Annotated in this window: 37 protein-coding genes and 1 pseudogene; 8 read left to right on the top strand and 30 right to left on the bottom strand. The window is 54.2% G+C overall.

All coding sequences use genetic code 11. The annotated features are described in order from the left end of the window. The 4 genes from ACH2EM_RS08535 to ACH2EM_RS08520 all read right to left on the bottom strand — a co-directional run. The coding region (locus ACH2EM_RS08535) for a nucleoid-associated protein (RefSeq protein WP_395151858.1) at positions 1–544 on the bottom strand (544 nt) is incomplete at its 3' end. Between the two features lie 162 nt (positions 545–706). Next, on the bottom strand, positions 707–1756 hold the full coding sequence (locus ACH2EM_RS08530) for a hypothetical protein (RefSeq protein WP_395151856.1): 1050 nt from the start codon (positions 1754–1756) through the stop codon (positions 707–709). 29 nt (positions 1757–1785) lie between these two features. Continuing rightward, on the bottom strand, positions 1786–7431 hold the full coding sequence (locus ACH2EM_RS08525; RefSeq protein WP_395151854.1) for a fibronectin type III domain-containing protein: 5646 nt from the start codon (positions 7429–7431) through the stop codon (positions 1786–1788). Between the two features lie 323 nt (positions 7432–7754). Next, a complete protein-coding gene (locus tag ACH2EM_RS08520; RefSeq protein ID WP_395151864.1) occupies positions 7755–9290 on the bottom strand; it encodes a polysaccharide biosynthesis C-terminal domain-containing protein in 1536 nt (511 codons plus the stop codon). 202 nt (positions 9291–9492) lie between these two features. Here ACH2EM_RS08520 and ACH2EM_RS08515 point away from each other — a divergent pair, with 202 nt between their 5' ends. Genes ACH2EM_RS08515 through ACH2EM_RS08500 form a run of 4 tightly spaced genes read left to right on the top strand, consistent with a single transcriptional unit; the run spans position 9493 to position 11757 of the window. Next, positions 9493–10305, top strand: coding sequence for a purine-nucleoside phosphorylase (locus tag ACH2EM_RS08515; protein ID WP_395151862.1), 813 nt, complete (start codon positions 9493–9495; stop codon positions 10303–10305). 21 nt (positions 10306–10326) lie between these two features. Continuing rightward, the gene (locus tag ACH2EM_RS08510; protein WP_395151852.1) at positions 10327–11163 is read left to right on the top strand and encodes a P-loop NTPase; all 837 of its coding nucleotides are present in this window, start codon (positions 10327–10329) and stop codon (positions 11161–11163) included. Between the two features lie 22 nt (positions 11164–11185). After that, the gene (gene mscL, locus ACH2EM_RS08505; protein ID WP_395151850.1) at positions 11186–11620 is read left to right on the top strand and encodes a large-conductance mechanosensitive channel protein MscL; all 435 of its coding nucleotides are present in this window, start codon (positions 11186–11188) and stop codon (positions 11618–11620) included. Next, the gene (locus ACH2EM_RS08500) at positions 11617–11757 is read left to right on the top strand and encodes a hypothetical protein (RefSeq protein ID WP_395151848.1); all 141 of its coding nucleotides are present in this window, start codon (positions 11617–11619) and stop codon (positions 11755–11757) included. The genes mscL and ACH2EM_RS08500 overlap by 4 nt, the downstream gene beginning before the upstream one ends. A 225-nt stretch (positions 11758–11982) precedes the next feature. On the opposite strand, the gene ACH2EM_RS08495 is transcribed toward ACH2EM_RS08500, so the two are convergent. The 8 genes from ACH2EM_RS08495 to ACH2EM_RS08460 all read right to left on the bottom strand — a co-directional run bounded on the left by ACH2EM_RS08495 (position 11983) and on the right by ACH2EM_RS08460 (position 18243). Next, positions 11983–12675, bottom strand: a complete 693-nt coding sequence (locus ACH2EM_RS08495; RefSeq protein WP_395151846.1) for an LrgB family protein — start codon at positions 12673–12675, stop codon at positions 11983–11985. Beyond that, entirely contained in the window at positions 12672–13031 is a 360-nt protein-coding gene (locus ACH2EM_RS08490) for a CidA/LrgA family protein (RefSeq protein ID WP_395151844.1), read from the bottom strand. Before ACH2EM_RS08490 ends, ACH2EM_RS08495 begins: the two co-directional genes overlap by 4 nt. Positions 13032–13313: 282 nt before the next feature. After that, on the bottom strand, positions 13314–14720 hold the full coding sequence (locus ACH2EM_RS08485; protein ID WP_395151842.1) for an aminopeptidase: 1407 nt from the start codon (positions 14718–14720) through the stop codon (positions 13314–13316). Further along, positions 14717–15310: a lytic transglycosylase domain-containing protein gene (locus ACH2EM_RS08480; RefSeq protein WP_395151840.1), complete on the bottom strand. Its 594-nt coding sequence runs from the start codon at positions 15308–15310 to the stop codon at positions 14717–14719. The genes ACH2EM_RS08485 and ACH2EM_RS08480 overlap by 4 nt, the downstream gene beginning before the upstream one ends. After that, positions 15307–15906 carry a dephospho-CoA kinase gene (gene coaE / locus ACH2EM_RS08475; protein ID WP_395151838.1) on the bottom strand — a complete coding sequence of 200 codons (600 nt, stop codon included), beginning with the start codon at positions 15904–15906 and terminating at the stop codon, positions 15307–15309. The genes ACH2EM_RS08480 and coaE overlap by 4 nt, the downstream gene beginning before the upstream one ends. After that, a complete protein-coding gene (locus ACH2EM_RS08470) occupies positions 15903–16922 on the bottom strand; it encodes an L-threonylcarbamoyladenylate synthase (RefSeq protein WP_395151836.1) in 1020 nt (339 codons plus the stop codon). The genes coaE and ACH2EM_RS08470 overlap by 4 nt, the downstream gene beginning before the upstream one ends. A 7-nt stretch (positions 16923–16929) precedes the next feature. Then, positions 16930–18006: a peptide chain release factor 1 gene (gene prfA / locus ACH2EM_RS08465; protein ID WP_395151834.1), complete on the bottom strand. Its 1077-nt coding sequence runs from the start codon at positions 18004–18006 to the stop codon at positions 16930–16932. A gap of 48 nt (positions 18007–18054) precedes the next feature. Continuing rightward, positions 18055–18243 (bottom strand): DUF951 domain-containing protein, encoded by a 189-nt coding sequence (locus ACH2EM_RS08460; RefSeq protein ID WP_395151832.1) that lies wholly within the window; start codon positions 18241–18243, stop codon positions 18055–18057. A 246-nt stretch (positions 18244–18489) separates the two neighbouring features. Between ACH2EM_RS08460 and ACH2EM_RS08455 the strand changes: the two genes are divergently transcribed. Together ACH2EM_RS08455 and ACH2EM_RS08450 are read left to right on the top strand one after the other, a co-directional pair. Further along, positions 18490–19413, top strand: coding sequence for a S1 RNA-binding domain-containing protein (locus ACH2EM_RS08455; protein ID WP_395151830.1), 924 nt, complete (start codon positions 18490–18492; stop codon positions 19411–19413). 53 nt (positions 19414–19466) lie between these two features. Beyond that, complete coding sequence (locus tag ACH2EM_RS08450) at positions 19467–20039, top strand: DUF4364 family protein (RefSeq protein ID WP_395151828.1); 573 nt, start codon at positions 19467–19469, stop codon at positions 20037–20039. A 118-nt stretch (positions 20040–20157) separates the two neighbouring features. Here ACH2EM_RS08450 and ACH2EM_RS08445 read toward each other — a convergent pair whose 3' ends face one another. From ACH2EM_RS08445 to ACH2EM_RS08360, 18 genes are all read right to left on the bottom strand, one after another. Next, entirely contained in the window at positions 20158–20748 is a 591-nt protein-coding gene (locus ACH2EM_RS08445) for a sugar transferase (RefSeq protein WP_395151826.1), read from the bottom strand. 17 nt (positions 20749–20765) lie between these two features. After that, positions 20766–22649 (bottom strand): polysaccharide biosynthesis protein, encoded by a 1884-nt coding sequence (locus tag ACH2EM_RS08440; RefSeq protein ID WP_395151824.1) that lies wholly within the window; start codon positions 22647–22649, stop codon positions 20766–20768. Positions 22650–22947: 298 nt separating this feature from the next. After that, positions 22948–23334: a nuclear transport factor 2 family protein gene (locus ACH2EM_RS08435; protein ID WP_395151822.1), complete on the bottom strand. Its 387-nt coding sequence runs from the start codon at positions 23332–23334 to the stop codon at positions 22948–22950. A 257-nt stretch (positions 23335–23591) separates the two neighbouring features. After that, positions 23592–25067 (bottom strand): stage IV sporulation protein A, encoded by a 1476-nt coding sequence (spoIVA, locus tag ACH2EM_RS08430; protein ID WP_395151820.1) that lies wholly within the window; start codon positions 25065–25067, stop codon positions 23592–23594. Between the two features lie 19 nt (positions 25068–25086). Next, on the bottom strand, positions 25087–26604 hold the full coding sequence (locus tag ACH2EM_RS08425; protein ID WP_395151818.1) for an SPOCS domain-containing protein: 1518 nt from the start codon (positions 26602–26604) through the stop codon (positions 25087–25089). A 174-nt stretch (positions 26605–26778) separates the two neighbouring features. Further along, complete coding sequence (gene spoVM, locus ACH2EM_RS08420) at positions 26779–26859, bottom strand: stage V sporulation protein SpoVM (RefSeq protein WP_395151860.1); 81 nt, start codon at positions 26857–26859, stop codon at positions 26779–26781. A 108-nt stretch (positions 26860–26967) separates the two neighbouring features. Beyond that, the gene (locus ACH2EM_RS08415; protein WP_395151816.1) at positions 26968–27597 is read right to left on the bottom strand and encodes a thiamine diphosphokinase; all 630 of its coding nucleotides are present in this window, start codon (positions 27595–27597) and stop codon (positions 26968–26970) included. Next, positions 27597–28472 carry a ribosome small subunit-dependent GTPase A gene (gene rsgA, locus ACH2EM_RS08410; RefSeq protein WP_395151814.1) on the bottom strand — a complete coding sequence of 292 codons (876 nt, stop codon included), beginning with the start codon at positions 28470–28472 and terminating at the stop codon, positions 27597–27599. Before rsgA ends, ACH2EM_RS08415 begins: the two co-directional genes overlap by 1 nt. 134 nt (positions 28473–28606) lie before the next feature. After that, on the bottom strand, positions 28607–30526 hold the full coding sequence (gene pknB, locus ACH2EM_RS08405; RefSeq protein ID WP_395151812.1) for a Stk1 family PASTA domain-containing Ser/Thr kinase: 1920 nt from the start codon (positions 30524–30526) through the stop codon (positions 28607–28609). 1 nt (position 30527) lies between these two features. Beyond that, positions 30528–31268 carry a Stp1/IreP family PP2C-type Ser/Thr phosphatase gene (locus ACH2EM_RS08400; protein ID WP_395151810.1) on the bottom strand — a complete coding sequence of 247 codons (741 nt, stop codon included), beginning with the start codon at positions 31266–31268 and terminating at the stop codon, positions 30528–30530. Further along, positions 31265–32308, bottom strand: a complete 1044-nt coding sequence (gene rlmN / locus ACH2EM_RS08395; protein ID WP_395151808.1) for a 23S rRNA (adenine(2503)-C(2))-methyltransferase RlmN — start codon at positions 32306–32308, stop codon at positions 31265–31267. The genes ACH2EM_RS08400 and rlmN overlap by 4 nt, the downstream gene beginning before the upstream one ends. 4 nt (positions 32309–32312) lie before the next feature. Beyond that, positions 32313–33620 carry a 16S rRNA (cytosine(967)-C(5))-methyltransferase RsmB gene (rsmB, locus tag ACH2EM_RS08390; protein WP_395151806.1) on the bottom strand — a complete coding sequence of 436 codons (1308 nt, stop codon included), beginning with the start codon at positions 33618–33620 and terminating at the stop codon, positions 32313–32315. Between the two features lie 27 nt (positions 33621–33647). Further along, entirely contained in the window at positions 33648–34562 is a 915-nt protein-coding gene (fmt, locus tag ACH2EM_RS08385) for a methionyl-tRNA formyltransferase (RefSeq protein WP_395151804.1), read from the bottom strand. Next, complete coding sequence (gene def / locus ACH2EM_RS08380) at positions 34562–35083, bottom strand: peptide deformylase (RefSeq protein ID WP_395151802.1); 522 nt, start codon at positions 35081–35083, stop codon at positions 34562–34564. The genes fmt and def overlap by 1 nt, the downstream gene beginning before the upstream one ends. Before the next feature lie 61 nt (positions 35084–35144). Then, a complete protein-coding gene (priA, locus tag ACH2EM_RS08375) occupies positions 35145–37397 on the bottom strand; it encodes a primosomal protein N' (protein ID WP_395151800.1) in 2253 nt (750 codons plus the stop codon). Between the two features lie 34 nt (positions 37398–37431). Then, positions 37432–37998 carry a guanylate kinase gene (gmk, locus tag ACH2EM_RS08370; protein WP_395151798.1) on the bottom strand — a complete coding sequence of 189 codons (567 nt, stop codon included), beginning with the start codon at positions 37996–37998 and terminating at the stop codon, positions 37432–37434. Beyond that, positions 37991–38266 (bottom strand): extracellular matrix/biofilm regulator RemA, encoded by a 276-nt coding sequence (gene remA, locus ACH2EM_RS08365; RefSeq protein WP_395151796.1) that lies wholly within the window; start codon positions 38264–38266, stop codon positions 37991–37993. The genes gmk and remA overlap by 8 nt, the downstream gene beginning before the upstream one ends. A 15-nt stretch (positions 38267–38281) precedes the next feature. Continuing rightward, positions 38282–39160 (bottom strand): YicC/YloC family endoribonuclease, encoded by an 879-nt coding sequence (locus ACH2EM_RS08360; protein ID WP_395151794.1) that lies wholly within the window; start codon positions 39158–39160, stop codon positions 38282–38284. 319 nt (positions 39161–39479) lie between these two features. On the opposite strand from ACH2EM_RS08360, the gene ACH2EM_RS08355 reads away from it, so the two are divergent. Continuing rightward, on the top strand, positions 39480–40514 hold the full coding sequence (locus ACH2EM_RS08355) for a S66 peptidase family protein (protein WP_395151792.1): 1035 nt from the start codon (positions 39480–39482) through the stop codon (positions 40512–40514). 322 nt (positions 40515–40836) lie between these two features. Further along, positions 40837–40944: pseudogene (locus ACH2EM_RS08350) on the top strand (helix-turn-helix transcriptional regulator); the annotation flags it as partial. Between the last annotated feature and the right edge of the window lie 136 nt (positions 40945–41080).

Raw genomic sequence — 41080 nt, 5'->3', positions numbered from 1 at the left:
TGGAGATATAAAACTCCTTTACCCCATCTAGTTCATACTTGCGTTCCACCAGTTTAATAGCTCCACTGGTTAAATCAACAATTACAGACTCATCCACCTTGCCGGAAGCGGCCGGCAGAATGGTACGCTGCTTAATGAGGGCATTGTAGTGCTGCCCTTCCACCTGCTGGTAGAAGTGAGCATAGGCTGTTTTGTAGTTCATTTTTAAGAGAGCCACACTTTCCCTTCCATCAACAGAGCCATATATCACAATCAAATCTCCATTGGGAATGGCGGGATTGTGCCGCATCACCTCAAAAAACTCTGCTGCAATCTGCTTGGAACACTGCACAAAATCTTCCGTTTCCAGCAGCAAGGCAGGAAAAGTGGACTCTGGCAGAAAGGTGCAGTTCTTAACTGCATCGTTGGTATAGGCTTTTTCCAGATGGGCCAGCAGATAGTCCATGTCCTCCCCTTCCAGCTCCAGCAGCCGGTCAGAAAAAACCGGTGCGCCGCCGCTGGAATCCAGCACATGAACAATGGCCTTAAAAATTTGCAGTTCCATAGATTCTCCTTTTGATAATGTTTACACTATCTGCCATTATACCGAACTTTTTCTTGTTTGAATAGCCCATAAAGATACAAAAAGCATCTGGAATGCCCCAAAATCAGGACATTCACAGATGCTTTTTGTTAAAACGCTATGCCGAGTGTTTTGCTCGCTGCATTACTGCTTGGGACGACGCAGGAACATTACACCCAGGCCCGCAGCAGCAGCTACCACTACTACAGCAGCCACCACAATGGGCATTGCCAGGCCATTGGAGCTGGCATTGGCTTCCAGCTGAGAATCTGCGCTGCTTGCCTGGCTGGAAGCATCCTGAGAAGATGCATCCTGCTGGGCGCTTGCAGCTACAGAGCTACTCTCAGACTGAGAGCTAGAAACAGACTCAGAACTCACAGGCTCACTGGAAGAAGAATTGTTGCTGCCAGTGGTCTTGTTGGTGGAGGGATTTGCCCCAGTGCTGCCCTGAGCAGGCTGAGCGGTGGGGTTCGGAGTTGCCGTTGCCACAGTACCAGCAGCGTCGGTGGGTTTTGCAGTGGGCTTTGCAGTTGCCGTTGCGCTAGGAGCGTTGGTCGGCTTTGCAGTTGCCGTTGCACCAGGAGCATTGGTAGGCTTTGCAGTTGCACTGGGGGTAGCCGTAGACTCAACCGGTGCTTCAGTGGGAGCAGGGGTGGGTGCGGGAGCACTCTCTCCATCCTTCAAGGTTGCAGTGGTGTACTGCATGGTGGGATAGCTCTTGTTGGTGCGGCCGGTCAGCAGCACCAAATCCTTGCTGTCCTCCTCCTGGCTCATGCCGCCAGTGCTCAAGGTAACTTCCAGATAATCACCAGAAGCACTGGTGATTTCTACCTGACCCAAGTCTACAGTTTGACCGTTGAACAGTTTGCCATTGGCGCCTGCCACATACACAGTAAGCTCATTGGTTTCTTCGTCAAAACGGAACTCGTGTACGGTACCGGGCAGTTTTTCGTTGAACTTAAAGTTCACATCCGCCTGGCTCAGAGAACCAGCTACCAGATTCAGCTTCATCTGGAGCTGAAGGGCGTTCACACCTTCGGCGGCAGAGTCGCCATTGAGAGAAACGGATACATCTGCTCGATTCTCTCCTGTGGACTTGAAAGCAGTTTCTGCATCTGCAGCTGCCAGTGCCTGAAATGGGAACACCAGCGCCATAAGGCCAGCTGCTACCAAGCCTTTAATCCGTTTGTTCATGGAATTCTCCTTTTATTTGCGTCCACTGTTTATTCAGCGGTGTTTGCATCAATCACCAGCTCTGGCAGTTCAGAGGGAACTGTTGCCCAGTTGGAGTCACTTACCAAACGCTGGCCATTGTTGGTTTGTGCATCGTCCACACGATAAAGCTCTACACGAACCTTTTCGGGCAGCACAGCACTGTCAGAAATCCAGTATACCCAGCGACCGTCGGAAGTATTGGCCAGATCGCCTTCTTCCGGCACAGGTGCCAGAATAATCTGGCTGGACTCGCCTTCGCCGCTCTCGTCGTAGCCAACAATCTTGCCATCCTGATCGTACAGAATTACCACATTGAAGGCGGGGTTACCCTTATAGGAACCAGTGAACACAATGGAACCTGCGGGGATTACATCCTCATCCTTACCGCCGTACTTGTAGTCCTCCTTCAGGATACCCATGCCGTCTGCAAACAGCTCTACATTATCGCCGGTGGGACCCAGTACATCCAGTTCGGTGATGCTTACGGTCTGAGTACCGGTAAATACCAGACGCATACCCTCGGCACCGCTGGTACGCAGCCAACCGCCTTCGGTGGTGAAGTAAACGGTGGTGGAACCGGTGGTGGTGATGGTATCCACCTCAGTGGAGACATCTACCCACTGGCCCTGCTCTTTGAGCTGCACAGTGAACTGGCCTTCCGGCAAGGTGTAGCCTGCATTCAGGGTAAACTTAAAGCCAGTTACATCCAGTTCCTTGCCAAAGTTCATTTCGATGGTGGGCTGACCCTCAGACACGCTGCCGGTAAAGGTGGTGCTCAGGCTATCGTCCACTACCAGGTTGATGGCAGAGTTTACGGTGGGTTTGTTGTTGCTGCCAGGATTGAAGCCGTTGTCCGGATCATCTTCACCGGGAATTACAGTGCTGTCCTGGCTGGAGGTCATGTTGGTGGTTACGGTCCAATCGGTTTTGTCCTGGCTGCCATCGTGAGAAATCTTGATGGGCTCCAGATCCAAAGCATTGGCACGGTTCAGGTACTTATCAATGGCCACAACCTCGTAGGTAAATACTCGGTTGTTGATGCTGTTGATGGTATCGGTAAAGCTTGCTGCACCGTTTCCATCTGCCAGTACAAAGCCTACAGTCTGGCGATTTTCCTTGCCGCCGGAAATCAGAATGCGGTTGATTTCGTAACCCAGAACATTGCCAGCAGATGCAGGAGCAATGTCCAGTTTTACCTGGTTCTGGGCCAAGCCATTTTCCATGCTGCCCTGAGCCAGCTTCACATCTTCTGCACTAAGAACATCCTTACCCTCGAAGGTTTCGCCGTTGGGATTTTCGATGCGCCATTTCTGAGCGTTGTCATTTACATAGTAGATGGCACGCTCTTCCACAGGCCACTGATTCATGTATGCCTTGGTTTCCTCATTGGGTACCATGCCCCAGCGGGTAAAGAAATCAGTCAAATCCTTTTGAGCGGCAGCACTGGCCAAACGCATAAAGTTCTGGTCAGCATCGCCATTCAAGGTGAGTGCTACGCCGTTTTCCGCAGCCTTGGGAGCCTTGGAGGGGGTACGAGCATAGGTATCTACCCGTGCAAAGAACAGATTGGGCAGAACCTGGGTGTAGTCGGTAAAGAGCTTGTAGGGGAAGTAGTTGTCGTATGCCAAACGCAGCTGCCAGTACATACCCAGCTGGGTAAATACATCGGTGGAATGGCCAATTACGCCAGAGGTCACTTTGTTGTAGATAGCGCTGTAACCAAAACGGGTTGCATTGCTTTCGTAGAAAGTGGCCAGCTGAGAGAAGTAGTTGTTGGTAACCTCAGCCACAGCATAGCTGCCCTGGTTGATGTCATGGCCAATTTCGTGAGCGATACCCCAGCCAAAATAGTTACCCGACTGGTAACGACCCAGCTCATCGGCTACAACGGGCACGCCGCTGGCCAAACCGGGAATGGAGCCCCAGCCAATACCAATGTGGTTGCCGGAAGCGTACATGAAGGCACCTGCAAACATACGCATATAACGGATGTTGAGATGCTGGGAAGGAATGCGGTTGATGGCCTCTGCATCAGAATCTACCAAGCCCTTGTGCTGGTAGAACAGCAGCATCATCTGGTCCATAGCCAACAAGGAGTTGTTCAGCTTTTGGGCCTTCTGCTCTACGGTGCCAGTACCCAGGCCTTTCAGAACCTGCTCGGCAGACAGGGAGAACAGCATGGTATCGGACATCATTTCGGTTGCGTTCAGGATGCACTCCTGCTCGTTGTAATCGTAATGAACATTGCTGTTTTCGCTGTTCTGATGCAGCTCGCTATGCTTGTTCTCCAGGTCGGCCACATAGGCTTCCAGTTCGGTTACATAAGCAGTGATGCGTTCCAGTCGCTCAGCCTCGTCATCGACGCCGTACACATCCAAAGTGGGGATGTGGGTGCCGCCTTCTACGCGCACGCCGTAATCACTTACCTTGTTGCTTGCAGCATAGTAGATGTACAGCGAACCGCCACGCTCAAAGTCCTTGCTTACAATTGCAGGAATGGTAACGGTGTTTTCACCCACACGCAGACGGGCAATCTGCTGCACAAAGTTGCCAGACTCGGCATTGTGCTGGGTTGCAACCAGGTAAAGGTCTGTATTATCACCCATCTGCAGCAAGGGGTTGCCCACATAGATGGTAACTTCCTCGCCGGCAGCAGCAGTGATGCCCAGGGGCTGCCAGGGGTTCAGGCCGGTGAAGCCCAGCGACTTATCGGCATATCCGCCAATATTGGCACCCATAGCCTTCACATGCTGTACCTCGCCGAGAGAACCGCCTTCCTCAAACAACTTGATGGCACCATCCAGCTCACGGCGCAGAGTGGTGTAGTTGGGATGCTTCTCGCCGCTGTTTGCGTCGGGAGTTTCCAGACGGTCGGACAGCTTGTTCAGGTCATCTCTGGTTACATCGGTGCGCAGAGTGGTGTGGTATGCATCGGAATACAGGCCCATGATGTCCTCATAAATTCCATCATACCCATAGAAGCGCATCTCTGCAATTTTGATTTCACGAACCCAGCCGGTGCTGAAACCAACCAGAACCTTATCGGTTTTTACTTCACGCTTAAAGTGAATGTAACCGTAGCGGCGGCCGTTTTCGTCGGAACGCATAGAGAGGGTAAACTCTTTGCCGCTCAAGGCTACCATTTTGCCCTCTTCGTTCCAGTAGTAAATGCTTACACTGCCAACGCTGCCGTTGGTGGGCTCTGCAAAGCTAAAGCCACCCAGGGACAGTGCCTCATCAAACTCGGTCTTGATACCCCAGCTTCCCTGGTGGTACATTACGCCCAAATCCCAGTCGGGGCAGTAGTAGTAGGTACCCTGGTCGCCATCGAACAAGCCCAAAGCGGTATTGGTCTCGGTATCCAGGGGGCTGTCTACCATCTTGCTTCCGCCAGTTTCACCAGTGCGAACAACCGACTTGATGTGGGAGGCCAGCTCGCCCCGGTTGCCGGTGGTCAGAGTCAGATAGTCGGGCAGTTTTGCCTCCAGCAGAGTCTGAGTTTTGGCAAGAGAAGGAATGGAATTAGGACCATTGCCCAAATCGTTGGTGCCGTATACCACAACCTCGTACTCGGTTGCATCTTCCAGGTTGTTGATGCGCAGGCTGTTGCTCTTGATGTTCGCAGCAGCAGTGATGTAAGGCGCATCCTGGCCGTCGGCCTTCTTGCGGTAAAGTACGGTATATGTATCGGTGTCCTCCATGTCCTTCCAGCGGGCATCGATGCACTTGTAACCGCCGGTAACCTCCAGGTTATCGGGAGCAGCGGGCAGCTTAACTGCAATGGGCTTTGCAGTAATGGACTCGCTGTAAGCGCTCTTCCATTCGCCGTTTACGGAACGAACCCGAATGGTGTAGGTTTCACCGTTTACCAGTTTTTCGTTGTTCAGCAGCTTTACTTCCAGCTTATTGGCACTGGTACCAATTACCTGGGTTACATTAGAGCCGCCTTTTTTGGTGGGGCCTGTTACTTCCACCTCGTAACCGGTGACATTCTGCTCTGCTTTCCAGCTGAGGGTCAGAGTTTTGTCATCGGGTACAGCCTTCAGATTTTGGGGAATGTTCATTTCCGGCTCAGGAATACGGTTTTCCATGCCGTTCACGAAATCCACCTTGGAAATTTCGGCCAGGTTGTTGCTCATGGTCTGGGTAATGGTGAGCACAACACGCTTAACAGCTACCTGACCACCGAAGTTTACGGATACCACGCCATTGTTAACGCTAACAGTGGGCTCATTGCTAAACAGCGCAAACAGAGCGAATGCTCTTGCCTGCTGTGCTTCATCGAAGGGAATTTCCTTCGTGGTACCATCCACATATTCAACCAGAATGGTGCCGGCCTTTACCGCCGCCTGCTCGTTGCTTGCGCCGGTTTCAATTACGATACCGTCCATAGTGGTGTGTTCGCCGTTTTCCTGCTGGGCAATATCGAATGCCACCTCAACAGGAGCTGTTTGGCTGATTTCCTGCCCTGCAGCAGGTGCCAGGGTTACTGCCTCGTTGTTATTCAGCAGGTTTTCCACGCTGCCACTCTGCACCTCGGTGCTTTCTGCCACAGTCGGCTTGATGGCCTGGGTGGAGATGTGGGTTTCCACCGTGGAGAGAACCTGCTCCTTGGCAGTACCTTCGGCATCCACAAAGTTTGCTGCCAGATATTGCAGATCTACCAGATCTACAACACCATCACGGTTCAAATCGCCTTTTACAACGGTGTCTGCACTTTCGGTGCCAATCATATCCAGCAGTGCGGTGGTGTCTGCACTGTTCAGTTCACCATCGCCGTTTACATCGCCCAGCAGCAGCAGGCCGCCGTGAACGCTGTCGTTCAGCTTTACTTCACCAGTGTACAGGGTAATGCTGCTCTTGGTGGCACTCTTGAGCTCCAGCACCTGGGTGTAGGGAGCAAAGCCAGCAGCGTTTACCACTGCGGTGTAACTGCCAGGTTCCAGGCTATCCAGCTTCAGGGTCAGCGCAGCTGCACCGCCCTCAGCATTTGCAGACAGTGAACCGGTCACATCATAAGAAGTACCTGCTGCATCGGTAAGAACCACCTGAACAGGCAGATTCTGGCCCATGGGCATAGCCGCCTGGATCATTACCTCCAGCTGAGCGGAATTGGTGCCCACCACAGCAGATTCTTGTTGAGAATCATCTGCGTCCTCTGCTTCAACAAGTTCGTCGCTTACAGCCTCGCTGCTTGCAGTGCTGTCGCTTACAGCCTGGCTGCTTGCAGTGCTGTCGCTTACAGCCTCGCTGCTTGCGGTGCTGTCGCTTACAGCCTCGCTGCTTGCAGTGCTGTCGCTTACAGCCTCGCTGCTTGCGGTGCTGTCGCTTGCGGCCTCGCTGCTTACAGTGCTGTCGCTTACAGCCTCGCTGCTTACAGTGCTGTCGCTTGCGGCCTCGCTGCTTGCGGTGCTGTCGGACTGGCTGGTTGAGATGCCGTCTTCCATATCTTCACTTGCACTCTCTGCCGCAGCGTCAGAAGCCGCCCCTAGCAAAGGCAGAGTAACTTCCTGACTTGTGGCCAGAGAAGAATCGGTAAGCGCAATGCTGGAAACAGAACTTTCCTCATTTGCAGCCAACACAGGCATAACAACCTGTGTTGTAACCGAAACCAACATGGTAAACGCCATCAAATACGCAATGATTGTTTTCATGTTCTGGTTCTTCTATCCTTTCTGATTGTTTTCATGTTGCAGTTGTTCATCTTTTTTGATACACCTGCTAAAAGATCTCCACCAATGCACTGCAACGCATAGTCGCTGCACCTTACCAAAAAGCCACATCTTTTACATGTAAGAATCCAAATTGAAGTGAACTGGTGCAGTTTAATATTATAACAGTCATATTCTTATTTTTCAACGATTGAATGTTCACCTTTTGTTACGCTAGTCATTTTTAGACAAAACAACAAAGTTTTATGATATATCTGCAAAAAATCAGTCATTCTTATCCCATTATTCAGAGCCAGTCAGAAGATTTATCCATGCTTAAATGCGCTGTTCCACAGACTTTTAGTAAGCTCTCCTAATCCAAATGCAGTCATAGCCAGCAGATAGCTGCCGCCTATCAGCAGCATTCCCACCACAACCCTGAGTAAATCCCCTTCCAGTGACAGCATGCTCTGTACCAATCTGCCCAACGCCGCACAGATGCCAAACACCAGAATCGGTTGGATAAACCATTGATACCACTGGGTTTGGATGCCTGCCACCTTTTGAATGCGCAGAATGTTCAGCAGCGCTGCGGTGAGATTGGAGCAGAGCATTACCACCAAAAACCCCTTCATGCCAAACCGCGGCATTAACAACAGCACCAGTCCAATGCGCAGGGCAGAGTCCCATATGCTGTAACGGAATGTGGCCACATCTTCCCCCAACCCCTTTAAGATGGAGTCTCCCATGGCATCCAAATACATGGCAGGCAGCACCGGCGCCAGCACTGCCAGATACAAACCAATGCTTTCATCTTTGTAGAGCAATCTGGCCAGTGGCCCTGCATACAAGGCAATCAATCCCCCGGCCAGCACAGAAAACAGATTAGTAAGCAGCATAATGCGCCCTACCAGCCGTTCCAAAGCCGCTTTGCGCCCCAGAATATGGGCTTGAGTCACCTCCGGCAGCAGCAGGGTGGCCAGTGGCGTTAAAAACGAAAAAGGAAACAGCAAAATAGGCATGGCCATGCCTTTAAGGGCACCAAACTGAGCCAGGGACTGCTCCCTGCTGCCCAAAAAGGCAAGCAGACAGGCAGGCACCAGGGTGTTTTCCACCGTGTGGAGGGCACTGTCCAAACATTTGCCGCCTTCTACAGGAAGCAAAATTTTGCGGATGCGCTGGCCTGTACCCTTGGGCGGCTTTGGGTCCTGCTCTGCCAGCTGGAGCCGCTCGTCCTGTTTATAGTAAAACAGCATCAGCAAGCCCGAAAGAATCTCGCTCACGGTGCTGCCTGCCACCACTGCTGCGCAGGCATACCCCACACCCCATTCCTGTACCTTGGGCAGAAGCACCATTACAAGGCCAATGCGCACAACCTGTTCATACAACTGCGAGCGGGTGTTTGGCCCCACTCTGCGCCGGGCAAAAAAGTAACCTCTGGCAGCCGAAGATACCGCCATAAAGGGCAGGCTCACCGCCAAAATTTGCAGCGACAATACGGTGCGCACATCCCCCAGCAGATATTTTGCCGCCGGGTAGGCAATGGCCAGCTGAACCAGGCCACAGGCAAGGCCTATGCCTCCGCCCAGCCGCAGCACCTGCCCCATAACTCCCCTGGTATGGCCCTGGCCATCCTGGGCCAGCTCCTCTGCCGCCAGGCGGGTGGCGGCCATGGAGATACCGGATGTTGCAGCTGTGATAAACAGGCTGTAAACCGTATAGATTAACTGGTAGAGGCCCATACCCTCTGCCCCAATGCGCCCTGCAATGTATACCCGAAAACACATACCGGCAGCCCGCAGAGCTAACCCGGTGATGGTTAAAATCACTGCATTTTTTAAATAAATGCCCACTCGTCCCACCAATGCGCCCTCCTTTTGGTTAATTCTTGCTGTGGCATGGATATGCGGCGGCGTTATCGTTTTATGTTTGAAGGGGCAGTACGCTTTCTTTTTAAGCCAGAATATGCTAAAATAGGCTGGAACAAATCAGCTGGCCAGCCTGCACAGGCAGGATTCGCCGCTGTTTTTAGAGTTATTGAACGCAAAGGAAGTGTGTTACATGATGATGGAATCCATCCAGCAAGCAGCCCAGCTGGTACGCCAGCGGCTGCCCCAGGCTCCCTCCGTGGGCATTGTTCTGGGCAGCGGCCTGGGCGGTCTGGCCGATCAGGTGCAGAACCCCGTGTACATCCCGTACAGTGAAATCCCCGGGTTTGCTGTTTCCACCGCTCCCGGCCATGCCGGTCGGTTTGTGGCTGGTATGCTGGCAGGCAAATATGTATTGTGCATGCAGGGCCGCCTTCACTCTTATGAAGGCCACTCCATGCAGAGCATTGTGTTCCCCATCCGGGTAATGGCTGCTCTGGGCATTGAAACCCTGGTGGTAACCAATGCTGCTGGCGGTGTGAACACCGGCTTTTCCATCGGTGATTTGATGCTGATTGAAGACCATATCAACTTTATGGGTGCCAACCCCCTCACTGGCCCCAATCTGGACGAACTGGGCCCCCGGTTCTGTGATATGACTTTTGCTTACGACCCCGCCCTGCGCCAGCTGGCTCAGCAGGTGGCCCAGCAGCAGGGCGTAACCTTGCAGCAGGGCGTTTATCTGGGCTACATGGGCCCCAGCTACGAAACCCCCGCCGAGATTCGGGCATTCCGCACCCTGGGTGCCGATGCCGTGGGTATGAGCACTGTGCCCGAGGTAATCGCCGCCAACCACTGTGGCCTGAAGGTTCTGGCCATGAGCCTGATTACCAACATGGCCGCCGGCATCGAAAAGAAAAAGCTGTCTGGCGATGAGGTCATCGAAATCGCAAACCAGCGGGCCAAGGTATTGCAAACCCTGGTAAGCGGCATCATTCAACAGCTGTAACAACAAAAGGAGAGTAAAATCATGAGCGAATGTTCCCACGATTGCAGCAGCTGCGGCCAGAGCTGTTCCAGCCGCAAAAATCCTGCTGATATGCGCGAGGCCCCCCATGCCATGAGCAGCATCAAAAAAGTAATTGGTGTTGTAAGCGGCAAGGGCGGTGTTGGCAAAAGCATGACCAGTGCCCTGATGGCAGTGGAGATGCGCCGTCGGGGTTATAAGACCGCCGTTTTGGATGGCGATATCACCGGCCCCTCCATCCCCAAGCTGTTTGGCATTCATGGCCGGGCTATGGGCGATGAAAACGGCATTTGGCCCATTCAAAGCCGTACCGGCATTGATGTAATGAGCGTAAACCTGATGCTGCCTAACGAAGAAGATCCCGTTGTGTGGCGGGGGCCCGTGATTGCCGGCGCCGTAAAGCAGTTCTGGCAGGAAGTCATCTGGAAAGATGTGGACTTTATGTTTGTGGATATGCCTCCCGGCACCGGTGATGTTCTGCTCACCGTGTTCCAGTCTCTGCCTGTGGATGGCATTATTGTAGTTGCAAGCCCCCAGGAACTGGTGGGCATGATTGTGGCCAAGGCTGTGAAGGTAGCCCAGATGATGAACATTCCCATTTTGGGCATTGTGGAAAACATGAGCTATCTGGAATGCCCCGACTGCGGCAAAAAAATCAAGCTGTTTGGCGAAAGCCATGTGGATGAGGTAGCTGCCCGGTACGGTCTGCCCGTGCTGGCCAAGTGCCCCCTGGACCCCAAGCTGGCAGAATGTGCCGACCAGGGTACCATCGAAACCTATCCTGGCGAATACCTCTCTGGCGCAGCGGATGCCGTTCAGGCTCTGATGCCCAAAGCATGACGGAAAACGAGGCATAGCTTTTATGAAGAAATTTTTGACCGAATTCAAAGAGTTTGCCATGCGTGGCAATGTAATCGACATGGCCGTCGGTGTTGTTGTGGGTGGCGCTTTCAGCAAAATTGTTACCAGCCTGGTAAACGATGTGATTATGCCCCTAATCAGCCTGGCCATTGGTCAGGTGAACTTCACCAATTTGTCTTATGTATTCCACATGGCCGACAAAGATGTGGTACTGGCTTACGGCAATTTCATTCAGACGGTGGTGGAGTTTGTTATTCTTGCCTTCTGCGTGTTCTGCGCCATAAAGCTTATGAGCAAGCTGCGCTTTGAGAAAAAGGTGGAGGAAGCCAAAGAAGAGGAAGCCGCTCCGCCCGCTCCCACTGCCGAGGAACTGCTCACCGAAATCCGTGATCTGCTGGCCAGTCAGTCCGCCGGTTCCGGCGTGCCAAAGGCATGAGCAAGCAACCCTCCCACCAGCCTTCCTGGAAAGAGCTGATGCGTCAACACCTGACCCCCAGTTATCTGATTGGCTTTTTGCTGGTGATTCTGTTGATTTTTGCCGCCGGGCTTGTTTCCTGGCAGACATTTTTATAAGCAATCAAAAAGGACGAAATCAGGCGCAAATCGCTTGATTTCGTCCTTTTTATTTTGCTGTACAGCAAGCCCTGTTCCGGCTGCGGCTCAATCTACTCAAAATGTCGGTTCAGTACCCGTCAGCCGCCTGCATATCCTTTTACATTCATTGCCCGGGAAATTTTTCTGTGGATTTGCAGCTGCCAGCACGGATTTTCTCGGTTGTTTTGCAAAAACCTGCTGTCCTCAGGCAAAAGGAGCAAAAAAAGATGCCGCCACAACGGTAAGCAAACCTGCTACTGCAATGGCAAGGCTGCTCATGGCGCCTTCCACCGGGCCCATCTCCATGGCTCGTGCGGTGCCAATGGCATGGGCGGCACTGCCCAATGCCAACCCTTTGGCCACCGGCTCCTGGATGCGGAATAGCTTGAACACGGCATCTGCAATCACATTGCCCACAATACCCGTTATAACAATTACCGCCACGGTAATGGTAACAATACCGCCCAATTCCTGGCTTACGCCCATACCAATGGCCGTGGTAATGGACTTTGGCAGCAGGGTTACATACTGTTGGTGGTTGAGGCCAAACAGTTTTGCAAACACCCACACGCCCACCAGGCTGGACAGCACACCTGCCAGCAAACCGCAAATAACTGCTTTCAGATTCTTTCTCAGCAAACTGAGCTGCTCGTACAGCGGCACTGCCAGGCAGACCGTGGAAAGAGTAAGGAGATACGAGAGATACTTGCCCCCCTCGTTGTAGGTTTTATAGTCGATATGAAGCAGGCTGTTAACCCCAATCACACAGATGACTGCAATCAACAGCGGATTCAGGATAGCCAGCTTGAACCGGCGGCGGAGCAGCTGACCAATCTCGTATGCCACCAAGCTGATGCCTGCGCCATAAAACAGTGAGGTTTGCCAGAATTCATTCATTGCTGCTTCTCCTTTCCTGCCCGAATCACCCGCTGGGTTACCCGCCCTGTTACAGCCATCACCAGTACCGTAGTAGCTAGTACCGTAATAACCACAGGCCAAACAATGGGCTTTAAATCCGGCCATACATCCACCAAGCCTGCTGCCGCCGGGATAAACATGACCGGCATGATTTCAATCAAAAACAAGGCTGCCTGCCGTACCTGGGCCAGCTGAATCAGCCCGCTGCAAAGGCCCGCCAGCAGCAAAACCAGGCCATACACGCTGGCAGGCACCGGAAGCGGCAGCAGCATTCGCAGCAGCTCTCCTGCCAGAGAAATAAGCAGGATGATGGTAAATTGTCGTAACAGTTTCATTGCCCTTTTCACACTTCTTTGCTGTGGGATTTAAACTGGCAGGGCCAGTTCGCTGATGATTATAGTCCTGATGTGGCGACTTGTCAAGCCAGCAAGCCTTTTTTTTGCACAGGCCTTGCTGCTTAACAAAACCTAAACACGAAAATGAGGGCTGTGCCTTCTGCTAGATGAAAGCTTGCAAATGCAACAGCACCCCCGCCCTCATGGTGAGGATGCAGGGGTGCTGTTAGAACAGACTATGCTGCGCACTGTGCCAGAGCCAAAGCCCGGCAGACAGGCGGTTTATTCGGCTGTTTCGTTGAATGCCTTAAATGCCTTGTAGGCCATGTACACATCCAGTTTGGAGGTAATTTCAAAGGGAGAATGCATGCTCAGCACAGGAACACCCACATCCAGGGTGTCAATGTCATGCAGGGCCACATACTTGGCGATGGTTCCGCCGCCGCCCAGATCCACACGGCCCATCTCGCCAGTCTGCCATACCACACCAGCCTCATCAAACAGGCGGGTAAAGTAGGTCATTACCTCGGCGCCGGCATCGTTGGTGCCGTTCTTGCCCCGGGAGCCAATGTAGCGGGACAGTGCCACGCCCTTGCCTGCATAGGTGCTGTTCTGCGCATCGAATGCGCTGGCAAAGGTGGGATCAAAGGCTGCGGTCACATCCGCAGACAGGCACTTGGAAGCCTTGAAGCAGGCAATGCTGTCGGCACCATGAGCGGCGCACAGCTGCTGCATGAAATGGAATACATACATGCTCTGAAGGCCGGTGGTGCCGTCGGAACCGGTTTCTTCCTTATCGGTCAGTACGCAAACGGTGGTGAAGGCGGGAGATTTGGTCTCCATCTCTGCCATCAAAGCGGGGTAAGCGTCCACCCGGTCATCCTGGCCGTAGGCACCCACGAGAGACCGGTCAAAGCCTACATCGCAAGCCTTCTGGGCCGGTACAGCCTCGATTTCAGCCCGTACAAAATCCCGCTCGGTAATGCCGTACATCTCGTTCAGCAGCTTCATGGTCATCAGCTTGACCCGGTCCTTTACTTCCTCATCCTCATAGGGCAGTGCACCCACAAGAATGTTCAGCTCCTCTGCCTTAATGCCGTCAGACAGGGTGCGGGTGTTCTGCTCGGCACCCAGGTGGGGCAGCAGGTCGGTGATGCAGAATACAGGGTCGCCGGGGTTTTCGCCAATGCTGATGGTTACCTTTTCGCCGTTGGCTTTGTAAACCACACCATGCAGTGCCAGGGGCAGAGTGGGCCACTGGTACTTACGGATGCCGCCGTAGTAGTGGGTTTTCATCAGGGCCAGGTCGGCGCTTTCGTACAGGGGGTTGGGTTTGAGGTCAATGCGGGGCGAATCAATATGGGAAATGTTCAGGTGCATACCCTTTTCCATGCTCTGGGTGCCGATGGTGGCTGCGATGATGCACTTTTCCCGGTTGATGAGATAGATTTTATCGCCGGGCTGGTACTGCACACCTGCCTCAAAGGGCTTGTAGCCAGCCTGTACCAGCATTTCCTGGGCGCAGGTTACCACTTCCCGCTCGGTTTTGCCTTTGTCCAAAAAAGCCTTGTAGCCTTCACAGAAAGCATTGGCCTTCTGTGCCACATCGGCAGCGCTGTCCGCTGCCAGAGGTGCGTTGTAAAACAGCTGCTCGGCCAGCTGCTGACCTTTGGATTTTTCTTTGCTCATAATGTTCCCTCGATTTCTGCGGCAGCATAAAGCTGCTGGTATTTTTGAAATGCCTTTGTGATTTTGTACACATAGCGTTTCATCTGTTGGTAAGGAAAGGTATGTAAAACCTTTCCGTCACTGCTGTACTCTGTTTGGGCCAGCAGCTCATCCACCGTACCCCAGCCGCTGTGGTAGGCCGCAGCAGCGGTGAGCAGGTCGTTTTGATAGCGTTCCATGCACTGGGCAAAGTAGTAGGCCCCAAAACGGATGTTCACTTCCGGATTGTACAAATCCTTAAACTGCAAATCCTCCTGGGGTGCAATTTTGCTCTTAATCCAATCAAAGGTATCCTCTGTAATTTGCATCAGGCCCAGTGCATCCACATGGGAAACCGCTCTTGGATCAAAACCGCTTTCGGTGCGAATGACGCTGTACAGCACCAGAGGGTCGATGTTATTTTCCGCAGCATACTGCTGTACCAGACCCTGGTACTTAAGGGGATATGCACTGTAGCCAAGCTTTTTTAAGCCGGTAAACATAACACAGCAGCCCAGCAGCAACAAAGCCAAAAGGGTTACCGCCAGTTTAAGCACTCGTTTTTGGTTCATAGTGTGCCCTCCAACAATTTTGCAAGCACTGCATCGGCCTGGGCCAGCAGATGCTGCAAGGTTCCATCGTTGCAAATGCAAGCAGCACAGGCAGCCTTCAGCTGTTCCTCTGGCATCTGGGCATCCAGCCGCAGCCGGGCCGACTGGGGAGAAATTCCATCCCGCTGGCAGATGCGCTCCACCGACTGCTCCAGCGGAGCTGTAACCAGCAGAATTGCGTCGCAATAAGGCTCCAGCGGAGCATTTACAATGACCGCCCCATCCACAAAGAACAGTTCCCTGCCCTCCTGGCGGGCCTGCTTGGCCTGAGCCAGAAGGCGGCGCAAAATTTCCGGGTGGGTGATGTCCACCAGCTTTTGAGCACCGTCCGGCATGGCAAAGGCACGGTCAGCCAAAAGCCGCCGGTCCAGAACGCCATCCTTTAAAATATCGGCCCCAAAAGCCGCCTGCAGCTGTGCCAAGCAGGGGCTGCCTGGCTCCAGCACCTGGCGGGCCACCTGGTCTGCATCTGCCACCAGATGCCCCAGAGCCCGGTAATGGGCGGACACGGTGGATTTGCCGCAGCCGGAACGGCCGGTAATGCCGATGATTCTCATAGGTCAATCACCCGGAAGGCCGCCGCTCGCAGCAGCCGATTGTACACCGCCAAAGCCACACCGGTGGTTTGGGGGCAGCGGGCATATACCGTGCCTGCCCCCTGCTCGTCCAGTTCCCGCAGGGCACTAAACAGCCGCTGGGCCTGCTGTTCCGGTTGGTTTTGTCCGCCATACTCCACACAGGGCACCGGCAGCTGCTCTGCCTCCCCCGCAAAACAAAGGCAGAAGGTATCCGCCTCACGGTGGGCCTTCACATAGCTTGCAAAAGCATCCATGCTGCCCCGCAGGATGGTTACCTGTGCTTTGGGTGCGTAGTGCTTGTACTTCATGCCGGGCGAACGGGCCGCTTCGCCCTCTTTCAGCTGCTCCAGTACGGCACCTGCCAGCTGTACCGGCTGCCCCAGTACCTGCTCCATCTGTTCTTTGGTTACAGCACCGGGGCGCAGCAGCACTGGTTCGGGCCCTGCCAAACTTACCACGGTGGACTCCACGCCCACCTCACAGGGGCCGCCGTCCAAAATCAGCGGCAGACGGCCCTCCATATCCCGCCGCACATATTCGGCGGTGGTGGGGCTGGGACTGCCGGAAAGATTAGCCGAAGGAGCGGCCAGCGGCAAACCACTGGCGGTAATGACGGCCCGTGCCACCGGATGGCTGGGCATACGCACCGCCACCGTATCCAGCCCGGCACATACTTCGTCCGCCACCTGGGGGCCACGGGGCAGAATGATGGTGAGCGGCCCCGGCCAAAATGCCTGAGCCAATGCCTGAGCCTGGGGCGACACCTGGGCCACCAGCCCCTCCAGCATCTCCATGCCATCGATGTGAACAATGAGCGGGTTATCCTGAGGGCGGCCCTTGGCTGCAAAAATCTTGCCCACTGCACTGCCGCACCGTGCATCGGCTGCAATGCCGTAAACCGTCTCGGTGGGAATTGCCACTATCTGGCCCTGGCGCAGCAGTTCCGCTGCCTGTTCAATGGCCGCTTGATTGGCCTGTTTTACCTGGGTTTCCATGAGGGATTCATTCCTTTTCTGCTGCTTTGAGTTTTTCTGCCTGGTCTGCGGTGATGAGGGCATCCAGCACCTCGTCCAGATTTCCGTCCATCACGCTGTCCAGCTTATAGAGGGTCAGGCCGATTCGGTGATCGGTCAAACGCCCCTGGGGAAAATTGTAGGTGCGGATACGCTCGGAACGGTCTCCTGTACCAACCTGGCTGCGCCGGTCTGCGTCGATGGCATCCTTTTGGGCCTGCTGTTTTTGTTGCAGCAGGCGGCTGCGCAGCACCTTGAGGGCTTTGTCCTTGTTTTTGTGCTGGCTTCGTTCGTCCTGGCACTCCACCACCATGCCGGTGGGCAGGTGGGTTACACGGATGGCGCTGGAGGTTTTGTTGATGTGCTGACCACCCGCACCGGAAGCACGGAATGTGTCAATTTTCAACTCATTCATATTCAGTTCCAGGTCCACTTCCTCTGCCTCCGGCATCACTGCCACCGTCACGGTGGAGGTGTGAATGCGGCCCTGGGTCTCGGTTTCAGGCACCCGCTGTACCCGGTGCACGCCGCTTTCAAATTTTAGCCGGCTGTATGCACCCTCGCCCTGTACCGAAAACACGATTTCTTTAATGCCGCCCAGCTCGGTTTCATTCAGGCTCAGCACCTCGCTGTTCCACCGCCGGGCAGCGGCATACATGGAGTACATCCGGTACAGGCTGTGGGCAAACAGGGCGGCTTCTTCGCCGCCTGCTCCGCCACGGATTTCCACAATGACATTTTTGCCATCGTTTTCATCCTTGGGCAGCAGCAGCAATTTAAGCTGCTGGAGCAACGGTTCCAGCTGGCTTTTTGCCTCGGTGTATTCCTGCTGGACCATCTCCTTGAACTCTGGTTCCAGCCCACCTTCCTCCAACAGGGCACGGGCCTCATCACAGTTATTTTTCACCTGCTCATAAGCGTCCATGGCTTCCATAAGGGGGGTGAGGTTTTTATATTCCTTCATTAAATCCCGATACCGGGCATTATCGCACAGGACGGTGGGGTCCTGCAAGCGCAGATTCAATTCCTGGTAGCGTCTGCGCACATCGTACAGTTTTTCTAACATCGGTGGTTTGCTTGCCTTTCCCTGTATTCGTTGGGTGTGACCCTGGGCTCAAAGCAGCCCGGGACGCTGCACCTTTTTGATGTTTTTTTCGATTTTGGCCCGGGGCACCATCACTTCTCTGCCGCAGCCTGTGCATCGAATTTTAAAGTCCATGCCCACTCGCAGCACATCAAAACAGTTGGCGCCGCAGGGGTGGGGCTTTTTGGTAACAATCTGATCGCCTACCTGAACATCCATAAAAGCCTCCTGTTCCGGCTTTGCTGCCAGCAATTGTGTGCGGCAGACTGTGCCTGATACGGTATCACTGTAACAGTATAACACAACCGCCTGCAAAATGGTATTCCCTGCCTGCAAAAAAGCCTTGCCGAAGGCAGATGCAGACAGTTATCCAAAGTTTTGCAAATATCGGCCCCTGTTGTGGCATATAGTTTTATAGCAAGGGCCTATATGCCCATCACATTATGAGAAAGAGGATGATGATCCATGACGGAATATAAACCCGAATCCGCTTACCGGTGCGCCCAGGATTTGACCTTTGGTCAACTGGAGGAAGCTGCACGCACCGGAGAAATTCTGCAATCCACCGCCCTGGCTTTTGACCAGTCCAGGCGGCTGCGGATTCTGGCAGGGGGCCAGATAGTTATGATGGAGCCCAGCGAGTGTGCCGAAGGTCTGGCCGAGGGCGAAACCCGGCCCATCGCCGTTCTCAGCCGGGTGGGGCGGCCGGTGTGCTTTATGGTGCAAAGCGGGCCCCAGGGAGGTCTTGTTGTATCCCGCAGGGCAGCTCAGCAGCGTTGCCGCACCGAATACCTGGACCTTTTGCAGCCTGGGGATGTGGTACCCTGTGAGGTAAACCATATCGAGCCCTTTGGCGCTTTTTGCGATGTGGGGTGTGGCATCAGCGCCCTTTTACCCATCGACTGCCTGTCTGTCTCCCGCATTCAAAGCCCTGCGGACCGGGTGGATGTGGGGCAAACCCTATTTTGTGCGGTAAAAAGCCGGGATGAGCAGGGCCGTTTGGTACTTACCCTGCGGGAACTGCTTGGCACCTGGCAGCAGAATGCCCGGCAATTTTCGGTGGGAGATACGGTGGTGGGGGTGGTGCGCAGCATTGAGCCTTATGGTGTATTTATCGAAATCGCCCCTAATCTGGCAGGTCTTGCGGAACCAGCCGGCAACCTGAGCCTTGGCCAAACGGTAAGCGTATTCATCAAAAACATTCTGCCCGACCGGATGAAAATCAAGCTGGTAGTAGTAAACCAAAATCTGCCCCAGCCCATGCGCTTTCCTTTAATGTACCAGCAAACCAGCGGGCACATTAGCCGGTGGGACTATTCTACCCCGGAAAGCGGCAAGGAGATTGCGACGGTATTTGATTCACATCCTTTGACCAGCCCTTGCGTCTGAGAAGGATTGCCCTTATAATAGGAGCAGAATGTTTTGCGAAAGGATGTGTAGATTTGGCTGGAAACGCTTTTACATTTGGGGTAAAGCCCGGTGGTCTCACCGACCGTTCCGAGGTAAGTATTCTGCTTTGCTATCTGATTAAAACCGCCGCCCCCCTTTGCCGCCAGGACATTGAAAATGCCCTGCTGGGCGAACAGCTTGTGAATTATTTTGAACTGGCAGGCAGTCTGGCTGATCTGGAGCATCAGGGCCTGGTGGAAGTAAACGGCGACGGCTGTTACCGCATCACTCCCAAGGGCCTTTCCGTCACCGATGAGCTGGGGTTCGACCGCTTGCCCCGCAGCGTGCGGGAAACAGCCATCCGGGCTGTGGTACGGGCACAGCAATGGGTGCGCAAAGCCGCCCAGCACAAAGCCGAAGTAGTGCGCAGCAACGAAGGCTACACGGTGCACTGCTCCATCAACGAGCTGGGCAGCGAGGTGTTTGGCCTTTCGGTGGCATTGCCGGACGCCATGACAGCGGAGCTGGTTAAAAACGCCTTCATCGAAAAAGGCAGCGATATTTACGCCCTTTTGCTGGAAGCCCTCACCTCCCCCAATGACCTGGATGAGGGCACTGCTCCATGATAAAGCAGGGCCCGAAGCCCTGAACATCCTTTTCGCCTTGATTTCATACAAAAACAGCCTGTCGGTTGCTGTGCAAAGCACCACCGACAGGCTGTTTTTTTGTTGTAACGCAGCAGTGTCAGGGCTGTTTGCCCTCTACCACACCTTCGTGGCGCAGCACACTGTAAATGGTTTTGAAAAAAATCTTCACATCCAGCGCAAAGCTCAGATGCTGGGCATAGTAGCCGTCCAGCTTGGCTTTTTGCTCAATGGGAAGCTCGTCCCGGCCATGAATCTGGGCATAGCCGGTCAGGCCGGGCACGCAATCGTTTGCGCCGTACAAATCCCGCTGGGCAATCAAATCGTCCTGGTTCCAGAGTGCAGGCCGAGGGCCCACAATGCTCATTTCCCCTTTCAGAATGTTCAGCAGCTGGGGCAATTCATCCAGGCTGGTTTTGCGCAAAAAACGGCCAATGGGGGTAATAAATGCCTGGGGGTTTTCCAGCAGATGGGTGGGCATATCCTTGGGAGTATCGGTACGCATACTGCGGAACTTGTAAATCTGAAAATAGGTTTTGCCCTTGCCCACCCGCTTTTGGCAGAACAACACCGGGCCAGGCGAGGTAATCTTTATACACAAAGCCAGCACCAGCAGCACAGGCGACAGCAGCACCAGAGCCACAAAAGAGATGGATGCATCCAGCAGACGCTTGAAGAAACGCTGATACATGGTTGGTTCTTCCTTTCTTATGCGGTTTCGGATTTACAGTTGGTTTTGTGGTGGAAGGTGGGCACCATATCCACCAGGGCCTGCACCAGGTTGGAACTGTTGTTGCTGTAAGCGATTTCCTTGAGGGTAACCAGATGGTTAAAGAAGGTTTCGTTGTTCAGCTGCAAGGGTGCACCGATGTAGATTTTGCGGTTATCGGTTTTTTGCAGACCCTCCTCGTCCATCAACAGTTCCTCATAGAGTTTTTCGCCGGGGCGCAGGCCAGTAAACTTAATTTCAATATCCCGGTAAGGAATAAAGCCGGACAGTTTAATGAGATTTTCGGCCAAATCCAAAATGCGCATGGGCTTGCCCATATCCAGCACAAAGATTTCGCCGCCGGTGGCCATGGAGCCAGCTTCCAGCACCAGGCTTACCGCTTCGGAAATGGTCATGAAATAGCGCACAATATCCGGATGGGTAACAGTGACCGGGCCGCCGCAGGCAATTTGTTCCTTAAATAAGGGAATAACCGAGCCGTTGGAACCCAGCACATTGCCAAAACGCACTGCCGCAAATCGTGTTTTGCTGCGCTGTGCCATGGCCTGCACAATCATCTCGCACAGGCGTTTGGTGGCACCCATTACATTGGTGGGATTTACTGCCTTATCGGTGGAAATCAGAACAAAACGCTCCGCCCCGTAGCGGTCTGCCGAACGGGCCACATTGTAAGTGCCAAACACATTGTTCTTTACTGCTTCTTCCGGGCTGTCTTCCATAAGGGGCACATGCTTATGAGCCGCCGCATGAAACACAATCTGGGGCTGGAAATGTTCAAAAAGCGCGTCCATCTTTTTGGAATCACGCACCGAGGCAATCTGCACCTGCAAATCCAGCTGGCTGCCATAGGTGCGGCGCAGCTCCTGCTGGATGGCATAGGCACTGTTTTCGTAAATATCCACCAGAACCAGCTGCCGCGGCCCGCAGGAGGCAATCTGGCGGCACAGCTCGGAACCAATGGAGCCACCGCCGCCTGTTACCATCACCCGTTTATCCCGCAGAAAATCGGCAATGCGGCCAGAAAGCTGTACTTCCTCCCGGCCCAGCAAATCCTCCACCCGAACATCCCGGATACGGGAAGCCAAATCCTTGCCGTCGGTAATCATCTTAACGATATCCGGCAGAATTTTTACATTGCATTTGGTCTTGTTGCAGATGGAAAGCACCCGGCGCTTTTTCTCCTCATCCATGGTGGGAATAGCCAGCAGGATGCTTTCAATCTCGCACTGCTCCACAATTTCCGGAATATCCTCGGTGGTACCCATAATCTGAATGCCCATAATGTAGCGGCCCTGTTTTTCGGGGGCGTCGTCCACACAGCAGATAAAGATCATATCCGGGCTGGGCTTTTTAAACTGCTCGTGCAGCAGGGTGCTGGCGGCATCGCCTGCGCCAATCAGCAGGGTACGGCGGGCTTTGTTTGCCCCCTTGCGGCCCAGCTTCACATTCCGGTACATCCGGTACACCAAACGGGAGTACATGGTAACTGCCGCCGCAAACATGGCACTGAGGAAATATACCGAGATGGGCACCTGACCGCCTGTATCCCGAAAAACCAGCATCGAACTAGCCACAAACAGCCCAATGGCAATGGCCGAAGCGGTGCACAAACGAAAGAACTCCACCACTTCTGCATACCGCCACAAGCTGTCGTACATACCCATCAAGCCGTAGACGATTTCAAAGCAGCAGACAAACAAAAAACAGCTGGCTACCAGCAGGCTGGAATATTGCGTATAAGATGCCCGGCTGTTGATGAGCACCCAAGGGGCCAGATAGCAGCCAGTCAGCGCAAACACATCAAACAGCATTAAAATCTGTTTGCGAAACCGGCGCAGAAATGTGCCCAGTTGATTAGACAAATTGTATCACCAAACTTTTCTCCCTCCAGGCCGTTTGCAGGCGGCCCTTGAGAGGCATTTTCCGTTATGGTTCCCAGCGGAAAGCCGCATGAATCCACCATACTAATATGTTGTATTTTACACCATTTTACTAAAAGAATCAATCGCTTTCGGCAGATTCACCAGAATTGCGTGTGATTTTTTCAAAAACCGGCCTATTTTGCGTGCAGACTTGCAAAAAAACAAGGGGAAATCGCTGCATCTTTCCCCCTGGATTTTTTGCCATTCTGCTGCCCTGTAAACCTAAGTTTACACACATTCAGTCAACAGTATGCGCCTTTTTAATTGTCGTCCCAATGTGTTTATCCTGCCGCCATTGAGGAACCGGGCCATCGTCCCCCCAGTACTCCTCCATGGATGCAATCTTACCCTCTACAATCTGAATAAAAGAGGTTGCATGGCAGGAAACGCTGCCGTCTTTACTGTACACATGGGTGGCCGTGATGATATGGGTAGCGGTGGTTATCACCTGCTTCACCTTTCCAGCCCACTCACCTGGGTACTCGCAATTTGCTCGGATAAATTCCTCCACGGTAAAATGCTCGTTTGTGTTATGCCAGTTCACCCATGCATCTGGATGGAAGTATCTGCGAACGGCCTGTGCATCCTGCCGCAAAACTGCGTCCCAAAATTCTTTGATATTCATAGTTTTTTCTCCATAGGCAACACAAAAAAAGATTGATAAACAGGATACCACACACCGCCTGACTTTTCAACAGTTTACCTTGGCAGAGTATGAATGTTTCAACATTCCTTGCGGCTGACCCAAAGAACTTGAATTTCTGGCAGAAGAAATACTGCCAGAAAAAACAAAGAACCGCCCATCCTGCCAGCGGGCAGAATGGGCGGTTTGCAACCGAACAGAATGGTACTGCTTGTGCAAAAGAGGCTGAAATTACGCTATTACAAAATGATGCAGATGAGGCCGGAACAGCCTTCGTTGATGACCCGCTCCAGGGTTTCCTGCAATTTGCCCCGTGCCTCCTGGGGCATATGCAGAAGCTTTGCCTGAAGGCCCTCGTTTACCAGCTCGTGGAGACTTTTGCCAAAAATGTTGGACTGCCAGATGCGGATGGGGTCCTGCTCAAACTCCTGAAGCAAACTCATGACCAGTTCTTCAGATTGCTTCTCCGAGCCCACAATGGGGGAAATCTCGGTGTTGATGTTGGCCTTCAGCAGGTGGATGGAAGGGGCACTGGCCCGCAGGCGCACCCCATACCGGCCACCCTGCCGCATAATCTCCGGTTCTTCCAGCTTGAGCTCTGTAATGCTGGGCATTACAATGCCGTAGCCGGTAGCTTCCACCTGTTCCAGAGCGCTGCGGATTTTTTCGTACTCCCGCTTTGCCTTGGCCAGCTGGATGATGCAGGGCATCAGGCTGGCTTCATCGCAGATTTCCAGGCCGGTGGTCTCGCCCAATACCCGATAAAAGATGTCCGGATCCAGCTCCAGCTCCAGCGTGATGCGCCCGGTGGACAGCTCCATGGAGCGCACCCGGCTGCTGCGCAGATACTCACAGTTCAAATCCAGACTGTCTCCTGCCACATCCTTCATCTGGCTTACGCCCTCTGCAAATTGCTGCACCGCCTGGTATACCGACTGCTGCAGCCAGTGGCCGCTGTCCAGCATGGGCACCCATTTGGGCAAGGCAAAGGCAATCTCCCGCACCTCAAACTCATACAGCACGCTTTTGAGAATCTCCTCAATGCCAGCTGCATCCAAATCCACACAGTTTACCGGCAGTACGGTACGGCCATACTTCTGCTGCATTTCCTGGGCCAGCTGGCGGCTTTCGGGCCGGTTGGGCTCCAAGCAGTTCAGCAGAATGACAAAAGGCTTTTGAATCTGCTCCAGTTCCTGAATCACCTGGGCTTCCGCCTGCTCGTACCGCTGGCGGGGAATGTCGCTGATGGAACCGTCGGTGGTGATCACCAGCCCAATGGTAGAATGCTCCCGAATTACCTTTTGGGTGCCGGTCTGTGCCGCCACATCAAAGGGAATTTCGTGGTCAAACCAGGGGCTCTTTACCATACGGGGCTTTTCATCTTCCTGGTGACCCACGGCTCCGTCCACCATATAGCCCACACAATCAATCAGGCGGGTTTTAAAGCTTCCGCCGCCAGCCAGCTCCACCGTGACGGCAGTTTCCGGAATGAACTTAGGCTCGGTGGTCATAATGGTGCGCCCCGCTGCCGATTGAGGCAGTTCATCTCTTGCACGGTTTTTTACAGCCTGGTTGGTGAGGCGGGGAAGCACCAGTTCCTCCATGAATTTTTTAATAAAGGTGCTTTTTCCGGTGCGCACCGGCCCTACCACACCCAGGTAGATGTCTCCCCCGGTGCGGGCCGCAATATCCTTGTAAACAGTTTGTGTATCCATCGTGTGTATTTCCCTCCCCTCAAACCGTGCTGGGTACCAGCAGGCGTGCAGGCGCTTGCAGCGTCTGTTCTTCTAACTGATTGGCCCGAACCAGCTCAGCCGCAGGCACATGGTACTGCTTGGCAATGGCAAATACCTCCTCGCCTGCTTTTGCATAGTAGATGCGCAGGGCGATGTCTGCCTCGGTACTTTCCAGCGGACTGGTGCACTCTACCTGCCCCAGCACATTCTGACGGCAGCGGGCAAATACCAGGCCATTCAATTCCATCTGAGCCTTTACCACCGCCTGGCCAGCTTCCTTTTCCACCTGTACAGAGGCTACCGAAGGCCAGCATTCAAAGCGGTAATCCTCCGGCTGGCCCCCAAACTGCTGCGGGAACTGATACTCAAAAAGCTTATCGTAGCAATCCAGCTCGCCCAGGGAGTTGCGGCAAAGGATGTGGGCCCAGGCCCTGCCGCTGAACACCAGCTGCTGGTCCTTTTGCACCAGCTCCAGGCTTTGGGGCAGCACAAAGCAATGCAGCAGCTGAGCGTCCTCGTCCGGCAGGGAGCCTTCTACCTGTACCGCAGTGCTTTGGTGCAGCTGTTCCTGTAATTGCTCGCTGTACACCGGCTGCTGCTCCAGCTGGGTGTGGTACTGGGTGGAGAAGGCGTCTTCCACCAGGTAATGCTCCCCACTGCGCCAGATGCGCAGATGCAGCAATGCGGTTACGGTAATCCCTATTCCTTCTTCCGCCCCGGCGGCCGCCATGAGGGTGCAGCCGGTCATCTCTGCATAGGCAAAGCACTGACTGTCCTCCGGCACCTGGTCGATATCCAGAATTTGGTTAAAGGGCACCGCCTGACGGGCAGTTTGCAGACCGTCGCCGGCGCTGGTGCGGTACACCAGCTCCACCTGAATGCTGCCCTTGACCACTGCCTTGCCGGATACCAGTTTGATTTCCTCCACAGTGCCTACGCCAGTGGCTTCCAGCACAGCCTGGGGTATTTCGCCCAAGGCCAGGGTTTCCTCGGCAGTAATCAGCTTATCCAGGCTTACCAGAGAGCGTGCAGTGGAGATGGAGCACATCTTTTGCTCAATGCCGCATTCCGCCAGTGCCGTGATGACCTCCTGCTGTACCTGCGGGGTAATGCGGGCGGTAAGGCCAAAGGCACCCCGTACATCCACCCTGCGCTGGTTTACGGCCCGGCAGTTGAGATACTCCACCTGACCGCCTACCTGAATCTGACAGGCGCCATACTCCCCTTGCGGCAGTTCCATGGTTCGAGTAAAGGGAATCTTCTGCTCGGTCTGGCACAGGCTTTGGTCGTCTTCTGCCTCGTAGTACACCACACAGCGCAGATAGCCCTCGGCTGTGATGCGGCCTTGAGAAACCTGCTTTTGCAAAGTAACCAGATGTACCAGGCATTTTACAATCTTAAAAATCTGCGGCAGATAGTCTGGAATCAGGATTTCTGCTTCGATGGGCAGTTCTGCCTTTGCTTCACAGGCAGGCCCCATGGAGCACAGGGTATCCCGAAAAATTTTGAGTTCCATTGTTTCGCCCCTTTCGCACTTTTGTAAGGCATTTATATGAGCCGGGGCGGGTATCTATGCACACAAAACAGCACAAAACGGCCAAGAGCCCTTACAAAAAGGGCCCTTAGCCGTTTTGCTGGTTTGATTTGCCTGCCGGTTGGGCAAAACCCCCACCGATAATTACAGGCAAGCTCAGGATTCTTTTTTGATTTTAAACAAGGTGCGCAGCAGCCCTGCCAAGCATTTGGGGCTTTTGACTACAACAATCTGCATCTTCCCTCTCCCCTTTCTGGTTGCGTATTGCTACAGTATATCCCAACGGGTTGGAATTGGTGCGTGGAAGAAGGCTGTTTTTTTGCCCCAGTGCAGCCACAAGGGGAACTAGTTCTGCTTGTCTTTTTGGGTGATTACCATCAGCAGTGCCCCCTGGCCCGCCGTGATGCAGGCGCCTTCCGGGCAGGTCTCGTTGCTGACGGCCAGCGGAAACTGTGGCTCCAGCACGCCTTCTTGCAGCGGATACTTTGCACCGGTAATGCTCACCCCAGTGGAAATTCCCTCCAGCGGAAAGAGGGAAAAATATTGCTCCGGATTGTGGGGTATCCGTTTTTGTTGCCCGCTGCACAGAATGCAAAGCCGGCTTTCCTCGCTGTGTAGCTCTGCCTGACAGCCCTGTTTTTGCAGCCAGAGGGCTGTGCCAATGTTGGCCAGGGTATGTTCCATCCGTGCGCCGCCCACTCCTCCCAGCATCAGCACCTGCCGGGCTCCTCGTTCCAGGGCCAGGCGAGCGGCATAGTGGGTGTCGGTATCATCCTTTTCGGTGGGCAGCACCACCACCTGCTCCAGCTGGGGCGGCTGAGAACTGTCAAAATCCCCCACCACCAAATCCGGCTTGCGGCCCAGTTTCTCCAGATGCCGCCAGCCGCCGTCACAGGCAATCACATAATCCGAAGGCATAATCTGAGCCAGAGCCAATGGCCCCACCGGCCCAGCTGAAACAAGTACAAAACGCATTAGTGCAGCTCCCAATCCTTGATGTTTTTCACTTCATCGTACATAGCGGCGTAGCTGTCGTATCGGCTTTGGGCAATTTTGCCTTCCTGCAAGGCTTGCAGCACGGCACAGCCTTTTTCGCTGCGGTGGGCACAGCCGGTAAACTTGCAGGTATGAACATAGGGCTCAAACTCCGGAAAGGCATATTGCAGATTTTCTTTAGGAATGTAACAGGCCCGCTCGGTGTCCAGGCTGGCAAAACCGGGCGTATCCGCAATGCGGCCGCCGAAAGCCTCAAAAATCTCCACCTCACGGGTGGTATGGCGGCCACGGCCCAGCTTTTGGCTGATGGCTCCCGTCTGCTGGTCCAGCTGGGGCAAGAGCGCATTCAGCAGGGTGCTTTTGCCCACGCCGGAGTTTCCGCAAAAGGCACACAATTTGCCTTGGATATGCTGGCGAATCTCCTCCAGCCCCTGGCCGCTGGCATGGTCTACCACCACCACCGGCAGGGTGGACTGGCGGTACAGCTCCACCAACGGCTGCGCACTTACCAAATCGTTTTTGGTAAATACCAGCACCGGCTGTACCTCCTTGTCCACTGCAATGGCGGTTAATTTATCCAGCACCAGCGTGCTGGGAACCGGTTGGGTTGTGCTGGCCACAATAAACAGCACATCCAGGTTGGCAATGGGCGGGCGTACAAATACATTTTTGCGGGCATGGATTTCGGCAATTACATTGCCGCCGTTCTCCTGCTCTACAGTTACATAGTCGCCCGCTACTGGGGTAATGCGGCGCTTGCGAAAGATGCCCTTGGCTTTGCATTCCAGCAATTCCTGGCCGCACTGTACATAATAAAATCCGCCAATGCCTTTTTTGATGTAGCCTTCTGGCATAGGGTTCGTCCTTTCTGATTCAAATTTAGGGTAGCAAACAGCAAAGCGCCCGGATTCAAGGGTTGGCCTGAATCCGGGCAAGGTTTACAGCATTACCGGCGAAATACCCTTTCACCCAGCCTTTGTATCATTGATTAGTCTGTCTGCACGGCGTCAGGCTCGGTAGGCTTGCTTTCTTCGCTCTCCTTTACCGGGGTAGGTTCCGGCGTGGGGGTAGGTGCCACGGTGGGAGCTGGCGTAGCAGTGGGCTTCGGTTTGGGGCTGGGGGTAGGTGTGGGTTCCGGTGTGGGCTCTGGCGTGGGCTCCGGTGTAGGTTCCGGCCCCAGCGAGACGATATAGCCTACTGCGGTATTGATTCGTACCTCGGTACCCGGATCGTAGGTTTGCAGAATCACGCGGCCCGGCTCGTATTCAGAGTTGTAGGCTTCACTGCGCACACCTGCCCGCAAGCCCGCTGCGGTAAGTGCTTTCAGGGCATCGGCCTCCAGCGCTCCCACAATATTGGGCACAGTGCGGTTCAAATCCACCTTTTTGCGGCTTACATACAGAACCACTGTGGAGCCGCTTTCCACGGATTCACCCGCCACCGGCTCGGTGCGGATGACAGAGCCTTCGGCCACACTGTCGTCCGCAACATTGACCCGGCGTACCTTGAGGCCAATGTTCTTGACCTCTTCCTCGGCGGCAGCAATCAGCCAGCCATTGACAGAAGGCACGCTCACATACTCCACGCCCAGGCTTACCTTTACAGTAACCTTTTGACCTTCCTTTACCGTACGAGGACCACGGGGAGACTGAGAGATAATCAGCCCTTCTTCGTATTCAGTGCTGTACACTTCCTCCTTTACCAGAGAAAGCTGACTGCTGTATTGACTTTTTACCTGGCTCCAACTCAAACCGGTAAAGTCCTCCAGCTCCACATCCCCTTTTGTGCTGAACAAAGGGTTGGTGGAGTTGGCAAAAATCATATAGCAAAGCACACTTGCCCCCAGTGCAAAGGCAACTGCCATGCCAGCCAGCACCGGCAAAATACCCATGCGCTTTTTCTGCTTTTGCTTTGCTGTCTGGGCCGATTTGGATGCAGCCGGTTTGCCCTTTGCAGACTGGGAACCAGTTCGGCGCTGGGGGCTTTCGCTGCCGGACGACTTTGTTTGGCGTACCACTTTGTCAATATACCTCTTTGGCGAATCCTCGGTGAGATATTCGTACTCAAAACGGATGCTGGGATTGCGCTTGAACTCCGCAATATCATCCAGCATGGATCTGGCGCTGGGATACCGCTGGCCAGGGTCCTTCGCCATGGCTCTGGCCGTGATATCCTGCAATGCCTGCGGCACCTGAGGTGCCACCTGCCCTAGGGGAACTGCCTGGTCGGAAATCTGCTTGATGGCAACCGACACCGCATTGTCCGACTCAAAGGGCAGCTTGCCGGACAGCATTTCATACAGCATGATACCCAAAGAATAGATATCGGCTTTGGCGTCCGTCACATCGCCCTTGGCCTGCTCCGGACTGATGTAATGCACCGAGCCAATGGCCTTGTTGCTTACCACCTGGCTCTCTGCACGGGAGAACCGGGCAATGCCAAAATCCATGATTTTGATGGTGCCATCTGCTGTAAGCATAATGTTTTGGGGCTTTATGTCCCGGTGTACCACCCCTTTGTGATGGGCGTGGTCCAGTGCATCCAGCACCTGCTCAATAAAATGCACTACCTCTTTCCAGGTAAGGCAGCCACCCCGCTGGTTCATATACTCCTTCAGGGTGATGCCGTCCACATATTCCATTACGATAAACTGTAACTTATCGGTAACGGACACATCAAATACTTTTACAATGTTGGGATGGTCCAGTATGGAAATTGCCTTGGACTCGTTTTTAAAACGGTACACCAGCTCCGCATTGTCCACAAATTCCTCCCGCAGCACCTTAACTGCCACGGTCTTTTGGGTTTTCAGGTCCACCCCTTTGTATACATTGGCCATGCCGCCCACACCCACCAGTTCTTCCAGCAGGTAGCGGCCTTCCAGCCGTTTTCCAATCAGCTGATCCATCTCAATCCTCCGGTTGCTCGATTTCAATCAGCACAGCGGTAATGTTATCCTGTCCGCCAGCCTTCAGGGCTTCCTCTATCAAACGGCGCGGCGCCCCAAAAAACGGAGTATGCTGCATAACGGCCAAAATCTGTTCATCCTCCACCATTCCGGTAAGGCCATCGCTGCAAAGCAGCACCATGTCCCCTGTTTTAACCGGCACGGTGGTGTAATCAGCCGTTACACCCCGCTCCACTCCCAAGGCTCGGGTGATGAGATTTTTGCGCGGGTAATTTTCCGCTTCTTCGCTGGTAAGCTTGCCTGTTTCCACCAGCTGCTGCACCATGGAGTGATCCTTTGTGAGCTGGGTCAGCTGGCCTGACCGGCATAGATACGCCCGGGAATCGCCCACATGTACAATGTGCAGCTCCCCCTGGCGCACCAGGCAGCACACCACAGTGGTGCCCATGCCCCGGTTTTCCGGCTCCTGCTCTGCATTCTCATAAATAGCCCGGTTGGCCTGGGTGATGCAATGCTGCAAAAAAGCCCGTTCCTGGCCACGCTGCAAGCCACGCAATCCTGCTTCAAAACAGGCTTCCATGGTATCGGTGGCAATCTGGGCTGCCAGCTTGCCGGCGGCAGCACCGCCCATACCGTCGCACACAACGGCCCAAACGGTGTCGTCTTGCAGGCGGGCAGCCCGGTAGTTATCCTGATTTTCACTGCGCAAGCTTCCTACATCGGTCTTGCCTGCTAGTTTCATGCCTGTTCCTCCTTTGCGGCTTCTTCACGGCGCAGCTGGCCACAGGCAGCGCTGATGTCGCTGCCCAGGCGGCGGCGCACCGTGGCATTCACCCCCAGCTGGGTGAGCAGGGTCTGAAAACGCTTGACATTTTCGGCATCGGTGGAGGAATAGGGGCTGCCATCCACCGGGTTAATGGGAATCAGGTTTACATGGGCCCCCACGCCCCGGATAAGCTTGGCCAGCTCCCGGGCTGTTTCGGGGCTGTCGTTTACGCCCCGCACCATGGAATACTCAAAGCTGATGCGCCGGCCGGTGGTTTTTTGGTACCGACGGCAGGCATCAATCAGCTGCCGCACCGGGTAGGCATCGTTGACCGGCATCATGGCACTTCGCATGGCATCATTGGGTGCGTGCAGCGAGATGGAAAGGGTAAGCTGGAGCTTTTTCTCCGCCAGCCGGTCAATTTGCGGCACCACGCCGCAGGTAGAAAGTCTGATGTTGCGCATACCGATGTTTACACCGTCGGCACAGGAGATAATCTCCAAAAAGTCCATTACATTTTCAAAGTTATCCAGCGGTTCCCCAATGCCCATAAGCACGATGTGAGAAACACGCTCCCCTGTATCCCGCTGAGCGGCGTAAATCTCCGCTGCAATTTCGCCTGCTTCCAGGTTGCGTACCCGCCCTGCCTGGGTGGAGGCGCAGAACCGGCAGCCCATGCGGCAGCCAACCTGGGTGGACACGCAAACCGTGTTGCCATAATTATAGCGCATGAGAACCGTTTCAATACAGTTTCCATCTGCCAAACGCAGGAGATATTTTATGGTGCCGTCCTTAGATTGCTGTTTGCGCTGCACCGCCGGCACAGCCAGATAAAACTGTTCCTCCAGTTTGGCCAGCAGTGCCTTGGGCTGGTCGGTCATGGCAGCAAATTCCGTTACCTGTTTTTGATGAATCCAGTGAAAAATCTGCTTGGCACGAAAGCCAGGCTGGCCCAGCTCCTTCATCAGGCTAGTAAGCCGGCCCAGCGTATAAGATGAAAGACATTGTTTTTCCATGTGTTTACGCTTTCTCCAGTACGGCAATAAAGAATCCATCCGGGCCGCTTTCACCCGGCAAAAAAGTCATCATATGGTTGTGGATGCGTGCACCCGGCAAAGTGAATTCCGGTTCTACCAGATAGAATTCCGGGTGGGTTTGCAAAAAGGCTTCCACCACCTGCTGGTTCTCCCGCTGGTCGATGGTGCAGGTGGAATACACCAGCCGGCCGCCCGATTTGAGATAGCTGGCACCGCAGGCCAGAATTTCGGCCTGTAAGGCATGGAGCTGCTCTACCTGTTCCATGGTTTTGTAGCGGATATCCGGTTTTTTGGCAATGATGCCAAGGCCGGAACAGGGCACATCGCACAGCACCCGGTCCGCTCCCTCCAACTGGGCATTATGCACCGAAGCATCGTTGCATAACACCGTAGTGTTGGCAATCCCGCAGCGGCTCAACGCCCCTTCAATTAAGGAAAGACGAGACTGAACCGCATCGCAGCTGATGAGTGTGCCGGTGTTTTGCATACACTGAGCCAGGGTAAGGGTTTTACCGCCGGGAGCCGCACAGAGATCCAGCACCTTCTGGCCGGGCTGGGCTTCCAGATTCAGGGCTGCCAGCTGAGAAGCCGCCCCCTGTACATGGTACAAGCCCTGGGCAAAGGCCTCCCCCGCTGCGGGGCTGCCTGCAAAGTCCGCCTGCACCGAGCCGGGCACCGGGCCGGGCTGGGCCGGCGTTCCCTGCTGGGCCAGCCGGTCGCAAAGCTCCGACACATCCACCTTCAGGCTGTTGGCTCGAAGCAGAGTATACCGAGGCGGATTGCCAAAGGCTTGCAGAATGCACTCACATTCCTGGGGATACTGCTTTTGAAGCAGCTTTACAATGGGCTGCCCCACAGAATAAAGCACACTCAGCCGCTCCGCCGGGGTTTTGAACTGGGCCTTGCGGGGGTCCTGTTCCATTGCTTTGCGCAGCACCGCATTCACCAGGCCGCTGGCACTGGTCTTTTTCAGGCCACGGCAGAGGTTAACGGATTCGTTGACTGCTGCCCGGGGAGGAATATTCATATAAGCTGCCTGATACAATCCGCTGCGCAAAATCGCCCGTACCTGGGCATCCAGCTTATGCAGGGGGCGGCTTAAACAGCGGCTGAGGCACCAGTCCAAGGTAATAAGCCGTTCGGTTACACCGTAAAACACGGCGCTTACAAAGGCTTTATCCCGGCTGGACAGGGTCTGCTGCTCCAAAAAGGAGCCCAGCACCAGATTGGCGTAGCCGCTTTCTTCCTGGCGCACCAGGGCCAGAACTGCGGTGCGGCGGGCTTGATCCATGGTTTCATTCCTCCCAAGGGGTTTAGGTTACAGGGTGTCCCCCACTGCCAGGCGGCGGCCAGCCCCATAGGCTGCGCCAGCCATGGGCTTGGAGCCTTCGGGCACCACCTCCATCAGCTGGAGTGCATCCTGCTGGCAGGCAATGGTCAGGGGGTTGAGAGCCAGAACGGTGCCGGGGGCAGCATTGCCGGGTACCACCAGACTGCTGCGCACCTTTACCTTTTTGCCCTCGTGTTCAAAATAGGCTACCGGCCAGGGGTTCATGCCTCGCACCAGATTGTGCAGCTGGCTGGCAGGCCGGTTAAAATCAAAGCGGGCCATCTCCTTGGTTAAGGGAGGGGCCAGGGTGGCCTTGGTATGGTCCTGGGGGGTGCGCTGGGCACGGCCCTCGCCAATGGCCTGAATGGTTTCTACCAGAGTTTGTGCGCCCTGCTGGGTAATGCGTTCAAACAGTTCGCCGCTGGTTTCGTTGGGGCCAATGTCCACCGGGGCCACAGCCAGAATGTCACCGGTATCCAGACCTTCGTCCAGGTACATAATGGAAACACCGGTGCGCTCATCTCCATTGATGACCGCCCACTGCACGGGAGCAGCCCCCCGGTACTGGGGCAGCAGGGATACATGGAGGTTGATGCAGCCGTGGACGGGGATTTCCAATACTTCCGGCGGCAGGATGCGGCCATAGGCCACCACCACAATCAGCTCGGGGGCAAGGGCACGAATCTGTTCCCATACCTGAGGTTCCCGCAGGGTTTTAGGCTGGAACACCTGCAAGCCGTGTTCCAGTGCCATCTGCTTAACAGGTGGGGCTGTAAGCACCTGCTTACGGCCCACCGGCTTATCTTCCCGGGTAAAAACGCCGCACACTTCGTGGCCAGCGTCCAGCACTGCTTGCAGGCTGGCAGCGGCAATGTCCGGCGTACCCATAAACAGGATGCGCATTAGTCTTCCACCTCGTCGGGATAGTCATCTTCGTAGAAATGCTCGGCCAAATCCATGATGGTTACACCGTCCAGATGGTTGGTCTCATGGCAGAAGCAGCGGGCCAGCATCTCCTCCCCTTCCATCTCAAAGAACTCGCCGTGGCGGTCCTGGGCACGGATTTTCACCTTGCGGGGGCGGCTGATGGCACCGTTGTGGCCGGGGAAGGACAGGCAGCCCTCATACAGAGTGACCTCATCCTCAGAGCACTCCAGAATTTCGGGGTTAATGCACTCGATGAACTTGGGCTCCCAATCTGCGGGCATCTCGCCATCTTCCGGCAGGTCACGCTCGTCCAGAGCAATGAACAGGCGGCGCATTACGCCCACCTGAGGGCCGGCCAGACCCAGCCCGCCTGCATCAATCAGGGTTTCCTGCATATCGTCCAGCAGGGTTGCCAGACGGTCGTCAAAATTGGTTACCGGGCGGCAGACCTTTTTCAGAATCGGATCGCCATCCTGTACAATGGTACGCAGTGCCATAATATAATCCTCCTTGGTATTCAGAACGCCCTTTTAGGGCTGTATAGTAAATAATCGTGGGTTAATCCCCATCGGAATGAAAATCCAGCGTGACCGAGGCCCTGCCTGGCAGGCCTTCCTGGCTGTATTGGCCCAGAACCTCCCCCATAATCTGGCGGAAAGCCCGGTCGTTGCGGCATTTAATGGTAAGTTTATAGCGGAAACGGCCCTTCACCATCACCACATTCATGGGTGCCGGACCCAGAATACGCAGGGGAATCCCCTGGGTGGCTTGGGCTTTCTGGCCCAGAATCTGGGCAAAGCGCATGGCGGCTGCCATGGTCTTGCCTTCATCCTTTCCGCTGAAGGCTGCAATGCACACGCTGCAAAAGGGCGGGTACAGGCACAGTTTACGAAACATGATTTCCTGCTGAAAAAAGGCCTCGTAATCCTGGGAAGCAGCAAGATTTAAAGTAGGATTGTCCGGGTCTACAGTTTGAATCACCGCATAGCCCGGCTGGCTGGAACGGCCACCCCGGCCAATCACCTGGGTTACAAGGGAAAATACCGTTTCAAAGGCACGGAATCCCTGAGAAAACAGCAGAGAATCAATGCCCAGCACCCCCACCAGGGTGACTTTTTCAAAGTCCAGCCCTTTGGCCACCATCTGGGTTCCCAGCATAATCTGGTACTCTCCCCTTGCAAACTGGGCCAACATGGTTTCGTGGGCATTCTTCTGGCTGGTGGAATCCTGGTCCATCCGCAGGATGCGAGCCTGGGGAAACAACTCGGCCAGTTCCTCCTCCACACGCTGGGTACCGAACCCGGTGTACCGCAGCTTTCCCCCACAGTCCGGGCAGCGGGTGGGCACGGGAGAAATGGTTTTGCCGCAGTAATGGCAAAGCAGCTTGTTGTCGGTTTTATGGTAGACCATGGGCACGCTGCAGCTGGTGCACTTGAGGGCTTTGCCGCAATCGCTGCACATACCTACCGTTTTGTAACCCCGCCGGTTCAGCAGCAAAATGGCCTGGTTGCCTGCTTCCAGCGTTGCGCGAATGTGCTGGGCCAGCCGGGCACTGATACTGCCCGGATTGCCCGCCGCCAGTTCCGCTTTCATATCCACCATTTCCACAGCGGGCAAAGGCTGCTGGGCATACCGCTGGGTCAGCTTGTACAAGGTGTATCGGCCTTCCAGTGCTGCCTGGTAGCTCTCCACGCTGGGAGTGGCCGATGCAAACAGCACCAGCGCATTGTGGTCTGCCGCGCGGCGTTTGGCTACCTCCCGGGCATCAAAGCGGGGGGCACTTTCGGAGCGGTAGGTGTGCTCCTGCTCCTCATCCACAATGATAACACCAATATTTTGCAGCGGTGCAAATACCGCACTGCGGGTTCCCACCACAATCTGGGCTGCCCCCTGCTGAATCATCTGCCATTGGAGCAGCCGTTCGGTATGGTTAAGGGCCGAATGCTGTACCGCCACCTGAGAGCCGAAGCTCTCCTTCAGGCGGCGAATCATCTGGGGGGTCAGGCTGATTTCCGGCACCAGCACCAGAGCCGTACGGCCCAGCTGCAATGTGCGCTCAATCAGCTTTAAAAACACCAGCGTTTTGCCGCTGGCCGTAACACCGTAAAGCAGCGCTGCACTGGCAGTTTTCTGCTCCAGCTGGGCCGCCAACCCCTGGTACACCTGCTGCTGGGCTTCGCTGAGCACCACCGGCTCCTGTTTGGGGCGAATATGACTGAATAGGTCCAGCCTCTTATCCACCTGGCGGCGGGTGAGCACTCCTTTTTCATACAGGTTATCCACCACGGCCCGGCTGATGCCCAGCTGGGCCAGGGCGCTTGCTGTAAGCGGCCCCTGCTGCAACGCCTGCACCGCCGCCTGCTGCTTGGCAGTGGGCTTTGGTTTAACTGGCAATTCCCCTGCCAGCGCATATTCCGGCTCGGTATGGCGCACCAGCTGCTTTTGCAGCCTTGGCCCTTCTGGCAGCTGCTGGGCTTTATACTGGGCACCATAGGGGATTACCGCCTTGACGGCTTCGTAAAAAGTACAGAAGGTGCGCTCTTTTAAAAAGTATACCAGGCGCAGCAGCTCCTGGGTAAGGCAGGCCTGTTCCGGTGCTGCGTCAAACAGCGTTTTGCAGCGGCCCTGTTCCTCCTGCTCGCCCAGGCCCAGCACCACGCCCATCCGTGCATCGTTGCTGCGGCCAAAGGGCACCAGCACCATGCTGCCCAGATGGATGGATTTGTCCAAATCCGGCGGCACAAGGTAAGTATAGAGCTTATCAAAATGAAAGGTGGCTCCGTTCACTGCCACTTGTACGGTTGGGAACACAGAGCCCTTCTCCTTTCTGTGCCATGGGGCAAAATCAGTCCTGCTGGTGCTTGCAAATCAGCTGGTAGATTTCCTCGGCGCAGTCATCAACTTTTTCGTTCACAACCACCTCGTCGTAGTCCACCGCATATTCCATTTCTTCCACAGCACGGGCCAGCCGCTTTTGAATTTCCTCTTCGCTTTCGGTGCCACGGCCCCGCAGACGCTCCTCCAGCTCGGTATAACTGGGCGGCCGCACAAAGATGGTAACCGCACCGGGGTACATCCGTTTGATGCTGCTGGCTCCCACCACCTCAATGACCAAAATTACAGTGATGCCGCTTTGAATGCGCTTGTCCACCTCGGATTTAGGGGTGCCATAATAGTTGCCGCAGTACTCGGCATACTCCAGAATTTCCCCGGCCTCAATGCGGCGCTCAAACTCCTGCCGGGTCAGATACACATAATTTACGCCGTCCTTCTCGCCGGGGCGGATGTCCCGTGTGGTGGCAGAGATAGACAGCTCCACCTCGGGATGCAGCTGCATCAACCGCTTTACCACCGTATCCTTGCCAGAGCCGGAAGGCCCTGAAATAACTACAAGACGATTTTCGTTATTCATTGTCCAGTTCTTCCTCCATTTCATCCTCGGCAGGGGTATCACTCAGACGGTTTGCCACGGTTTCGGGCTGTACCGCCGACAGAATCACATGGTCGGAATCCATGATGATTACTGCACGGGTGCGGCGGCCATAGGTGGCATCGATAAGCGAGCCTTTGTCCCGTGCTTCCTGCACAATACGCTTAATGGGTGCGGATTCGGGGCTGACAATGGCAATCAGACGATTTGCACTCACCATATTGCCAAAACCAATGTTGATAAGCTTCATTCTGTCCTCCCTGCATTACTCGATGTTTTGAATCTGTTCCCGGATTTTTTCAATTTCGGCCTTGGTATCCACCACAATGCGGGTGATGGCAATATCCTGGCACTTGGAGCCGATGGTGTTGGTTTCCCGGTTCAGCTCCTGGGTAAGGAAATCCAGCTTTCGGCCTACGGGGCCTTCGCCGGTCAAAATCTGCCGGTACTGGGCCAGATGGCTGCGCAGGCGCACGGTTTCCTCGTCCACAGCAGTTTTATCTGCAAAGATGGCCGCCTCGGTAAGCAGACGGGATTCCTCCACGGTGTGGTCCTGCAACAGCGTTTGCAGCCGAGCATACAGCCGCTGGGTGTATGCTTCCACCCGGCCTTCACTTTCCTGCTCAATGCGCTGCACATTTGCCTCGATGGTATCCAGGCGAGAAAGAATATCCTCCTTGAGCTTTTGGCCTTCCTGGGTGCGCATGGCCACAAACCGTTCCAGCGCTTGCTGGCAAACGCCGCTCACATCCTGCCAGAGCTGCTCCTCGTCCACCTGGGGCTGACGCAGCACCAGCACATCCGGGCAGCGGGACAGCATACCGGCCGTCACATCATTTTTGACCCCCAGCTCCTGGCTGATTTGAGCCATTGCCTGGGCGTACTGCCGGGCCAGAGGCAGGTCCACCTCCACCTGGGTGCTGGCAGCACTTACATTCTGAATCTGCATATGCAGCTCGGTTTTGCCCCGGCTGATTTGCTGGGCAAGCTGCTGCTTGAGCTTATCGTCCAAAAATGCCGCACTGCGAGGAATGCGGGAGAAATACTCAAAATACCGAGAGTTCACGCTTTTAATTTCAATTGTAATGCTGCGGCCATTGACCACTGCTTCGCCACGGCCATAACCCGTCATACTTAAAGCCATAAAAAGGCACCTCATTCCCTTTTGTTGGGTAAAACACCTAGGACAGGCCCACTGCTGCGGACACAATACCCCATTTTTAAATAGATACTTTATATTCTACCCCTTTTGTACTGGGTTTGCAAGTTTTTCCTTGCCGGGCGGCAATCCGGGCTTTTTGTTCCCTGCTGGCTCCGGCCAAAAAACAGGTTCCCTGCCTTTGCAGGCTTTTGCTTTGTTCCTTCTTGTATGGCTTTTTCATGCTATAATCAGCACTAAAAAATGCAGCGTTGCAATTTCGGTTTCAATTGATAAAAAACAACTATAGAGGTATGGAGGAATAATGGTTAACAAGATAGCGATTGTAAGCTTGTCATCTGGTATCCTTGGCGAAGCATTTGCAAAGCACGAAGTTGAAATTGGTATAAAAAGGTTAGAGGCATATGGGCTTGAAATTAACATGATGCCCCATGCTCAAAGCGGCATGGAATATGTAAAAAATCATCCGAAAGAGCGAGCAGAGGACTTGTTGGCTGCTTTTGCAGATGATTCCATCGACATGATTCTGACCGCAATCGGTGGTGATGATACCTATCGCCTGCTTCCTTATCTGTTTGAGCATGACGACCTGAAGAAGGTCATAAACAACAAGATATTCCTTGGATTTTCGGACTCAACGGCAAATCACTTAATGCTGCATAAAGCAGGATTAAACACATTTTATGGACAGGCTTTTTTGCCGGATGTATGCGAACTTGAACCCAATATGCTGCCTTATTCGGCTCGGTTTTTTGAGGAGCTGATTCGCACAGGCAGAATTAGCGAAATAAGGCCCAGTGATATTTGGTATGAGGAGAGAAAAGACTGGTCGGCGGATGCTGTCGGAACTATGAGAGTTAAACATAAAAACCAAGGCTTTCAGCTGCTTCAGGGCAATAGTATTTTTGAAGGCAAAATTCTGGGAGGATGTTTAGAATCGCTCTATGACTTTTTTGATGCATCAAGACACCCCGATTCCGTAGCGCTATGCAAAAAATACGAACTGCTTCCGAATCTCAGTGATTGGAAAGGAAAAATACTTCTTTTGGAAACAAGTGAAGAACAGCCAAGACCGGAACTTTTTAGAGATATGCTGGCTGCATTAAAGAAAACCGGTGTATTTGATGTTGTTTCTGGTGTATTATGGGGAAAGCCTATGGATGAATTGTATTTTGAGGAATACAAGAAAATCATCCTGGAGGTAGTAGATAACCCCGCTCTGCCTATTGTGGCAAATATAAACATTGGGCACGCTGCACCTAGATGTATCATTCCATTTGGTGTAAATGCAATCGTTAACGCAAACGAGCAGTTTATTAAATTTGTCTACGAAGATTAATCGTCTGCTTTATGCGGACTAATTGACCTAAATAAAATTCACTCACGCAGTCAGATTTCGGTTTTTGAATGTTCCCCCCTACAAGGCTGAACTGCCCCAGATTGTGCAGACAGCGCGAAACCCTGGTGTAGGAGTATGCAGTTTTAACAGGAGCGGCGCCGCTCCTGTTTTGCTATAACAATGCCAATTCGCTACAGACTATGGCCTTTTATTCCCTGCAAAATGTTAAAAAAACGGGCAAAAGAGCAATCGTCTGTTGGTGGATTTCTCTGGATACCTACTTTATAATTATATCTAGAATTATAAAAGGAGGCCATTACTTATGAGTTTGGGCAGCAGCCTTTACAACGCACGCAAAAACAATGGTATGTCCCAGCAGGAAGTGGCGGAACGCCTGGGGGTAAGCAGGCAGACCATCTCCAAATGGGAGCTGGGGGGGTTCACTTAGATAAAGATACCACACCATTCCCACGCTGACTTTTGCTCAACCGATACAGCCGGAGGGCTGGATAACAAGAAAAGGCGGTATGCGCCCCGTGGAGGGGTAGCGTACCGGCTTTTCTTGT

Source organism: uncultured Allofournierella sp. (assembly GCA_944382705.1).
Classification (GTDB): domain Bacteria; phylum Bacillota; class Clostridia; order Oscillospirales; family Ruminococcaceae; genus Allofournierella.
This window is presented reverse-complemented; position numbering and strand designations above follow the sequence as displayed.

Coding starts and splice junctions, on each gene's coding strand:
- fmt (WP_395151804.1), bottom strand. CDS start 34,562: ATGCGCATCCTGTTTATGGGTACGCCGGACATTGCCGCTGCCAGCCTG.
- mscL (WP_395151850.1), top strand. CDS start 11,186: ATGAAGAAATTTTTGACCGAATTCAAAGAGTTTGCCATGCGTGGCAAT.
- remA (WP_395151796.1), bottom strand. CDS start 38,266: ATGAAGCTTATCAACATTGGTTTTGGCAATATGGTGAGTGCAAATCGT.
- ACH2EM_RS08445 (WP_395151826.1), bottom strand. CDS start 20,748: ATGTATCAGCGTTTCTTCAAGCGTCTGCTGGATGCATCCATCTCTTTT.
- ACH2EM_RS08355 (WP_395151792.1), top strand. CDS start 39,480: ATGGTTAACAAGATAGCGATTGTAAGCTTGTCATCTGGTATCCTTGGC.
- ACH2EM_RS08400 (WP_395151810.1), bottom strand. CDS start 31,268: ATGAAACTAGCAGGCAAGACCGATGTAGGAAGCTTGCGCAGTGAAAAT.
- ACH2EM_RS08435 (WP_395151822.1), bottom strand. CDS start 23,334: ATGAATATCAAAGAATTTTGGGACGCAGTTTTGCGGCAGGATGCACAG.
- ACH2EM_RS08360 (WP_395151794.1), bottom strand. CDS start 39,160: ATGGCTTTAAGTATGACGGGTTATGGCCGTGGCGAAGCAGTGGTCAAT.
- ACH2EM_RS08460 (WP_395151832.1), bottom strand. CDS start 18,243: ATGGATGTTCAGGTAGGCGATCAGATTGTTACCAAAAAGCCCCACCCC.
- ACH2EM_RS08425 (WP_395151818.1), bottom strand. CDS start 26,604: ATGGAACTCAAAATTTTTCGGGATACCCTGTGCTCCATGGGGCCTGCC.
- rsmB (WP_395151806.1), bottom strand. CDS start 33,620: ATGGATCAAGCCCGCCGCACCGCAGTTCTGGCCCTGGTGCGCCAGGAA.
- spoIVA (WP_395151820.1), bottom strand. CDS start 25,067: ATGGATACACAAACTGTTTACAAGGATATTGCGGCCCGCACCGGGGGA.
- ACH2EM_RS08510 (WP_395151852.1), top strand. CDS start 10,327: ATGAGCGAATGTTCCCACGATTGCAGCAGCTGCGGCCAGAGCTGTTCC.
- ACH2EM_RS08530 (WP_395151856.1), bottom strand. CDS start 1,756: ATGAACAAACGGATTAAAGGCTTGGTAGCAGCTGGCCTTATGGCGCTG.
- ACH2EM_RS08455 (WP_395151830.1), top strand. CDS start 18,490: ATGACGGAATATAAACCCGAATCCGCTTACCGGTGCGCCCAGGATTTG.
- ACH2EM_RS08415 (WP_395151816.1), bottom strand. CDS start 27,597: ATGCGTTTTGTACTTGTTTCAGCTGGGCCGGTGGGGCCATTGGCTCTG.
- coaE (WP_395151838.1), bottom strand. CDS start 15,906: ATGAGAATCATCGGCATTACCGGCCGTTCCGGCTGCGGCAAATCCACC.
- ACH2EM_RS08515 (WP_395151862.1), top strand. CDS start 9,493: ATGATGGAATCCATCCAGCAAGCAGCCCAGCTGGTACGCCAGCGGCTG.
- prfA (WP_395151834.1), bottom strand. CDS start 18,006: ATGTTAGAAAAACTGTACGATGTGCGCAGACGCTACCAGGAATTGAAT.
- ACH2EM_RS08500 (WP_395151848.1), top strand. CDS start 11,617: ATGAGCAAGCAACCCTCCCACCAGCCTTCCTGGAAAGAGCTGATGCGT.
- ACH2EM_RS08525 (WP_395151854.1), bottom strand. CDS start 7,431: ATGAAAACAATCATTGCGTATTTGATGGCGTTTACCATGTTGGTTTCG.
- ACH2EM_RS08495 (WP_395151846.1), bottom strand. CDS start 12,675: ATGAATGAATTCTGGCAAACCTCACTGTTTTATGGCGCAGGCATCAGC.
- pknB (WP_395151812.1), bottom strand. CDS start 30,526: ATGGATCAGCTGATTGGAAAACGGCTGGAAGGCCGCTACCTGCTGGAA.
- ACH2EM_RS08490 (WP_395151844.1), bottom strand. CDS start 13,031: ATGAAACTGTTACGACAATTTACCATCATCCTGCTTATTTCTCTGGCA.
- ACH2EM_RS08480 (WP_395151840.1), bottom strand. CDS start 15,310: ATGAACCAAAAACGAGTGCTTAAACTGGCGGTAACCCTTTTGGCTTTG.
- ACH2EM_RS08485 (WP_395151842.1), bottom strand. CDS start 14,720: ATGAGCAAAGAAAAATCCAAAGGTCAGCAGCTGGCCGAGCAGCTGTTT.
- rlmN (WP_395151808.1), bottom strand. CDS start 32,308: ATGGAAAAACAATGTCTTTCATCTTATACGCTGGGCCGGCTTACTAGC.
- ACH2EM_RS08470 (WP_395151836.1), bottom strand. CDS start 16,922: ATGGAAACCCAGGTAAAACAGGCCAATCAAGCGGCCATTGAACAGGCA.
- rsgA (WP_395151814.1), bottom strand. CDS start 28,472: ATGCCAGAAGGCTACATCAAAAAAGGCATTGGCGGATTTTATTATGTA.
- gmk (WP_395151798.1), bottom strand. CDS start 37,998: ATGAATAACGAAAATCGTCTTGTAGTTATTTCAGGGCCTTCCGGCTCT.
- spoVM (WP_395151860.1), bottom strand. CDS start 26,859: ATGCAGATTGTTGTAGTCAAAAGCCCCAAATGCTTGGCAGGGCTGCTG.
- def (WP_395151802.1), bottom strand. CDS start 35,083: ATGGCACTGCGTACCATTGTACAGGATGGCGATCCGATTCTGAAAAAG.